Genomic DNA, 56,378 nt, shown 5'->3' with positions numbered 1-56,378 from the left:
CCCCGCCCATCCCCACTGCCCCACGACCAGCCAGCCCCACATGCCCAGCACCGCCAGAAAATTGACCATGAAAACGACGCCACGCAACCGCACATGGGACGTGAACACCTGCACCAGGCTGTGCGCCACGCGGCCTGCGATGAATGTCCAGGCCAGCGCGACCTGCACGGTATCCACGGCCTGCAGTTGCCACAGCAGCAGGCACACCACGTAGAAGAACAGCGGCCATTCGAACTGGTTGGACAAATTGGCGCTCACCCGCCGCTCCATGGCCGCCCACGGGTTGGAGCCATCGGGATTGCAGCCGATACCCCAGACTGTGGGGGCGCGCACTGCAGTGAGCAAGGCATACAGGAGAGCGGCCAGTGCGACGTGCAATGCCATGGGGTAGAGCAGTAAGTTGGGCATGGTGGGCTGGCGCCGGCAAGCAACGCGTGGATGTGGGTGGATAGGGATGGGCGCGTGGCCTGGCAACCTGGATTGTGCTTTGGCGCGCGCGGGTAAAAATCGGGTCCACCCCAGGTCGCGCACCAACCGGTGCACCGTGTCCCCAGATATATCCACTTTGCTATCAAAAAAATAGCTGTATCCGCTTGATTGGCAAGCGATATTGGCCAAAACAACTGCAAATCATGCCGAACGAAATCGTCAAGTCTTTCGTCCGTTCGCTGGCGCACCGCGAAGGTGTCGAAGCCGGAGCTTCTCTGGCGGAGCGGGGAGGCACCACCGCCATCACTTACGCCGAAGCGCATGAATGGCCTTGGCCTCGGCGGTTTAACTACGCCACAGAGTTCTTCTGCACTGACGGCGGGGACACCAGTGTTCGCGAGGTTCTGGCGATGGCTGCTTCACACCGCAACCATGTCGTAAACCTGTTCGCTGACCAACCTGAGCGCGAGTCTCCATTCGACCAGCCTTTCCTTGACATCGGCTACACGCAGGCCTGGGTCAGCCCGCTCCTGAGCCGCGCGCTGGTGCACGTGTGGAGCAGGCCCACGCCCGAAGGTGTCCGCATTCATGAAGTGCTCGATGCCAGGGACATGGCTCGCTATGCATCGGTGCTGGGCATCTCCAACCCCGGTACCGCGCGCGATAGCGGAATCCACAATTTTTTTGCACTTGTGGAGACCGAGGTCGTCGCCAAAGGGCAATTGATCACCCTTCCCGGTGAAGCTGCGTATATCTCGGACGTGTTTTGCGTGCCTGAGCACCGGCGCCGGGGACTGTGCCACGCCATGATGCGTGCGCTGGAGGACAAGGCGCGGGCGCTGGGCGCCCGTCAGGCCTGCCTTGCGCCCGGGCCCGAGGTCATGTCATACGGCCTCTATGCCAAGTATGGCTACAGGCAGGTTGCATCGCGGTCGGTACTGATGTCTGCGCAGCAGCGAGGTGAAGGTTCGTAGGTCACTGGCGAAGAGACGTTCTGCTGCAGCGCAGTCACGGCGCCTCGGCGTCATGGACATCGACCAGCCACGTGGGTCACAAAGAAAACGTGTACCCCGACTCTGCCTGTGCGCGCAGCCACGCGAACAACTGCTCTGCGCCTGCCACGATGGGATTGAAAAGGGCAGATTCTTCGTGCGACCAGAAGTACACGGCACCGACGTCCGGCCCCGCGGTGCGCAGCAAGAAGCAGTCGCTCGAGTTCTCGTCGCCCACGATGGGCAGCATGCTCAGCGGGTCGATCCCGTCGTTGGCGATGGCCTGGCGGATCTCGGCGGCCAACTCGGGCGAGCTGTCGTCGTGCAGGCCGAGCCAATCCATGATTTCTGCGTGCTTCTCCAGCACCTGCGGAATGCTGAACAGCTGGTAGGACTGGCGGTACTCGCCATCGACCACCGTCAGTTGGTGCGGCTGGTCGGGGGCGCTGATCCAGTGCACATATGCGGCGCAGGCTGCGTTGTCCAGCACTGCGGGGAAGTGCTCGCGCAGCGGATCGAGCTGTGCCGCTGTGGCGCTCTCTCCTTGGGCATATTCGAATCGCAGCGCACCGATGCGTTGGCGCTCGGCGTCGTTCGCCTGCGCGGCTTCGCGCTGGATGTAGTTCTGGTAGACGGGGTCGTCAAGCACGTCAGGCATGCGCAAGCCCCATTTGCGGTGGCACGCGTGAGCCTCGGCGGTGCGTCCCAGCTGGAGCAGAGCTGTCACACGAAACTGCTGTATCTGCGTTGTGCCGCTGCTGGTGCTGTCGGCCAAGGCAATGGCCTGCAGTGCCTGCTCGGGCTCGTTGGCAATGCACAGCGCGTACTCGGCCATCGTCTGCGCGGCAGCGGCAAGTTGCGCCGGTGCACCCGCATAGCTGTCGCCGAAGTAATAGCTGCTGCTGCCGGTGTGCATGTAAAACGGGCCGGTGTTTTGTTGCTCGGCACTGGTGATGATGGCGACGCAGTGGTTCAAAGCGGCGGCCCAGTCGTCATCGTCATCGTCATCGGCAGCTGCGTCCGGGTTCGCGCGTGCGCGGTTGGCGTGCGCACGCCGCGCTGCCGTATGCCAGAACCACGCACCCTCGCTGTGCTGGCATTGCTGCAGCAGCTCAAGCGAGCCATCGTTGTCGCCGCATTCGGTGTGCAGCGCCGCCAGATCCATCAGGCACTCGTCGCGGGTCTTGGGACGGTGGCCGGCAATGCTGGCAGGCCCATAGACCCTGTCCGGTGCCACCACTTCTTCAAAGCCGCTGCCCGCCAACGTTGCGCGCAAGGCGACGAATCGCTGCAGCACCGCCTGCGGCCCGCCCTCTGCGGGAAAGACGAGGTCTTCCACCATCTTGAAACGCTCGGCCGACGTGCGCGCCTCCTGCCGCTTCCAATACGCTTGTCCGTCATAGCCGTTGGGATGGAGCGTGAGCTGTATGAGCAACGGCGCGCTGTTCTTGCGCTGGGGGGCCGTTTCGATCCAGTGGCAGGTGTAGGCAGTCATGGCGTGCTGGGCGCTGGGGGAAAAGTAGTGTAGTGCTTAGTGAACGGCCAACCGACATGGCTCGAACTGGCTCTTTAGCAGTTAGCCGTGGTGAACGAATAGCTGTGTCAGGCCGATCGCAAGTAGTTGATGCCGCATTCCCAAAGGACGACCATCACCGCTGTTTGGATAGTTCTTCGGCACCAGGCGCATTGAGCTGTGTTGCAACTTGCGCTTTTGTCCGCGCAGCCCTCTTCTTCCACCATATCCACACACCGGTGGCAGACAGTATCGCCACGCCGACGCCCAGCGCGGCGACGATGACGCGATAGACGGGATCGAAAACCCGCCCCGTGTGAAGCGCGCGCAGCCATTCGGAGACGAGGTTGCCCATGGCAGCGTCGCGCTCCAGGTGGATCGCGATCATCTTGCCCGTGTCTGCGTCGATCCAGACATCCGATGCCGCGCCGTGCGAGCGGATGTCGCGTGCGGTGTGGGACCGATAGAGGTACGCACCCAGTGCGGGCCGGTACCAGAGGCTGTCTTGCGCGTGGATCTGAAAGCCGCGCCGTGCAGCCTCGCCTTGCAGCAAAGCCTGGCCGATGGTGTGCGCCTCGCGCCAGGACAATCGCGGGTGGTAGTCGGGTTGGGCCAGCGGGCGGAGCGCGGTGTCTTCAAACCGTAAGACCTGGGACATCAGCGGCTGGTACACCGCGGTCCTCAAGTTGAGCATCACGCTCGACCACGCAAAGACGAGCAGCAGCAGCCAGCACCAGAGACCGAAGGCGCGGTGAAGGTCGAAGATGCGTCGGAAGGTGGAGGCGCCGGGCTTCAGGGTCCAGGCGGGCTTCCACCGTGCGAAGAAAGGCGACCGACTGGGCAAGGTCAGCGCAACGCCTACGAAGCAGTCGAGCGTCCACAGGAGCGCGACCACGCCCATGAACAGCTTGCCCCAAGGATGGGGCAGTGCCAGCGCCTCGTGCAAGCGCCAGATGAAGGGCACGATGTTCTCGCGCCGCCAGACGCCGCCATCAAGGAGTTGGCCCCATTTGCGGCCGCCCAGGTACGCGCCGGTATAGGGGTCGAAGAACACCTCGTCCACCTCCAGCGCGGGCAGACTGGCCTCGGCAGCCTCCGGTCGGGGCCACAAGAAAAACCGTGCCGACGCGCCAGGGCGCGGGAAAGGCACTTGGTCGACCCGTGCTTGCGGAAAGTGGGCCTGCACCTGATCGCGCAGCGCCAGCGGGTCGATCATCGCGGCGCTGGGGATGGCAGCGACGATGAAAAGCCGGGGGTTGATCAATCCCTCCAGCTCATCCTTGAAGGCCAGCAGGCTACCGGTGATGCCGGCCACGCCCAGGAACAGGGCGGTGGCCAATCCGATCCACCGGTGCAGGCGCACGAGCGCAGGGCGCATCCTGGCTGCGTGCGTCAGAACCGGTAGCTGACCGTGGCAGTCACGGTGCGCGGGTCTCCATAGCGGCAGCCGTAGAAGTAGCACTCACCCGAGATGTACGTCTTGTCCGCCAGGTTCTTGATGTTCAAGGCATAGCTCATCGGGCCGTGCTCGTAGGCGACACGCAGGTCGAACAGCGTAAAGCCCGGGGTTGCCTTGCCGCCGTTGAAGGAGCCCGGGTTGTTGGAGGTGTGGCGCACGCCGCCACCGATGCTCCATCCTGGCAGGCTCCATTCGCCCAGTCCGTAGTCCGCCCACAGGGACAGTAGTTCGAACGGCGCACGGAATCGCGTACCCACCTCCGCTGGCCTGTTGCTCTGGGTGACGCGAGCATCGGTGTAGCTGTAGGCTGCGATCAGGTTCAAATTGCGTGTGAGCGCAGCCTTGGCCTCCAGCTCGAAGCCGCGGGAGCGCACTTCGCCGGTCTGCACGGAGAAGCTGCTGTCCACCGGGTCGGGCGTCGTGATGTTCTGGCGCCGCAAGTCATAGACGGCAGCGCTCAGCATGATATTGCCGTCCTTGGGCTGGTAGCGCACCCCGATTTCGTACTGCTCTCCCGTCGTGGGCTTGAAGCGGCTGCCGCCACGGTCCGACCCGCTCACAGGCTCGAACGACTGGCTGAAACTGGCATACGGCGCGATGCCGTTGTCCGCGAGGTACACCACACCGGCGCGGCCGGTGAAGGCATCGTCCTTGCGGCGGTCGCCGACAGGGTCCTGGCTCAGGTCCTTTTCCTGGCTGCGCACCCAGTCCTGGCGGCCGCCGATGACGGCCACCCAGCGCTCGGCGATCTTCATCTGGTCCTGCACATAGATGCCATAGCGCTCGTTCTTGCGCCGGGGATTTTCGTTGCGGATGAATGACTGTGCGGGCTTGCCGTAGACCGGCTGGAAGATGTCGATGGGCGCCAGTGATTCGAGGCGGCGGTCGCTGTTGTAAGTGTCGCGGCTGTAGTCGAAGCCGGTGAGGATGGCATGGCGGACGGCGCCGGTGGTGACCGTGTTTTCCAGGTGGGTGTCGGTGGTCGTCACGGTGGCACGGTCGTCGAAGGTCCAGCCCAGGCGGTTGCGTGTGCGGTGGTCGGCGGGCTCGAAGCCCAGGTCGTACTGGTTGAAGAGGTCGTTCTTCAGGTACCGGAAACCGTGGTGCAACTTCAAGCTGTCCGAGAAAGCGTGGTCGAACTGCCAGCCGATGCTGCTCGTGTCGTTGTTGAAATCATTGCGGCCCGCCTCGCCCAGGAAACGGTCCCGGGGAAGCTTGCCCAGGGGGTTGGGCAGCAGCGTACCTTCGGCTGGCAATGCACCGGCACTGCTGGTACGCATGCGTTGGTAGTTCGCCAGCAAAGTCAACGACGTGTCGTTGGAAGGGCGCCAGGTCAGCGCCGGCGCGATATAGGTCTTGTCGTCACGGGTGTAATCCACTGGTGTGTCGCTGTCGCGCACCAAGGCGGTCAGCCGGTAGGACCAGACTCCGTTGTCGTCCAGGGGCCCCCCGAAGTCGGCGGAGATCTGCTTGCGGTTGAAGCTACCGTACTCCAGATTCACTTCGCGCAGCGGGGTCAATGTGGGGCGTTTGCTCACCGAGTTCACGAGGCCGCCCGGCGCAACGGTGCCGTACAGGACGGATGAGGCGCCTTTGACGACCTCCAGGCGCTCCAGGCCATAGGGTTCCTGCTTACCGCCGAAGATGGTCGTCATGTAGCGCATGCCGTCACGGTAGAAGTTGCCGGACTCAGGTACCGCCTCGAAACCCCGCAGCAGCATGGAGTCTGCGCTGCGCGGGTCGGAGTTCACCACATGCGTGGCCACCCCTGCGGTGTAGCCCAGCGCATCCTGAAGCGTGTACGCCTTCTGCACCTGCATCTGCTCGGCAGTCACCACCGAGATGGATTGCGGCGTCTCGATAAGGGGCGTATCGGTCTTGGTCCCAGTCGCACTGCGTTGTGCGACATAACCGGCAACGGGCCCGGTCGGGGACTCCTGCTCGGCTTGCGCCGTGACCGTCACAGTGGACAATCCCTTTTGCGCCAAGGCCCCCGCGTCGGATCTGGATGAGACCGCAGGTGTTCTTCTCAAAAGATAGCTGCCGTTGGCACCGAGTGTGGCCTCCAGCCCGGTCCCCGCCAGCGCCTGGCTGAACGCTTGTTCCAAGGTAAGGCTGCCCTGCACAGGCGCACTGCGCAGACCCTGGACCAGTGCGGGGTTCATGGCGATGACCTTGCCGGCCTTGCGCGCAATGCCTGTGAGGGTGGCGTCCAGAGCGGCGGCCGGCAGGTTGTAGCTGGCTAGCGCGCCGGTGTCGGCTGCCGAGTTTGCGCACGTCGGCTGGGCCCTTGCCGGCATCACCGGCACGGCGCTTGCCGCGAGCAAGGCAGCCAGTGCCAACGGGTGCAGGGGCCTTTTGGGCGAGGCGAGGCTTTTCCAGGGATGCATGCAGTTTCTCCGGAGGGATGTAGATGGCTGAAAAGTGAGGTACTCACCAACCATGAACCCCGACCGAAGAAAAGTGACAGGGCGACGTGGAAAAGAATCAGGTCACGTCAATGGTCACCCACCAGCCCATGCGGCGCTGGATGGTGATGGGCAAGGCCTGCACAAGAGCATCGAGAGTGCGGTTGACATCTTCCAGGGGAAAGCTGCCCGTCACGCGCAACCGTGCTGCCTGCGGCGAGACGCGCAGCATGCCAGGGTGGTAGGGCCGCAGCGAATCCACCACCTCCTGCAACGGGCGGTCGTGCACCTCGATGAAGCCGTCTTCCCACGCAGCAGCAGCGCTGGGGCTCAGCTTTTCAGGTTGGACGCCGTGTGCAGTAAGCCGGGCACTCTCGCCTTCATGCAGTGTCAAGGACATGCCCGCCAGGGATGAGACATGCACGCTGGAGTGCAGCACAGCGACCAGGCTGCTTTCGGCATCCTGGCGCACGAGAAACCTGGTACCCAGTGCCTGCGCATGCCCTTGCTCTGTATGGACAACAAAAGGCCGTCCGAGGGGGTCCCGGGCAACCTCGACGATCAGCTCTCCGGTCCGCAAGTGCAAATGCCGGCTTGTGCCATCGAAAACATGGTCCACGACGCTGCGGGCGTTCAGCCACAAGCGGCTGCCGTCTTGCAGGGCGTAGACGCGGCGCTCTGCGGTGCCAGTCGAAAAGTCTGTACCCAATGCCGACAGGGGGCGGCGCCCATGAGACCACAGCAGGCCACCGCCCGCCCCTGCAATGACCAAACCCAGGGTGTTGCGCAGCGCCTGGCGCCTTGCAGGCTTGGCGAGCAAGCTCTTACGCATGGCCTGGCGTGGCACAAGCCCGGCAGGCAGGTTCCCGATCGTCCCGAGTGCGCGCTCCAGGTGCGCCGCAGCCGCTTCGTGGCGGGGATCTGCATGCCGCCAGTGGTCGAAAGCCATACGGTCCGCAGCGCTTGCATCGCCCGAGCGCAACTGCACGGCCCACGTGACGGCCTGCGCGGCGATCGGGTCCGAGGCGTCCGGGGTGCTCAGCCCAGAAACCAGACCCTGGCTCGGTGGCCGATGGAGGTCGGCTGCATCAGAGCGCGGCATAGCACCGCTTCAAAACGTCTGCCATGTACTGCCGCACCCTGCTGACGGACACGCCGACTTCGAGCGCGATTTCGGCGTAAGTCATGCCGTCAAGTTGGCTCAGCAAAAAGGCCCTCCTCGCCTTGACGGACACTCCGTCCAGCAACGCGTCAATGGCCATGAGGGTCTCCAGCGCGATGGCCCGGTCTTCGACGGAGGGCGTGAGTGCTGGTGGAACCAGGGCCAGTTCGGCCAGCCATGCGTGCTCCAGCCGCTGGCGTCGCTGGTGGTTCAGCAGCACGTTGCGTGCAACGGTTGTCAGGTAGGCACGGGGTTCATCCAGTTGAGCTGGTACGCGGGAGGTGATCAGCCGCACGAAGGTGTCGTGCGTCAAATCCGCAGCGCCATGAGAACAGCCCAGTTTCTTGCGCAACCAGCCCTGCAGCCAGCTGTGGTGATCCACATAGAGCGTCTGGATTTGATCTTGAATACCGATGGCGTTGGCGGACACGGTGACCTCGGAGACGCGAAGTGATGTTTGAGAATAAGAATTGTTCTTATTGTAGATCGCAATGCTTCGTGTGCCGAAGGGCGCTCTGTGCTGAGGCACAGACCTGAGGTACACCGGAGATACTCCAGGGTCATCGGCTACTCAAACCTTTTAACCGGCCTTCTCGCTTTGAGCATGAGGCCGACCACCCCGCCAAGAATTTCCAGAGTGCGCCTGTCTGCGCAGTCACCTCAGCCGCCGCTCTTGACTGATACCCGCATTCAAGGTCGAAAGAGCGGACGACAGCCGCTTGCTCTGCTGTCTCAAACCTTCAGCGACCGCTCCAGGTCAGTCAGCCGGTAGCGGGCCAGGGCCAGGTTGCCCTTGCTGCGGTCGAGCACCAGGTACAGGAACAGCCCTTCGTTGTTGGGGATCAGGCGGATCAGGTGGTATTGCTCGGCCAGCGTGATCAGGATGTCTTCGATGCCGCGGCGGATGCCCAAGGATTCCATGGTCTTGAGCTTGGCCTGCACGACCTGCGTGTTGCCCGCGGCGGCAAGGTCCAGGTTCATGCCGCTGCCGGCCTGCGCCAGGCACATGCCGCTGCGGTAGTCCACCAGCGCCACGGCCAGTGCGCCGTCGATCGTCATGGCTGCGTCCATGGAACTCTTCAGATTCGAACTCATACCGTCTGTGCCTTTTTTCTCTTCGTTGAAATACTCATTGACCGTCTTGACCTTGCCCACCTGCTCCATCAGCACGAACCACAGCGTCTGCGGGTCGCTGTTGGGCAACTGGTATTTGTGAACCCCTGCACGCGGGTGGGTGCGCAGGAACTTGGCGATCTCCATGTCTTCCATCACGGCGTTGGGCAGCAGGAAGAACCACACCGCCCGCGCGTCCAGCAGCGGCTGCAGCGCCAGCACCGACGGCAGCATGGTGAAGGCGCCGGGGCCCACCAGGATGGCCACGGCGTCGGGCTGAGCTGGCAGCTGGGACAGATCCGGCACGTTGGCAGGCCGGTACCAGCTGATCTCCGGAGACCCCGCCACACCGCCCAGTGGCATCTTTTCCCAGGCGCCGTGGCCGGTGGTGCCGGTCACACCGAGCTGGGCCAGCGCGTAGCCGCCAATGCGTGAAGTCAGGTCCAGGACGGCAATTTCGGGTACGGGCATCGACGGTCGGCTCGGTAATAAAGGGGGAAAGTGGCTGATCTGGACATCGGGGTTGGTGGACGGGGACCTATCCCCTCGCCCCATATGGCAGTGCCGGATGTCGGCGGACAGACCCCCACGAAGCTTCGTCAGCGGCGCGGGTGGGTGTCCGGATGGCCCGATCCCCCAACGCCCGGCGCGGGACGCCGTGGGGACGATCGGTTTTTGATCAGGTGCTGGGTCTCAAACCAGGGTTTTCACCGAGGATTTTATGACTTGTATCCAGTTATTGCAAACAGTTGAATTTTGTTAAAAATTGGAATTAACTGGCGAGATTTCCCGTCCATTCCTGGTCAACACGGCCCGGGCGCGGGCTGCCAACCCGCATGGCGCCCGGGCCCGTCCATCAAAACGCTACCTTCACCCCCACCGTCACGTTGCGCCCCATCAGCGGCGCCGCGTTCTTGATGAACGAGGTGTGCGCATACGCCAGGCGGTCGGTCAGGTTGTTCGCCTTCACATACACCTGCCACGGTGTGCCGCCGCTGAACTGGCCGCTGTAGCTCACGCCCACATTCAGCATGCCGTACCCGGGCGTGGCGGTTTCGAACTCCGCCACACGACCCTGGCGGGCCACCTGCACCCATTCGACCTGGCCTTCCCAGGCGTTCCAGTTGCCGTCCAGGCGCAGGCCGGCGCGGGTGGCGGGGATGCGGGGCAGCAGGCCGCCGCCGGCCAGGCGCGCGCGCACGGTGTCGCCGAACAGGGTGATGCCGAAGTGGCGGTTCAGGCGCTGGCGCACCTGGCCTTCGATGCCGGTGAAGGTGGCGTCGGCCTGGCTGTACTGCAGCAGTTGCAGGCCATCGACCTCGTCCAGCGTGCGGCCGTAGATGTAGTTGCTGATGCGGTTGCGGAACACGCTCACGCCGAAGGTGGTGTCGCCGCTGGTCTTCTTCAGGCTGACGTCGATGTTCTGCGAGATCTCGGAGCGCAGGTCGGGGTTGCCGCGCTCGTACGTGCTGGTGGCCATGTGCAGGCCCTGGGCGTACAGCTCTTCGGCCGACGGAGCCCGGCTGGCGCGGGTGAACGAGGTGCCCACCTGGTAGCCGGGCGTGAACTTCCACACCGCACCCAGCGACGCGGACGTGCCGTTGTGGCTGCGCTCGATGCCGCTGGTCTGCGCCTCGGCCGTCTGGCGGTCGTGCCGCAGGGCGGCTTCGAAGCGCCAGTCTCCCAGGCGGTATTCCTCCAGCGCGAAGAAGCCGAGCTTGCGGGTGATGGTGGGCTCCACATACGCCTCTTCGCCCTCGGCGCTGAACTTGCGCTGCGAGGTCTGCAGGCCGATCAGTCCCTTGAAGCCGGCGATAGGTTCGTGCTGCAGCTCGATGCGGGTGTCGTAGGCCTTGTTCTTGAAGGTGGTGCTGATGGCGCCGTCCTCGACCTCGTCGTGCACGTAGTCGGTAACGCCGGCGCGCAGGCGCAGCGCCGAGAAGCCGGCAAAGGGGTTGCGCAGCTCACCGCGGATGTCGAAGCGTTCGCTGCGCAGGTCCACCACCGGCACGTCACCGGCCTCCGCGCCGTGGTCATGGTCGTGGCCCTCCTCGCCTTCGTCGGCATGGGCACCGCAATGCAGGTGGTCGCCGTGGGTGTGGCAGCCCTCGAAGCTGTGGTTGTGGCCCGGCAGGCCGTACTTGGCAGTCTGGCGGGTGTAGGCCGCGCCCAGGTAGCCGCGGTCGCCCACCCACGACAGGCCCACGCTGCCGGTGTCGGTGCGGTTGAAGCTGCCCAGCACCTTGCGGGCTGGCTCGCCATTGGGCGCCCAGCCTTTGCCCACGCGGTAGTCGCTGGCGTCGCGCGAGACGCCTTCCACGTGCACGGCCAGGTTGCCAGTGCCGCCCGTGAGCGAAAAGGCCCCTGCCCCTTCGCGCGCGCCGGTGTTGGCGCGCAGCTCGGCGCTGCCTTCGTAGCCCTTCTCCGGCACGGCGGTGGGGATCTTGCCGTCCAGCACGTTGACCACGCCGCCCACCGCACCGTTGCCGTAGACCAGGGCCGACGGGCCGCGCAGCACCTCGATCTGCGTGGCCAGCAAGGGCTCGGACACCACGGCGTGGTCGGGGCTGATGGTGGAGGCGTCGTGCAGCTCGGCCCCATCCGACAGTACCTTGACGCGCGGGCCATCCATGCCGCGGATGATGGGGCGGCTGGCGCCTGCGCCGAAGTGGCTGCTGGTGATGCCTGGCTCGCTGTTGAGCGTCTGGCCCAGCGTGGCCTCGCGGCGGCGCACGAGCTCGTCGCCTTCCAAGACGGTCGCAGGCGTGGTCATCTCCGTGGCGCCCAGTTGCAGGCCGCTGGCAGACACGGTGACGGACGGCAGGCTGGGCGCGGTATCGGCGGACACCGGCGCCGATGGGGCCGCAGCAGATGAGGCCTGCGCATGCGCGATGCCGGAGCCCGACAGCGCCAGCATGGCCGCGAAGGCCACGGGACGAAGGGCTGGGCGGCTGCGGTGGGCGGCAGAACGGGGGGCGAGAAGGGTGTGTGTCATGGTGGTGCTTGCTGGCAACGGGCAGGTGCGCACCGCGATGGCAAAGCCAGGCGTGCGGCGCGCGGCTTTACGCCATGGGGCGTAGAGCCATGAACAAAAATGGCCTTCAGCGCTTGATGGTCAAGCGCTAGCAGCTATGAAATAAGGAGTGAACTAAAGGTGGAAGCACAGATGGCCGCGGCGAACGGCGGGCCCGCGGCCGCCCCAGCGGCTGCACGGCGATCCAATCCAATCCGATCAAGTGCGGTGCAGTGCTGTCAGGCGACAAGGCTCAGGCACTGGACGGGGCCAGCCTCCCAAGGCCCAGGGGCGTGGTGCTTCTCAGCCCCGAGGCGGGCCGCGCGCCTGGAACAGCGCGACATGCGCAGCGGCGGTGCGCAGCGCATGGGCGGCAGGCGGTGCTTGCGCAGGCACCGCGTCGGGCAGCGCCGCGGGGGCACTGTGCAGGGCATCGCCCAGCGCAAGCTGGTCGAGCAAAAGGCAATCCACGGGCGCGTGCTGCCCCAGGAACAGCGACCAGAGCCCGTGGCTGTGGGACGCAGCGGGCAGCGGCGCGGCATTTGCATTGCCAGGGTCTGTCGCTGCCGATGCCAAGGGCAACGAAGACGCCAAGGCCGCACTGTGCGCCAGCGCCTGCCCGGCATGCACCCGGTCCAGCGTGCCGCCGTGCGCCACCTGGTGCAGCCGCCCCAGCGTCGGCACCACCACCAGGGCCAGCAGCAGCCACGCCAGCGCCAGCCGCACCAGGGCCTGGGTCTGCAGGCGGCCCGCCCACCGGCCCACACCGCCCGGCATGTGCCAAGGCGCACCCTGCCCCGCGCTGCGATGGGCAGGCGATGGCAGGTGCCGGCGTGGGCGGGATGGAAAAGTCACGACAAGATGCAGTGCAAAAACGAAAGGGAATCAGCCAGTGAGGCGAGGCGCACGGCGCGGAACGCCCGCCACCCGCGATTATTTCACCGGCACGGCCTCCACCACGCGGTAATACAGGCCGTACTGGTCATTGTGGAGCACGGTGAACTTGCCCTCGACCACCACGGGCTCCATCGAATAGCGCACGGGGGTCTTGGCCTTCACCTCGACCATGCTCTCGGGCCCCCCCGGCAGGCAGAACGAGCAGGTCAGCGGCACCGAAGTGAGCAGAAAGTGCGTCTGCGTGGCCTTGGCATCCAGCGGCATCATGAAGCCCTGGATGCGCTGCGTGGTCTTGTCCATGCCCTTTTGCGCATCGCTGAACACGGGCAGGATGCCATCCTTGGTGGTCTTCTTGGTCAGATCGGTCAGCACCGACCAAGGGATCACATCCGTGCGCTGGGGCAGTGGCGCGATCGGGCTGTTCGGGCTGTGATACCCCGCCCCCGAGCCGGACGGCACACCCGCCACCGGCGTCCCACCCGCGCCGGCTGGCAACGGCGAACTGAGCACAGGCGCTGCGGAAGGCTTGGCTTGTGCCAGCGCGGTGCCAGAGACACCGACACCCAACGCCAGCGCCAAAGGCAGAGCGATAGAGCGCCCGGTCACAAACCGAGGCAACCAACGATGGTGCATAAAAATCCCCTTCCGTAAACGCCCCGTGCGCACAGGGCCAGCTGTTACATGACCGCAGCCACGCCGTCGAGCAACCACGTGACTCCATCCGACCTTATTTGCGGCTGCGCCCTGCAAAACCGGCGCGCCCCAATCCCAGCGCCCCCGTGGAACCGGCTCCGCCGGGCCACCGGGGGCGTCCCCCTCAGGGGGAAGGCGCGTAGCGCCTCAGGGGGAGCATCAGTGCACGTGGCGCATGCCGCAATACTTGCCAATCCCCAGACCCTTGCATGCGGTCTGGAGTTCCTTCTGGCAGGTGTCGTGGTCTTTGCCAGACTCCAGGCACTTGGCCGCGGCCTCGTGCGCGGCGGCCATGGCCCGGTGGCGCTCCACATCGGCCTTGGTTTCCTTGTCGGAATGCGCGCCCTGCGCATGGGCCACGGCACCGGCCAGCAGCATCAAGGGCACCAGGGCCACGGTGGTGAACAGCTTTTTCATGGAGAACCTTTCGAAAGATGAGGAGTGAAGATTGAAGTGAAATGAAGAACAGGAAGCTCAGGGCTGGCTCAGCAGGTCCGCCACCTCGGTGCGGTAGGCCTGCATGGCTGGCAACAGCGCCGCCAGCGCCGCCACGGCACCGGCCAGCAGCGGCACGCCCGCCTCGGCCGGCAGCCACACCAGGCCGCTCACCGGCAGCAGGCCTTGAGACTGCAGCACCCAGCCCAGCGTGTGCGCCAGGGCGTGGCCCATCAGCAAGCCCAGGGCCGACGCCATGGCGGCCAGCCACAGCGCCTCCCACAACACCAGCCCGGCCACGCGGCCCGGGGGGGCGCCCAACATGCGCAGCATGGCCAGGTCGGCCCGGCGCTCGCGCACCGCGTTCCACAGCGCGATGAACACGCTGAGCGCCGCCACGGCCAGCAGCACGCCGCCAAACGCGCGCAGCACATCGGCCCCCACACCCAGCAGGCGCAGCAGGCGCGTCACCTCGATAGCAGGCGCGGCGGCCTGCAAGGCGGTGTCGGCATTGATCTGGCGCGGCAGCGTGACGGCGGCCAGGGGCGTGCGGTAGCGCAGCAGTGCCACGGTCACTTCGCGCTCTTCCTTCAATATCTCCAGGTCCTCGGGCTCGGTGGCCGTGGCGGTCTCGTGCACCATCCAGACGGATTCGGTGCTGGTCAGCACAAGGCGGTCGAGCACGCAGGCGCAAGGCGCCAGCACGCCGCTCACGCGGTAGGGATGGTCGCCGTGGGCGTGCCCTCCCCCGCCCAGGCCGTGGCTGCCGATGAAGGTGGCGCCCACCAGCGGCGCACCGCCGTGGTCGGGCTTGACAATGCCGCGCGCCACGCTGGCACCCAGCACGGCGTCCATGGGCTGCTGCCACAGGGCGCCTTCCGCCAGCGTGGCGCTGTAGTGCGATACATAGTCAGGCGTGGTGCCCACGATGCGGTAGCCCTGGTAGCTGTCGCCCAGGCTCAGCGGGATGACCTGCGCCACGAGCGGGTTCTTCTGCAGGGCCTGCACCTCCTGCAGCGGGATGTTGCCGGTGGGCACGTCGATGTGGAACACGCCCGCCAGGATCAGTTGCAGCGGGCTGCCCTTGGCGCCCACCACCAGGTCGATGCCATCGAGGTCGCGCTCGAAAGCTGTGTCGAGCTGCGTGGCCACCAGCAGCACCAGTGTGATGGCGGCCAAGCCCAGCGTGAGCACCAGCAGGTTGAGCACGGCGGCCAGCGGACGGGACCACAGGTAGCGCCACGACAGGCGGGCCAGTTTCACTATGTTTTTCATAGCTGCTTGCGCCCGTCCAGAGCGCGGTAGGCCGCTGTTTCATTCAAATCCAGCTGCTGCGCGCCGGCCAGTGCCTGCACCACGCGCTGGTCGTGCGTGGCGATGACCAGGCTGGCGCCACACGCGGCGGCGCTGTGCTGCAGCAGGGACAGCGCGTCGGCGGCGGCTTCGTCGTCCAGGCTGGCGGTGGGCTCGTCGGCCAGCAGTAGCTCTGGCGCCAGCAGCACCGCCCGCGCCAGTGCCACGCGCTGCGCCTGCCCGCCCGAGATCTGGTGCGGCTTGCGCGCGGCCAGCTCTGCCACACCCAGTTGCGCCAGCGCGCGGGCTATTGCAGAGTCGTCGCGCGACAGCCCGGCCGCAAAGTAGACCAGGCCCAGGTTGTCCGCCACGGTGAGTGCGCTGGACAGGTGCAGCTTTTGCGGCAAGAACCCGATGCTGCGCGCGCGCCAGGCATCGAGCTCCGCGCCGCGCTGCGTGCCCAGCTGCAGGCCGCCCACGAACAGGTCACCGCCGCTCGCGCCGCGCAGGCCGGCAATGAGCGACAGCCAGGTGGACTTGCCCGTGCCCGAACGGCCGCGCAGCAGCAGCGTGCCGCCCTGGTTCAGGTCCACATCCGGAAAGCGCAGCGGCGCATCGCCCGTGGGGTAGGTGTAGGCAAGCCCTCGGGTCCGGATCATGCCGCCGCGCCCCCGGCAGGGTGCGCGCAGCCAGCGCAGCGGCCCCGCACGGCGATGTCCACCGCCAGGCTCTCGTGCCCTGCAGTGGCCAGCGCCTGCAGCACCTGCTTCAACGCGGTCTGCACCTTGGCAGAGCCCTGCGACAGGCGGAACTGGCGGTGGCAGTCGTCGCATTCAAAGCGCGGCGCGGCGCCCTCCTCGCCTTGGGGTGCGAGCGCATACCGCGTCACGCGGGCGGCATCCACCTGCTTGTGCAGCAGCCCGGCCGCGGCGAAGCGGTCGAGCATGCGGTAGACGGTGACTTTGTTGACGGGGGCGCCGGCACTGGCCAGGGCAGCCTCGACTTCGGGTTCGGAGAAGGCTGCGTCTGGGCGGGCTGCGTACAGCGCTGCCAGTGCGCGTGTGGCACGGGTCGCACGCATGCCTGCGGGCAGCGACCAGCCGGGGCGATGGTGAAGACTCGGGCGGGAGGGCTTGGGAGCGGTGGACATGGCTGCAGGCCGGCAGGTGGAATAACGCAATTGGGTTGCATTATGCCGCCGCAGCAACCCTTCGCTAACATGGGCCATTTGAAAGGGCCCCTTTGGGATACGAATACACGTTAAAGGTGCCGCAGGAGGCCATGGCTCGCGTGTCGGACGAGGCCGCGGCAGAAATCTCCAGGCTCCTTGAAAGCCTGGGGCCTGACGCCAGCCGCCATGTCGCCATCACCCTGATTCCTGAAGGCCTGCTGTTGTGCGACCACCTGTCTGACCGGGTGGTGGCCGCTGTGGCCTTTCACAAAGCCATTCAATGGTTGCTGCGCTTCTCGCTCAACGTGGTGGTCGAGGACGCCTGAAATGACAGCGACGGCTGCAGCGCGCATCGCTGACGCATGCCCCGCCACCGTAGGCCCGGCGTGCGCGGCGTGTCCAGTGCCGCGGCTGTGCGCGGCTATGCCTTCACATACCGCGCAAACGTCTTCCTGAACTTCTCCACCTTCGGCCCCACCACAAACGCGCAGTAACCCGCATTCGGGTTCCTCGCAAAGTAGTCCTGGTGGTAAGCCTCGGCCGTGCTGTAGTTCTGCAGCGGCTTGACCTCGGTGGTGATGGGCGCGCCGAACAGCTTGTCTTGCGACATCTGGCGGATCATGGCGTTGGCTGCCTCGCCATCCTCGGGCTTGTCGAAGTAGATGCCGCTGCGGTACTGCGTGCCCACGTCGTTGCCCTGGCGGTTGAGGGTGGTCGGGTCGTGGGTGTGAAAGAAGATTTCCAGCACTTCTTCCAGGCTGATCTCGTCAGCGTCGTACGTCAGCCGCACCACCTCGGCGTGGCCGGTGTCGCCCTGGCAGATCTGCTCGTAGGTGGGGTTGATGGTCTGGCCGTTGGTGTAACCGCTTTCCACGTCGGTGATGCCGCGCACGCGGTCGAACACGGCCTCGGTGCACCAGAAGCAGCCGCCGCCCAGGGTGATGGTTTGAAGGTTCTGTGCCATGTGGGTCTCCATGCGATGAATGGTTTCAGAGGCATGGTACGCGGCAGCCGGTAACGCAGTGCGGGCGGGGGCATTGGGCCGGCCCGCCTGTTCGTCATTCGTAGCGCCGGCCCTGCTCCATCAGTTCTGGCGTTCCGATCAGCGCGTTGAGCCCGTCGAAATCGAGCATCTGGTCCTTGAACGGCGCCGTGGTCTGGTGCGTGTGCAGGCTGGCGTAGTAGCCCTTCAGGGTGTGGGCCACCGCCCGTGCCGTTCCCCCTGGGAAGATGGCGATGCGAAAACCGCGCTCACCCAGCTCCTGCGCGCTTTGCACCGGGGTCTTGCCGCCCTCGACCATGTTGGCCAGCAAGGGGATGCGGTGGGCAAAGCGCTGGCAGGCGGCGTCCATCTGTTCGGGCGTGCGCAGGGCTTCGATGAAGAGCGCATCCACGCCGCACTCCAGGTAGCGCTCGGCCCGGTCGAATGCGGCCTCGATGCCCTCGACCGCCAGCGCGTCCGTGCGCGCCAGGATCAGGGTGCTGGCGTCGCGGCGGGCGTCGAGCGCGGCGCGCAGCTTGCCGCACATCTCGGCGGCGGGCACCACGGTCTTGCCGTCCAGGTGGCCGCAGCGTTTGGGAAAGCCCTGGTCCTCGATCTGCACCATGGCCGCGCCTGCGCGCTCGAAGCCGCGCACCGTGCGCTGCACGTTCAGCGCGTTGCCAAAGCCGGTGTCGGCATCCACGATGACGGGCTTGCGCACCCGCTCGGTGATGCGCGCCAGGGTGTCTTCCACCTCGGTGTAGGTGGTCAGGCCCACGTCGGAGCGGCCCAGCCGTGTGTAGGCGATGGAGGCGCCGGAGAGGTACAGCGCCTCGAAGCCGGCCTGCTCGGCCACCAGGGCGCTCAACGCGTCGTAGATGCCTGGGGCCAGAAGGATGTTCGGCTGCTGCAGCCGTTCGTGCAGGGTCATGGCGGTCATGGCGGTCATGGTTTGGAACCCGTAGGGGGACGAAGCAGATGGGCGGCGGTGTAGGCCGCCAGGTAGCCGCCGGCCACGGCGCTCAGCAGGCCGTTGCCCGAGAGGTAACCCCAGACGGCATCGCCCGAGACACCACGCGCCGCGCCGCCTGCGGCCAGCAGGTTGGGAAACGGGCGGCCCTGGGTGTCGAGCACGCGGCACTGCGCGTCGATGTCGAGCCCGCCCTGGGTATGGAACAACGCGCCGGTGACCTTGACGGCGCAAAACGGCGCCTGCAGCGCTCGCGTGCCCGGGCGGGGGTACGGGCCCTGCCCGGCCAGCGTGGCCGCCAGCGCGGTGTCGTCGCAGCCTATCAAGGCCGCCAGCGCCTGCACGCTGTCGCAGTGCTTCACCGCGCCCGCGGCTTCGGCGTCCACGAAGTCCGGAAAGCCGCGCGCCAGGGCCAGAATGGGCGCGTCGAACACGTTCCAGGCCACGCCGCCCGGCTGGGCCAGCACATGCACCGAGGCCTCGGAGTAACCCTGTGTCTCGTCATGAAAGCGACGGCCCTGCGCGTTGACCTGCATGCCGCCTTCCATCATCAGCGCCCACGAGATCAGCGCGCCCTGCGGTATGGCCCACGAGCCGTGGCCCTGGTAGCCACCCAGGTCCGCCAGGCGCGCGCCCAGTGCGCGGCCCCACGCGATGGCGCTGCCGTCGTTGCCGGTGTGGCCGGCGAACAGGGCGTCGCGCATTTCGGGCAACAGTTCGCGCACCATGGCGGCGTTACCGCCGAAGCCGTTGCAGGCCAGGATGACGGCGTCGCACGACAGGTGCTCCAGCGTGCCGTCCGGCCGCTCGTAGCCCACGCCCAGCAGCAGGCCGGTGTCGTCGGCCCACAGCTCGCGCACGGCGGCGTCGGTGACCAGGGGAATGTCGGCGGCCGCCACCGCATTGGCCAGCCGGCCCATCAGGCCCACGCCGGTCTTCTCGGGCACCGCGTGCATGCGGCGCACGCTGTGGCCCGGGTACAAGAATCCATCGAGCACCTGCCACTCCAGGCCATGGCGGTCCTGCAGCGCATCGAGCGCGGGGCCGATGGCGCGGGCGTAGGCCTGCACCAGTTGCGGCGCTGCACTGCCCTTGGCCTTGGCGGTGATGTCGGCGGCAAAACGTTCGGAGCTGTCGGCAATGCCCAGGTCCCGCTGCACGCGCGTGCCCGGTGCCGGGATGAAGCCTGAGGACAGCGCTGATGAGCCCGTGGGAGTGCCGTCGCGCTCCAGCACGGCGCAGTCCACACCCAGGTCGTGCAGCATCAGCGCCGCGGTCAGGCCGCAGGCGCCACCGCCCACGATGGCGACAGGCACATGGTTGTCCTGCGCGGCCGCCGGCATGCTGTCGGCGCGGCGGATGGTCGGCAGCGTGCTGCTCATGGCGTGCCTGCAGCCAATGCGGCGGTGAAGTCGTTGCAGGTCAGCACCTGCGCCACGGTAGCCATGTCCGCCAGCGCGGTGTCGTGCACCTCTTGGCGGAAGGCGGCACAACCGTCGGACAGCACCAGGGTGCGGTAGTCGCGCATGTGGGCGTCGCGCACCGTGCTGGCCACGCCGCCGTTGGTGACGATGCCGCACACCGCCACGGTGTCGATGCCCGCGCGGCGCAGCACCCAGTCGAGCTGGGTGTTGAAGAAAGCCGAATACGCCACCTTGCACACCGCCACGTCGACCCAGGGCGCAATGTCGGACACCATGGCCTGGCCCGCGCTGCCCGGCGCGAAGTCGCCGCGCCGCAGGAACGGGCGCAGGGTCTTGAGGTGGGGCGAGATCATGGGTTCGCCCTGCGCATCGGGCCACAGGGTGAACTGGCTGCCCACCACCATGCCGCCCGCGGCCTTCAGCGCCTGGGCCACGGCGGCCACGCGCGGCGGCAGGGCCTGGGCGGCAGCGCTCACCGCACCGCCCCGGGCATAGGCGCCTTCGGGCGCGAGGAAGTCGTCCTGCAGGTCGATGATGACCAGGGCCGTGCGGCGCAGGTTCAACGGTGCGTTGGCGCTATGGCTCATGCTGCACGCACCAGCAGGTTGCCCAGCGTGTCCACCGTGGCATGAAAGCCCGGCTCCAGCCACACCGTGGTGTCGGGCTGCTCCAGGATGGCGGGGCCGTCGATGCGGGCGCCCACCGGCAGGTCCAGCCGCGCGTGGCGCGCCGCGTCCCACCACTGGCCGGCATGGAACACGCGCTGCACACCCAGCGAGGGGTTCAGTGTGGTCGATTGCGGTGCCAGCACCGTGAGGTCGAATTTGGGGCGCACGCCGACGCGGGCGTAGCGCAGGTTCATCACCCGCACGGCAATGCCGTCGAGCACCCGGCCGAAGGCAGCGCGGTAGGCGGCCTCGAAAGCGGCCTGGATGCCTTCGCGGCTCAGTGCCTGCGCCGCCAGCGGCACCTGCACGGTGTGCGTCTGGCCGGCATAGAGCATGTCCAGCGCAATGATTTCCTGCACCTGCACGAACTGCACGCCCGCCGAGTCCAGGCGCTGCTGGCAGGCGGCCGACAGGGCCTGCACGCGCTCGCGCAGGTCGGCCACGTCCAGCTCGGCCAGGGGTTTGTTCAGGGTCTGCACCGCATCGTGGCGCATGTCGGCCATCACGCAGCCCAGCGCCGACGTGACGCCGGGGTAGCGCGGCACGATGCCGGTGCCCACGCCCACCTCGCGCATCATGGCGCACACGTGCAAAGCGCCGCCACCGCCGAACGGCATGTAGGCGAACTGGCGCGGGTCGTGCCCGCGCTCGATGGACACCACCCGCACGGCGCCGGCCATCTTGGCGTTGGCCACCGTCAGGATGGCTTCGGCTGCGGCCATCACGTCCAGGCCCAGGGGCTGGGCCACGTGGGTGTCGATGGCGTCGCGGGACTTGGCCGCATCCATGGCGGCCAGCAGCCCGCCGCCCAGCGGCCGGTCGGCCGCGATGCGGCCCAGCAGCACATTGGCATCGGTCACCGTGGGGCGGGTGTTGCCGCGCCCGTAACACGCGGGGCCGGGCACGCTGCCGGCCGACTCGGGGCCCACCTGCAGCATGCCGCTGGCGTCCACCGACGCAATGGAGCCGCCGCCCGCGCCGATGGTCTCGATCTGGATCATGGGCGAGCGCACGACCATGCCGAACTCGATGGCGGTCTGAGCGGCCAGGGCCGCCTCGCCACCCGCCACCAGCGACACGTCGAACGAGGTGCCGCCCATGTCGCCGGTGATCGCATCGGGGAACCCCGCCGCCCGAGCGATGGCCGCGCAGGCGATCACGCCCGCCGCCGGGCCCGAGAGCGCGGTGCGCACCGGCACGTCGCAGGCCGTCTGGCGCGACATCACGCCGCCATTGCTCTGCACGATGAGCAGCTCGCCGCCAAAGCCTTGGGTGCGCAGGTCGCCCTCCAGCCGCTCCAGGTAGCTGCCCACCACAGGCTGCAGGGCGGCATTCAGCGTGGCGGTGGAGCAGCGCTCGAACTCGCGGATCTCCGGCAGCACCTCGCTGGCCGCGGTCACGTGCGGGTTGGGCCAGAGGCTGCGCACGGCAACCACGGCCGCCTGCTCGTTGGCCGGGTTGGCATAGGTGTTGATGAAGAACACGCAGACCGCCTCGCAGCCTGCGTCCAGCAAGGCCTGGGCCTGGGCTTTCACCTGGTCCAGATCGACCGGGGTGTGCACCGATCCATCGGCCAGCACGCGCTCGTCCACCTCCAGGCGCAGGTCGCGCGGCACGATGGGCTCGAAGCTGCCGCGCAGGCCCCAGGTCTGCGGGCGGTCGCGGCGGCGCATCTCCAGCACATCGCGAAAGCCGCGCGTGGTGATGATGCCGGTGCGAGCCACTTTGCGCTCCAGCAGCGCATTGGTGCCCACGGTGGTGCCGTGCACGATGGTGGCGATGGCCGAGGCCGAATCCGCCACCCGCGCCACGCCGTTCATGAAGCCGCGTGCTTCTTCGCCTCGGGTCGAGGGCACCTTGACGATGCGGGCACTGCCGTCGGACTCGTCCAACACAAAGAGATCGGTGAAGGTGCCACCCACGTCCACACCCACCACAAACGAAGCCTTGCCGCTCATGCTGCGCCTTTCATTGCTGCTGCGCTGTTGTCCGCCACCACATAACCCATCGCCTCGTCGCTGTGGCGCGCTGCTGCGGCCCGCGCCGACGGGGCGCCGTAGCCGCCGCCGCCGGGTGTTTCCAGCCGCACACGCTCGCCTTTTTTCAGCTGGATGCCGATCATCTTTGAGCGCATGGGCGGCGTCTTCCACTCGCCCGCGTTCTCGTAGCTGAAGACGTTCATCGCGGCCTCTCCGCCTCCGGCGATGCCCTGCGGTGCGGCCTTGCCGCGCTCGCCGAAGATGAAGACTTCGGCGTCCTGCTCCAGCAGCTCAATCTCGTAGATGGCGCCCAGGCCACCGCGGTGCTGGCCGTCGCCGCCCGAGCCGGGGCGCAGCGCCCACTGTGTGAAGCGCACGGGGTAGGCAGCCTCCAGGATTTCGAGCGGCGGGATGGTCGCCGTGGAGATGGGTGCATTGCCGTGGCTCATGCCGTCGCCATCGGAATGCCCGCCGTGGCCGCCGCCGAAGAAGCTGAACATCACCCAGCGCTGGCCTTTGCGCGCGGCATCGGTGCGGTGTCCGGCGATGGACAGCGCATTGATGGTGCCGTAGGCCTGGGCCATGGCGCGCTCGGGCGCGGCCAGGGCCGTGGCGCTGAAGATCACGTCGATCATGCGCAAAATGGTCTCGGTGTAGCCACCCACCGGGCGTGGTCGTGCGGCGCTGATCACCAGGCCGTCCGGCAGCACGAAGTCCACCGCATCCAGCACGCCGGCATTGGCGGGCACGTCCGGGAACAGGTGCTTCAAGGCCACGTAGCAGGCCGCGATGGCCGTGGCGCGCGAGATGTTCACCGGCCCGGCGCACTGCGGCGAGGTGCGCGAAAAATCGAGCGTGAGCCGGTCGCCTGCGACCGTCATGTCCAGGGCAATGGTCAGCGCCTCGTCTTTCACGCCGTCGTTGTCCAGCATGTCGCTGAAGCTGTAGCGCCCATCGGGCAGCGCCGCGATGTGCGAGCGCATGAGCTTGACGGCACGCGTGCGCAACTCGCCCATGGCCTGCAGCACCACGGCGTCGCCATACTGGTCCAGCAGGTCGTTCAGGCGGCGCTCGCCCAGGTCCAGCGCAGAGAGCTGTCCGTTCAGGTCGCCCCACAGGCTGTCGGGCAGGCGGGTGTTGGCTTTCAGGATGGCCAGCACGTCCTCGTCCAACGCACCGCCGCGCACGATGCGCACGGGTGGAATCTGCACGGCCTCCTGCCAGCACTCGGTGGCGGCGGGGTTGTAGTTGCCGGGCACATTGCCACCCACGTCGTGCCAGTGCGCTGCAGACGCCAAAAAGCAGTACAGCTGGCCGTTGCGAAAGAACGGCCGCACCAGCTTGAAGTCGTTGGCGTGCGTGCCGCCCTCGTACGGGTCGTTGAACAGCCAGGTGTCGCCCTGCGCCATGCCGCCACGCTCTGCGGCGATGCGCATGGCCGCGCGCACCGCAAAGGCCATGGCGCCCACGAATACCGGCAGGCCCGACTTGCCCTGCACCAGGGTGTCGCCGCTGACCGCGTCGTACAGGCCATGGCAGGCGTCGTGCGCCTCGGCGATGATGGGGTTGAATGCGCTGCGGTACAGCGTGGCATCCATTTCGTCGGCCACCTGCTCCAGCCGCCCGCGCAGCACAGCCAGGGTGACCGGGTCCATCGATGATGTTGCTGTCGCTACCTTGTTGTCAGCCATTGACGGCCTCCTTGCCAAATCGGGCGCGCAGCTGGTTCAGCAAACCGCCGGCGCGCACCATGTCCATGAGAAATGGGGGAATCGGATCGCACGCCAGGCGCGTGCCATCCGCAGTGATCACGGCGGGGGCCTGCCAGTCCAGGGCGACCTGCTCGCCCTCGGCCACCTCGTCGGCCCTGGGGCATGTCAGCAGCAGCAACCCCAGGTTGAAGGCGTTGCGAAAGTACAGGCCGCTGAACGACGGTGCAATGACCGCCACGACACCCAGCCGCACCAGCACCGCAGCCGCCTGCTCGCGCGACGAACCGATGCCGAAGTTGGGTCCGGCCACGATCACATCGCCCTGGCGCACGCCGCCCACGAAGTCCAGGCGTACGGATTCGAGGCAGTGGCGGGCCAGCACGTCGATGCCGTGCTTCATCGCGTGGCCGGGGGCCAGCACATCGGTGTCGATGTCGGCGCCCAGCTTCCAGACCCTGTGTTGTGCGGCGCTCATGCCAGCACCTCGCGCGGGTCGGCAATGTGCCCCTGCAAGGCCGAAGCGGCCACGGTGTAGGGCGAGGCCAGGTACACCTGCGCCGTGGCCGAGCCCATGCGGCCCTTGAAGTTGCGCGCCGTGCTGGAGATGACGGTGGTGCCGTCGCCCACCGTATCGCCATAGCCGGCGCAGGCGCCGCAGGTGGTGGGGAACAGCTCGGCCCCCGCGTCCTCCAGCACCTGCAGCACGCCTTCGGCGCGGGCTGCGGCCTGGTCCTGCTGGCTGGCCGGGGCCACCATCAGGCGCACGCCGCGGGCCACGCGGTGGCCGCGCAGCACGCTGGCGGCGGCGCGCAGGTCGTCGAGTTTGGCGCCGGTGCACGCGCCGATGTAGGCCACGTCGATGCGCGTGCCGGCATGCTGGTCCACGGCGGCCGTGTTGGCCGGGCTGTGGGGCGCCGCCACCTGGGGCGCCAGGGTGTCGGCATTGAAATCGTGGCGGGTGAGCGGCGCGCCGGGGTCGGTCACCCAGGCGTCCAGGCCTTGCAGGTCGGCCTCGGGCACGCCGTGGACGGCTAGCCAGTCGTGCGTGGTCGCGTCGGGGGCGATCAGGCCGGCCTGCGCGCCCAGCTCGGCGCTCATGTTGGACAGGGTCATGCGCTCCTGCATCGACAGGGCCTGCACGGCGGCGCCCGCAAATTCGACAGCCTGGTACTGGCCGCCGTTCATGCCGAAGCGCCCGACCATGTGCAGCATCATGTCCTTGGCGGTGACGCCAGCGGCCAGCCGCCCGGTCCAGTGCATCTGCAGGGTGTGGGGCACGCGCAGCCAGATCTCGCCGGTGACCACCACGCCCAGCATCTCGGTGCTGCCGATGCCGAACATGTAGGCCCCGAACGCCCCGCCCGTGGGCGAGTGCGAGTCGCCCCCCACGCAGAACATGCCCGGGCGGATGTGGCCGTGCTGCGGCACCACCACGTGGCAGATGCCCTGGCCGTCGTAGACGTGGGGCAGCGCCTGCTCCTTGGCCCAGTCGCGGGCGATGCGGACAATGCGGCGCGATTCGTCATCGCGCTCGGGCAGGTAGTGGTCCATCACCAGCACCACGCGCGACTTGTCCCAGATGCTCGCGCCCAGCTCGTCGAGCATGGGCTTGAGCCGGCGGGGGCCGGACGAGTCGTGGAACATGGCCAGGTCGACCTGGCAGTTGACGATCTCCCCGGGCGTGACAGTGCTGCGGCCGCTGGCGCGGGCCACCAGCTTTTGCGCCAGGGTACTGGGGGCGGTGGTCATTCGGGCTTGGCTCCGGCAAAACGCACGACCTTGGCCCAGCGCGGGATCTCGGCCTGCACGAAGCGCGCGAATTCTTCAGGGCTGTTGCCCACGGGCACGGCGCCTTCGGTCTCCAGGCGCCTTTTGACCTCGGGTGTGGCAATCGCCTGGCGGGCCGCGTCGCTCAACTTCTTGGCGAGCTCGGGGTTCATGTTGCCGGGGCCGAACAGGCCGAACCAGGCGCTCGACTCGTAGCCGGGCAGCACCTCGGCGATGGCCGGCACGTCCGGAAAGGCCGGCAGCCGCTTGGCGCTGGTCACGCCCAGCGCCTTGAGCTTGCCTGCGCGGATCTGCGACTGGGCGTTGCCCACGGCGGCGAACATCAGCTCCACCTGCCCGGCCAGTACGTCCTGCAGCGCGGGCGCGGTGCCGCGGTACGGGATGTTGACGATGTACGCGCCCGACTGCATCTTGAAAGCGTCGCCCGCCAGGTGCAGCGACGAGCCCACGGCGCCGATGGCGAAGTTGAGCTGGCCCGGCCTGGCCTTGGCCAGTGCGATCAGCTCGCGCACATCCTTGGCCGGCACCGCGGGGTTGGCCACCAGGATGGACGGCGAGGTCGCCACGCAGGTCAGCGGCGTGAAGTCCTTGATGGGGTCGAACGGCAGCGACGGGTACAGGCTGGCATTGATCGCGTGGCTCGTGAAGCTCATCAGCAGCGTGTTGCCGTCCGGCACGGCCTTGGCCACCGCGTCGGCCGCGATGTTGCCACCCGCGCCGGGGCGGTTTTCCACCACCACGGTGCGGCCGAGCTGGCGGCCCATCTCGGAGGCCAGATTGCGCGCCAGCGTGTCGGTGGAGCCGCCGGCAGGCGCGCCCACCAGGATGCGGATGGGGGCGTTCTGCGCCAGGGCCTGCCCGAGCGGAAGCACGGCGGGCAACGCCAGCAGCAGTTTTCGGCGTGGAATGGTCATGTGGTTGTCTCCTTCTCAAAGGCCCAGATAGGCCCGGCGCAGTTCGTCGCTGCGCAGCAGTTCGTCGGGCGCGCCGGAAAAGCGGATGCTCCCGTTTTCCATCACGTAGGCACGGTCGGCGATCTCCAGCGACTGCCCCACGTTCTGTTCGACCAGCAGCACCGCCAGGCCCGTGGAGCGCAACTGGCGGATCAGGCCGAACATCTCTTCGACCAGCAGGGGCGACAGGCCCAGCGAGGGCTCGTCCAGGATCAACAGGCGCGGCTCGGCCATCAGGCCGCGGCCGATGGCCAGCATCTGCTGCTCGCCCCCGCTCATGGTGCCGGCCAGCTGTGCGGTGCGCTCCTTCAGGCGCGGGAAGGTGGCGAACACCTTGTCGATGTTCTCGGCGCGGCGCTCCCGGGCGCGCGAGAAGCTGCCGAGCGACAGGTTTTCCAGCACGCTCAGGTTCGGGAAGATCTTGCGCCCCTCGGGCACCTGGATCAGCCCGGCCTTGACGACCTCGGTGTAGTGCGCACCGCTCAGGTCGGCGCCGCCAAAGGCCACGCGCCCGGCCCAGGCCGGATAGATGCCGCAGACCACGTTGTTGAGCGTGGACTTGCCCGCGCCGTTGCTGCCCAGCAGGGCCACGGTTTCGCCCGGGTTCACCTGCAGGTCCACCCCGCGCAGCACTTCCACACGGCCATAACCGCCGCGCAGGCCGGCAATGTCGAGCAATGGTGCGGCTGCGGATGGCGTGGGCGATGGAGTGGACGGTGGCGAAGAAGAAACGGCGGTGCTCATGCGGCCTCCTTCGCAGCAGCCGCGCGCAGGCGGGCTGCGGTGCCGTGGCCGAGATACGCCTCGATCACGCGCTCATCGGACGTCACCACGCCCGGGCTGCCCTCGGCGATCAACTGGCCCTGCGCCAGCACCCACACGTGCTCGGCCAGGTTCATCACGGCCTGCATCACGTGCTCGATCATCAGCACCGTCACGCCGCCCTGGGCAATGCCACGCACCACGGGAATCATCTCGGCAATCTCCTGGGGGTTGAGGCCGGCCAGCACTTCGTCCAGCAGCAAAAGGCGCGGCCGGGTGGCCAGCGCCCGCGCCAGCTCCAACCGCTTGCGCCCGGCCACGGTCAGGTCGGATGCGGGTTTGTCCAGCTGCGCCGTCAAGCCCACGCGCGCCGCCACGTCGGTGGCCAGCGCCAGCGCTGCCGCGCGGCGCGGCTCGTGCAGATGGGCGCCCACGGCGATGTTCTCGCGCACGGTCTGGGCGGCAAAGGGCTGCACGATCTGGAAGGTGCGCGCCATGCCCAGGCGGGCATTGAGGTGCGGCGCCTGGCCGGTGATGTCGCGCCCGGAGATGTGCACCGTGCCCGCGTCAGGCTTCACGAAGCCGGTCATCAGCGCGAACAGCGTGGTCTTGCCGGCGCCATTGGGGCCGATCAGCGCGGTCAGCGAGCCTTCGGGTACCGTGAGGCTCACGTTCTGCACGGCCTTCAGGCCGCCGAAGGACTTGCCCAGCCCCGTCAGAGTCAGCAGGTCATTGGCCATGGCGGCCTCCCGAACGTTTCCACAGATGCACCACCGACTGTCCCAGGCCCGCGATGCCGCGCGGCAGGAACATCACGATGACCACCAGCACCGCCCCGTAGATCACCATGTTGATGCCGGGCAGCTGGCCGAACAGGTTGCGCGTGAGGTCGGCCAGCACGTGCAGCACCAAGGCGCCCAGCACTGGCCCCCAGATGGTGCCGATGCCGCCCACGATGGCCGCCACCAGGGCTTCCACCGAAGTCACCGAGCCGTAGGCGATGCCCGGGTCGATGTACTGGAACACCTGCACATAGAACGCCCCCGCCGCGCCCATGAAGCCGCCCGACAGCGCGATGGCGCCCATCTTCACGGTGAACGGATTGACGCCGATGGCGCGGGCCGCGTCTTCGTTGTCGCGCACGGCCTGCAGCCAGGCACCGAAGCGAGAGTTCTTGAGCCACCAGCTGGCCAGCAGCGCCAGCGTGACCAGCGCCAGGATCAGGAAGACATAGCCCTTGCGCGAGCCGAACTGGATGTTGGCCACCGATTCCTTGAGCGGCAGCATCAGGCCCACGCCCGCGCCGGTGAAGGGCACCGACAGCGCCAGGATGCGAAACACCTCGGCAAAAGCCAGGGTGACCAGCGCGAAGTACGAGCCCTTGAGCCCGTAGCGGAACGACAGCCCGCCCACGAACAGCCCCACCAGCGCGCTGCCGCCCACGGCCATGGGCAGCGCCACCCAGGCGTTGAAGCCGCCCTGCATCTGCGCAATCGCCTGGATGTAGGCGCCCGTGCCGAAGAACAGCGCATGGCCGAACGAGAACTGCCCGCCGAAGCCGCCCAGGATGTTCCAGGCCTGCGCCAGCAAGGCGGCATACAGGGCCATCATGATGAAGTTCAGCAGCACGCCGGAGTCGGACGCGAAGGTGATGGCCGACACGGCCAGCGCGAAGAGCGCAATGGATGCGAGCTGCTTCATTGACGGGCTCCAAACAGGCCCTGCGGGCGAAACAGCAGCACGGCGATAAAGATGGCGAAGATGCCGATCTGCCCCAGCGATTCGCCCAGGTACAGGCCGCCCAGCGACTCCACCACGCCGATCAGCAGCCCGCCGACCAGCGCGCCCGCAAAACTGCCCATGCCGCCGAGCACCACGATGGTGAAGGCCACCAGCACGAAGCCGCTGCCCACCTGCGGGTTAACGTAGTAGGCCGGCAGCAGAAAGCAGGCGGCCGCGCCCAGGCAGGCCAGGCCGATCCCGAAACTCATGGCGTAGACATGGTCCACATGGATGCCCATGAGCTTGGCGCCGTGCTTCTCGCGCGCCACCGCGCGGATGGCCCGGCCCAGGTCGGTGCGCCCCACGATCCACAGCAGCAGGCCCGATACGACCAGCGCGCCAGCAAAGGACACGAGCTTGGGCAGCGCGATCATCGCCGGGCCGATGGCCACGGTGGTGAGGGTGTAGCTGGTCTCGATGGTGCGTGTGTCGGACTTGAAGAACAGCAGCGCCAGGTTCTCCATGACGATGGAGATGCCCAGCGTGACGAGAAGAATGTTCTCGTCCTTGCCGTGGCTGGCGCGGTTGATGACCACACGCTGCAGCACATAGCCCAGGGCGAACATGCCGGGCACGAGGATGGGCAACGCCAGGTAGGGGTCGATGCCCCAGTGCTGCTTGAGCAGGTAGACGGCGTACAGCGCCAACATCAGCGACGCGCCGTGCGCGAAGTTGATGATGTGCAGCACACCGTAGATCAAGGTCAGGCCCAGGGCGATCAGCGCGTAGACCGCGCCGGTCGTCAGGCCGTTCAGGACCGAGGGGAAGAGGATGCTGAGATCGAACATGGGTGTGGTGTGTCCGGCTGTTCAGGCAAAGGCGCGGCCTGGCACCAGGTGCTCTGGCGCCGCGCTGGCCGTTGCAGGCATGGCCGGAGGTGGGTTTCTCAGGCCTTCAAGGGGAAGAGCGGGTCTGCTTCGCGGTAGTCGCGCGGGATGATGACCTTGATGTCCTTGTTCAGCACCTGGGTCATGAGTGGCTGGGCTCCCTGGTTCTGTCCGGCGACGAACTTGGTGGGGCCGTACGGCATGATGTGGTCGGCAAACGTGCTCTTTTCCAGCGCGTCGATCAGGGCGGCGCGGTCCATCGATTTGGCGCGCTCCAGGGCATCGGCCAGCAGCCACATGGACGTGTAGGTCATGAACAGCTCGTAGCTGAAGAACAGGCCCTTGGCCTCCACCCGCTTCTTGAGGTCCTGCGCGCGCTTGTCCTTGGGGTTGAACCAGTGGTTGCAGTCGATGATGCCGTTGGCTGCGTCCGGAAACTCCTTGACGAACTTGTAGCTCGAGGCGGCGCCGCCCAGCACCGAGTAGATGGCCTTGGGCGTGACCTTTTGCTGCTGCATGGTGCGCACCAGCAGCGCGTACTCGTTGTAGTAGTTGGCGGGGATCACGATGTCGGGGTTGACCGCCTTCATGCGCAGCACGATGTTGTTGAAGTCGCGCGTGGGGTTGGCGTGCTTGACGATTTCCTTGACCTCGTAGCCGTAGCCCGGCAGCTCGCGCGACAGCAATTGGGCCGTACCGGAGCCGAACAGCGATTCCTCGTGGATGATCATCACCGTCTTGGCTGGCTTGCCGGCGGCGGTGTTGAGCACGTGCAGGTTGGCCATGGCCGTCTCGGTGCACTTCTTGTAGCCGGGGCCGAAGCGGAAGGTGTTCTTGAGGCCCCGCTCCACGATCTGGTCGGCCACGCCCACGTCCACGATGTGCGGCAGGTTGTACTTGGCGGCGGCCTGCGTGGTGGCCAGGCAGATGGCCGACGCGAAGGCGCCGACCACGGCGGACACGCCCGCCTCGTTCATCTTCTCGACCTCGGCCGCGCCGGCCTGGGGCTGCGACTGGGCGTCGCCCAGCAGGGCCTCGAGCTTGGCGCCGCCCAGGGACTTGATGCCACCGACCTTGTTGATGTCCTCGATGGCCATCATCGCGCCCTCGCGGCACTGCTGGCCCGAGTACGCCAGCGCGCCCGTCACCGGGTGCAGCACACCCACCTTGATGGCCTTGGCCTGGGCCCCGCCCACCAGGGGGAAGGCCAGGGCCGATGCGGCGGCAGCCGACTGGGATAGGAAATGGCGGCGGTTACTCATGGGCGTTCTCCTTGGGGGGTGGGTCGGGGGGCGGTCGTTGTGATCAGTGGAACTGGGCGGACAGCTCTTTGCTGACCCAGACCTTGGCGTCGATGCTGCCGACGCGCGACAGCTGCATCTCGTATTCGTAGCGGTCCGGCCGGTACAGGCCGTGCAGCCATTGCACCGGCCGCTCCTGGTCGTCCAGGATCAGGCGGCGCACCGCCAGCAGGGCCGAGCCCACGGCCACATCCAGGTGGCGGGCGACGACGGCATCGGCCAGCTTGGCGGAAATCGTCTGGTGGGCACGGCCCACCTTCACGCCGGATTCCTCCAGCAGCACCAGGATGGGCTTGCGGGCCAGCTCGCGCCGGCCGAACTGGCGGGCGATGTCGGCAGGCACATAGGTGGTGATGTGCGACAGCGGGCCCTCACGCGTGCTGCGCACCCGCACCGCCTTCTGCACCGAATCGCCCACGGCGATCTGCAGCGCACCGGCCACGGCGCGAGAGGCCGTCACCGTCTCCACATCGAGCACCTTGACCGAGGTGCGCAAGCCCATGCTGACCAGGTTTTCGAGCAGGCCCGTCAGTTGCGCGCGGTTGCTGTGGGGGGAGCCGTCCACGCTGCCCTGCCCTGCGTCGGGCTGCAGCACGGGCCGGGTGCCGCGGCCGGGCTGGCGCGAGATCAGGCCTTCGCCCTGCAGCAGCTCCAGCGCGCGGCGCACGGTGACGCGGGCGACGGAGAACTGCTCCATCAGCGCCAGCTCGCCCGGCAGGCCGGCAGCGAAGTGGCCTTCCTGCAATTGCTCGCGCAGCACCAGGTAGATCTGGTGGTACTTGGGCAATGGCAGCTTGGGCGACATGGGGTTCATCGTCAAGCATCGGTAATGTCCTGTCAATAAGACATTTAGGGTCGTTTGGTCCTGTTTTAAGGACATTTGCGCCAGAGAGCCACAGCCCGCAAGGCGCTCCCTTTTTTGGAGCGCGCTTTTGCACAAAGACGGGGCCTGCAGCAGCACGGCGCACCACCACGGGGCGTCGATGAACGCCCCTGCCAGGGCGCCTTCGCGGCCCAAAATCCGCACGCTCGGGGTTTACCCGCGGGTGTCGCCTGCGTGCCGGTTTTGCGGTCTGCCGGGCACCAACGAATTGACGCCGGCACACACCCTTGCTACATTACTAACCAGTCAGTCATTAACTCCACACCCCTTTGACCTCAGCCTCCCCACCCCCTTCAGCCGGAACCAAACGCGAGCGCCGCAAGGAAGCCCGCCCCGGCGAATTGCTGGAGGCAGCGCTGGACCTTTTTGTCGAAAAAGGCTTTGCGGCCACGCGTGTGGACGAGGTCGCCGCGCGGGCCGGGGTGTCCAAGGGCACGCTGTTCCTGTACTTCCCCAGCAAGGAAGAACTCTTCAAGGCCGTGGTGCGCCAGAACATCGCGGGCCGCTTCGAAGAGTGGACGCAGGAGCTCGAAACCTTCGAGGGCAGCACCACCGAGCTGCTGCGCTACTGCTACCAGGTCTGGTGGGAGCGCATCGGCTCCACCAAGGCGTCGGGCATCACCAAGCTGATGTTCAGCGAGGCGCAGAACTTCCCGGAAATCATGCAGTTCTACCGGCAGGAGGTGATCCTGCCCGGCCAGGGGCTGGTGCGCCGCATCATCGAGCGCGGCATCGAGCGCGGCGAGTTCCGCCCCGTGTCGCTCGACTACATCGTGCACGTGGTGCTGGCCCCGATGATCTTCCTCATGATGTGGAAGCACTCGGTGTCGGTGTGCATTCCCGAAGGCATGGACCTGGACCCCGAGAAATTCATCGAGGCGCAGATCGACAACGTGCTCCATGGGCTGCTGGTGCGGGCCGATGGCCCGGCCACTGCCGCCCACTCCCCTTCCTCACGCGGCACCTGACCATGAAACGCTGGATTCCCTGGATGGCAGCAGCCGTCGTCGTCGTGTTGCTCGGGGGGGGCGCCTGGCGCGGCATGGCGGCCCGTCAGGCCCAGCAAAAAGCGCTGGCCGAAGCGTCGGCCCAGAAGGCGCAGGCACCGCTGCAGTTGGCGGCCGACGAGATCATCCTGGTGCGGCGCCAGAACCTGACGCTCGGGGTGCCGGTGTCCGGCTCGCTGCGTGCGGTCGAATCGGCCATGGTCAAGGCGCGCGTGGGCGGCGAGCTGCAAGGCCTGACGCTGCGCGAGGGCGACAGCGTCAAGGCCGGGCAGGAAGTGGCCCGCATCGACCCCACCGAGGCCCGGGCCCGCCTGCGACAGGCGCAGCAGCAGGCCGACGCGGCCAAGTCGCAGGTGGACATCAACCAGCGCCAGTACACCAACAACCGCGCGCTGGTGGACCAGGGCTTCATCTCGCCCACCGCGCTGGTCACATCGCAGGCCAGCCTCGAATCCGCGCAGTCGAGCTACCAGGCCGCCGTGTCGGCCGCCGACGTGGCGCGCAAGTCGCTGGACGACACCGTGCTCAAGAGTCCCATCACCGGCCTGGTGGCCCAACGCCTGGCCCAGCCGGGCGAGCGCGTGGCCGTGGACGCCCGCATCATCGAAGTGGTGGACCTGTCGCGGCTGGAACTGGAAGCACTGCTCACCCCGGCCGATTCGCTGGCCGTGCGCGTGGGCCAGAAGGCGCTGCTGAACGTCGACGGTACAGCGACCCCGGTGCCTGCCACCGTGGCGCGCATCAACCCCAGCGCGCAGGCCGGCAGCCGCACCGTGCCGGTCTACCTGCGGGTGGACCAGGCCCAGGGCGACACGCCGCTGCGCCAGGGCCTGTTCGTACAGGGCACCCTCGACACCGGCCGTGCCGAGGTGCTGACCGTGCCGCTGGACGCCGTGCGCACCGACAAGCCCGCGCCCTACCTGCAGACGGTCAAGGACGGCCGCATCGTCTACGCCGAGGTCAAGACCGGCGCGCGCTCGGTGGTCAACGGCCAGACCTGGGTCGCCGTCCAGGGCGTGGCAGAAGGCACGCCGGTGATCGACGGGCGCATCGGGCAACTGCGTGAAGGCACGGCGGTGACCACTGCCGCAGCGGCCCCGGCGGGCGCGTCCGCATCGGCGCCCCGCGCTGCTCCCTGACCGGCCCGCACCCCATGTGGTTCACCCAAGTCAGCCTCAAGAACCCTGTGTTCGCCACCATGGTGATGCTCGCCATCGTGGTGCTGGGTTTGTTCTCGTACCAGCGCCTGAAGGTCGACCAGTTCCCCAACATCGACTTCCCCGTGGTGGTGGTCACCGTGGACTACCCCGGCGCCTCGCCCGAGATCGTGGAAAGCGAGGTCACGAAGAAGATCGAGGAAGGCGTCAACTCGATCGCCGGCATCAACGCCCTGACCTCGCGCAGCTACGAGGGCACGGCCGTCGTCATCATCGAGTTCCAGCTGCACATCGACGGCCGCAAGGCCGCCGAGGACGTGCGCGAGAAGGTGGCCACCGTGCGCCCCTTGCTGCGCACCGAGGTCAAGGAGCCGCGCGTGCTGCGCTTCGACCCCGCCAGCCGCGCCGTGTGGTCGCTGGCCGTGCTGCCGGACGACAAAGCGGGCGGCACGCAGCGCAGCGCGGTGGAGCTGACCACCTGGTCCGAGCAGGTGCTGAAAAAGCGCCTGGAGAACGTGCGCGGCGTGGGTGCCGTGAACCTGGTGGGTGCCACCAAGCGCGAGATCAACATCTACCTGAACCCGCAGGCGCTCGAAGCCTTCGGCGTGACGCCCGACCAGGTGGCCCAGGCCGTGCGTAACGAGAACCAGGACCTGCCCGTGGGCTCCATCCGGTCGCTGGCGCAGGACCGCGTGGTGCAGATCGACGCGCGCATGGAGCGGCCCGAAGACTTCGGCAAGATCATCGTCGCCCGCAAGAACGGTGCCCCCGTGCGGCTGGACCAGGTCGCCCGGGTCAACGATGGCGCCCAGGAAGTGGAAAGCCTGGCCCTGTACAACGGCCAGCGCACGCTGCTGCTGTCGGTGCAGAAGTCGCAGGGTGAGAACACCATCGAGGTGGTGGACGGCCTCACCGCGGCGGTGGCAGAGCTCAAGAACCAGCTGCCACCCGGCGTGCGCCTGGAGACCATCGGCGACAGCGCCCGCCCCATCCGCGTGGCGGTGAACAACGTGCGCCAGACGCTGATCGAGGGCGCCATCCTCACGGTGCTGATCGTCTTTCTGTTCCTGAACTCCTGGCGCTCCACCGTGATCACCGGGCTCACGCTGCCGATCGCGCTGATCGGCACGTTCCTGTTCATGAACATGTTCGGCTTCACCATCAACATGATCACGCTGATGGCGCTCTCCCTGTGCGTGGGCCTGTTGATCGACGACGCCATCGTGGTGCGCGAGAACATCGTGCGGCACGTGCAGATGGGCAAGTCGGCCTACAACGCGGCCATGGACGGCACGCAGGAGATTGGCCTGGCGGTGCTGGCCACCACGCTGTCCATCGTGGCGGTGTTCATGCCCATCGGGTTCATGGGCGGCATCATCGGGAAGTTCTTCCACGAGTTCGGCATCACCATCGTCGCGGCGGTGATGATCTCGATGTTCGTGAGCTTCACGCTCGACCCGATGCTGTCGAGCATCTGGCACGACCCCAGCATCCACGGGCATGGCCACAAGACCGGGCCCGTCACCTTCTACGACAAGACCATCGGCCGCGTCACCGGCTGGTTCGACCGTGCCACCGAGGCGCTGGCCGAGGGTTACCAGCGCATCCTGCGCTGGTCGCTGGTGCACAAGGTGGCGACGATGGCCATAGCGCTGGCCGTCTTCGTGCTGAGCATCTTCATGGTGCCGCTGCTGGGCACCGAGTTCGTGCCCAAGGCCGATTTCTCCGAAACCTCGCTCAATTTCTACACGCCCGTCGGCTCGTCGCTGGAAGCCACCGAGGCCAAGGCACGGCAAGTGGAAGGCATCCTGCGCGAGATGCCCGAGGTGCGCTACACGCTGTCCACCATCAACACCGGCAGTGCGCAGGGCAAGATCTACGCCAACATCTACGTGCGCCTGGTGGACCGCAAGGACCGCAGCCGCAGCGTGGACCAGATGTCCGACGTGCTGCGCGAGCGCCTGAAGACCGTGCCTGGCATCACCATCACCCACGTGGGCCTGCTGGACGCCGTGGGCGGCCAAAAGCAGGTGGAGTTCTCGCTGCAGGGCTCGGACCTGCAAGAGCTGGAGCGCCTGACCAAGGTGGTGACCGAGAAGATCCGCGGCATCCCCGGCCTGGTGGACCTGGACACCAGCGCCAAGCCCAACAAGCCGGTCATCGCGCTCGACGTGCGGCGCGATGCGGCGTCGGACCTGGGCCTGTCGGTGTCGCAGATGGCCGCATCGCTGCGCACCCTGGTAGCCGGCACCACCGTGGGCAACTGGCGCGCGCCGGACGACCAGACCTACGACGTGAACGTGCGCCTGGCCCCCGAGGCCCGCACCGCCCCGCAAGACCTGGAGCGCCTGCCGTTCGCCCTGGCCAACGCCGACGGCACCACGCGCATCGTGCGCCTGAACCAGGTGGCCAGCGTGACCGAGTCCACCGGCGCCAACCAGATCAACCGGCGCGACCTGACCCGCGAGGTGGCGGTGAACGCCAACGTGTCGCAGCGCTCGGCCGGCGAGGTGTCGAACGACATCAAGAAGGCGCTGGAGGGCGTGAGCTTTCCGCCGGGCTACCGCTACCAGTTCGGCGGCTCCACCAAGAACATGGCCGAATCGTTCGGCTACGCCATCTCGGCACTGGCCATGGCGATCATCTTCATCTACATGATCCTGGCGAGCCAGTTCAAGAGCTTTTTGCAGCCGCTGGCGCTCATGACCTCGCTGCCGCTCACGCTGATCGGCGTGGTGCTGGCGCTCCTGATGTTCCGCTCCACGCTGTCGATGTTCTCCATCATCGGCGTGGTGATGCTGATGGGCCTGGTGACCAAGAACGCCATTCTGCTGGTGGACTTTGCGATCCGTGCCCGCGAGGAACACGTGAACGACGAGGGCCGCACCGTGCCCGGCCTGCCCCGCGCGGACGCCCTGCTGCTGGCCGCGCGCGTGCGGCTGCGCCCCATCCTCATGACCACGCTGGCCATGATCTTCGGCATGGTGCCGCTGGCGTTTGCGCTGTCCGAAGGCTCCGAGCAGCGTGCGCCCATGGGCCAGGCGGTGATCGGCGGCGTCATCACCTCGTCGCTGCTCACGCTGGTGGTGGTGCCGGTGGTTTATTGCTACATGGACGACCTGGCAGGCTGGGCCCGCCGCAAATTCGGCAGCGCCCGCGCAACGCCCCCTAAAATCGAGGGTTTGTCCTGATCGTTCCGATCGGCCCTGCACCCGCCCCACGGAGAAATCCCATGAACATGCCCCTGAACACCTCTGCCAACATCAGCGACCCCGTCGCCCAGGCCCGCTACAACATGATCGAGCAGCAGATCCGTCCGTGGAACGTGCTCGACTTCGACGTGCTGGAACTGCTGGCCGTGGTGCGCCGTGAACAGTTCGTGCCGCCGGCCTACAGCAGCATGGCGTTCATGGACATCGAAGTGCCCCTGCTGGGCAACGACGCCGAAGAGGCCGTGCGCCTGGGCCACAGCATGCTGCAGCCCCGTGTGGAAGCGCGCATCCTGCAGGACCTGCAGATCAAGCCGACCGACCGCGTGCTGGAGATTGGCACAGGTTCGGGCTACATGGCCGCCCTTCTGGCCCACCGCGCCGAGCGCGTGGTGTCGCTGGAAATCAACGCAGAGCTGGCCGAGATGGCCCGCGAGAACCTGCGCGATGCCGGTATCCAGAACGCCGACGTGCGCCAGGCCGACGGCGCCCGCGACCCCATCCCTGATGGCCCGTTCGATGTGATCGTGCTCAGCGGCTCCGTGGCCGAAGTGCCTGCCGCCCTGCTCTCGCAGCTGCGCGACGGCGGCCGCCTGGGCGCCATCGTGGGCAGCGAGCCCGTGATGCGCTTCACCCTGACGCGCCGCACCGGCGACCGTTTCGAGACCACGTCGCCCTGGGACACCATCGCGCCGCGCCTGGTCGGCTTCCCCGAGCCATCCGGCTTCACGTTCTGATTTTCAGCGTCTGATTTTTCCTTTCGGAGTTCTGCATGATCGACCACGTCCGCCCCGCCCAGCTGTCTGCCTGGTTCGCCTCGGCCCCCGAAGGCAGCCAGCCCGTGGTGCTGGACGTGCGCGAGCCCTGGGAGCTGCAAACCGCGAGCGTGCGCGCCGACGGTTTCGAGCTGGTCGCCATCCCCATGGGTGAGCTGACCGGACGCCTGGACGAACTCGACCCCGCGCGCCCCATTGCCTGCCTGTGCCACCACGGCGCCCGCAGCCTGCGCGTGGCGTCCTTTCTGGAGCACCACGGGTTCGAGCGCCTGGCCAACATCACGGGCGGCATCGACGTGTGGTCGCATGAGAACGACCCGGCCGTGCCCCGGTACTGAAGCCCGCTGCCGCCGCCCCGACGTTCCCAGCCTGTTCTTTCTGTCTCCCACCCTCCGATCCGCAGACTTCTCCGAAGGACTTTCATGACGACCCCGCTCCGGCCACATCCTTTGTCACCCCTGTCCCTGGCACTGGGGACCTTGCTGGCCACGGCCCTGTGTGCACCCGTGCACGCCCAGAGCCTGCTGGAAGTGGTGGAATCGGCCCGCACCTACGACACGGCCTGGCAGTCGGCCCGTGCGCAACTGGATGCAGCGGCGCGCCGTGCCGACCAAGCCCGTGCCGGCCTGCTGCCCACCGCCGGGTTGACAGCCGGCCTGAGCCGGGCCAATGTGGAACTGAGCCGACCTCCGGTCGAGAACACCGGCACGCAGCAGACCGTGGGCGTGCAGGCGTCGCAGCCCTTGTTCCGCCCCGCCAACCGCATCAACCTGGAGCAGAGCCAGCGCGGCATCGACGTGGCGCAGGCGCAGCTCGACGCCGCCACGCAGGACCTGCTGGTGCGCGTGAGCCAGGCGTACTTCGACGTGCTGGCTGCACAGGACACGCTGACCTTCGTGCAGGCGCAAAAAGCCGCCGTGTCCGAGCAGCTGGCATCGGCCAAGCGCAATTTCGAGGTGGGCACCACCACCGTCACCGATTCGCGCGAAGCCCAGGCCCGCTACGACCTGGTGATCGCGCAGGAGATCGCGGCCGAGAACGACCTGCGTGTGAAGCGCCTGGCGCTCGACCAGCTCGTCGGCATCACCGGTACGACCCCTAAGCCGCTCGCCCTGCCCGTGCCGCTGCCCACCGTGCAACCCGACAATGTGGCCCTGTGGGTGGACACCGCCCGCGACCAGCAGCCCGGCGTGCGCCAGGCAGTCATCGCGCTCGACATTGCGCGGCTGGAGACCAAGAAGGCCGAGACCGGCCACCTGCCCACGGTGGACCTGCAGGCGGGCTACAACGTCACGCGCAACCCCAACGGTACCGTCACATCCCCGGGCGTGAACAGCCGCACCAACAACGCCAGCGTGGGCGTGGCGTTGAATCTGCCCCTGTTTGCCGGCTTCTCGGTGCAAAACCGCATCCGTGAAACCCTGGCGCTGGAAGACAAGGCCGCCGCCGACCTCGAAACCACCCGCCGCAACGTGGCCCAGGCCACCCGCGCAGCGTTCTTCGGCGTGCAGTCCGGCCAGGGCCAGGTGCAAGCGCTCGAAGCGGCCGAAGCCTCCAGCCAGAGCGCGCTGGACGCCAACAAGCTCGGCTACCAGGTGGGTGTGCGCATCAACATCGACGTGCTGAACGCCCAAAGCCAGCTGTTCCAGACCAAGCGCGACCTGGCCCAGGCCCGCTACAACGTGCTGCTGGGCACACTGAAGCTGCGCCAGGCGGCCGGCACGCTGACGCAGCAGGATGTCGAGGCGATCAACGCGTTACTGGTCCGATAAGTCAAGCCGCCACGCGCTGCCCCGCCGAAGATCGTCTTCACGGGCAGGCACTGGCAGCAGCCGGCAGCGACAGCCACAGCGGTGGCGCGCACGGTCGTGTCAGCCGCCAGAGGCCATGGACCTGGCGGGCAACACGATGCCCAGCACGGCCTGCGCCGTGGCCAACGCCCCGCCCCGGTGGTCGTCGGCAAAGCGGCTGGCGCGGTAGCTGGCGCTCTTTTGCAGTTCGGGGTCGAGCGCCAGCGCAACTGCTTGTGCCACGCCGCCAGCCATGTCCGGCACCCGGCGGGCAGCACCTGCTGCGCAGGCCTGCTCCGCCGCTTGCGCAAAATTGAAGGTGTGCGGGCCCAGCACCACCGGGCAGCCGCAGGCGGCGGCTTCGATGAGGTTTTGCCCGCCCAGCGGCGCGTAGCTGCCGCCCAGCATCGCCACGTGGGCCAGGCCGTAGTACAGCGTCATTTCACCCAGCGAGTCTCCCAGCCACACGTCGGCGGCCGGGGGCGACCCTGCCCAGGTGCTGCGGCGGGACACGGTCAGGCCAGCGTGCAGCAACAACTGGTGCACCTCGTCAAAGCGCTGCGGGTGGCGCGGCACGATGAGCCACTGCACGCTGCGGGCGGTGGCATCACCATCGCCCGATGCTTCATTATTGATAGCGCCTTGCGCTTGCCCAGCCAGCGGTAGCGCCGTTTTTTGCTTGAAATTCTCCAGCCACATGGCTTCCTCGCCCTCGCGGCTGCTGGCCAGCATGACCACCGGGCGTGCAGCCTGGTCGCGCCAGGTGCGGCCTTGCGCCAGCAGGCGGGCGTCTGGCACCACGTCGAACTTCAGGTTGCCGAACACGCCGCGCACCTTGGCGCCGATGGCGCGCAGCCGACTGGCGTCGTCCTCGGTCTGGGCCCACACGGCCGACAGTCCGGCATAGGCGGGGCGCGCCAGCGGGGCCAGGCGCTGGGCATTGCGCAGCGACTTGGCGTTCAGCCGGGCATTGGCCAGTACCAGCGGCACGTTGCGCCGGCGGCAGCCCGCCACCAGGTTGGGCCAGACCTCGGTTTCCATGAGGATGCCGATGGCCGGGCGGAACTTGCGCAGAAAGCGCGCCACCGCGCCGGGCGTGTCCCAGGGCTGCCACACCTGCACGTCGCCGGGCAGCAGCAGCTTTTCGCCCTCGGCGCGGCCGGTGGCAGTGCCATGGGTGAGCAGCAGGCGCATGCCCGGCAGCTCCTGGCGCAGCGCGGCCAGCAGGATGGCGGCGGCGCGGGTTTCGCCCAGCGACACGGCGTGGATCCACACGAACCGGCCCAGCGGGTCGGAGCTGCTGTGGGGCATGAGGCTGTCGATGGGCGCCGGGTAGCGGCCAAACCGCTCGCCAATCGCGTGGCCGTAGCCGGGCTCGGCCTGGGCGCGGCGGCGCAGCTTGCGGCGCAGCAGGGGCTGTGCGCCCCAGGTGACCACCGAATAGAGGGCGCGGGCCGGGTTCATGCCGCGGCGAGGTGCAGGTCGACCGACACCACACCGCCGCTCCAGCCGCTGTCGCCGCGCGCCGCCCACACGATGCAGGGCACGTCGCCATCGGCCGCCACCACGCAGCGGCCACCCGCCTCCCAGAAGGCACTGCCGCCGGCGCTGACGTAGCCGCCAGACGGCCCGCTGTAGTTGGCCAGCAGCACGGCCATGCCGTGGTCGCGCGCATAGCCCTGCAGCAACTCGGATTCAGGGCCGTAGCCCTGGTGGCTGACCAGCGCTCCGGCGGCGTACAGCGTGGCACCGGCCGCGTGCGCGGCACGGGCATGCTCGGGGTGCGTGATGTCGGCGCACACCGCCATGCCCGTGGGCTCGCCCGCCAGCAGGTGCACCTGCGCGTCGTCGGTGCCCGGGCTGGCAAAGGACTCTTCGCTGGCATGCAGGTGGCGCTTGCGGTACAGCGCGGCGCTGCCGTCGCCATGGAGCACCCAGGCGCCGATGGCGGGCAGTGCGCCGTCCTGCACCGGCGCGGCGGGGCCGCCCACCACCAGGGCCATGCCATGGTCGCGCGCAGCCTGGCGCAGGGGCGCCAGCGCCGCGTGGTCGGCATGCAGCACGTTGGCGGCCAGCACGGACGGCTCGTAGCCGGTGAGCGAGAGCTCCGGGAACACCAGCACCTGCACCCCCTGGCTCGCCGCCACCCGCACATAGGCCAGGTGGGTCTGCACGTTGCGCGCCACATCTCCCGGGACGGAGGGCGACTGTGCGGCGGCAACGCGCAAGGGGGTCGAAAACTGTGGGTTCACGCAGGCAACTCGCTCAAAATCAACGGTGAAAGAAGGTGGCAACGACAGTCAAAGACAGGGCCAGGGCGCCCATCAATGGCTGGCAGCGCCCACATGGGCGTCGGGCTTGACCTTGTGCAGCAGCGCCAGCATGGCCGCCTCGATGCGCGCCAGCGCCTCGGGGGTGTGGCCTTCGAAGCGCAGCACCAGCACCGGCGTGGTGTTGCTGGCGCGGATCAGGCCGAAGCCGTCCGGCCAGTCGACCCGCAGGCCGTCGATCGTGCTCACGGTGGCGGGCGCCGAGAAGGTGCCGGCGGCCAGGCCCTGCAGCTCGGCCGTCAGGCGGTGCGGCTCGCCCTCGGCGCACGAGACATTGAGCTCGGGGGTGGAGAAGCTGGTGGGCAAGGCGTTGAGCACGGCGCTCGGGTCTTGCGACCGGCTCAGAATCTCCAGCAGGCGGCAGCCCGCGTAGGTGCCGTCGTCGAAGCCGTACCAGCGCTCCTTGAAGAAGATGTGGCCGCTCATCTCGCCGCCCAGCGGAGAATTCGTCTCCTTCATGCGGGCCTTGATGAGCGAGTGGCCGGTCTTGAACATCACCGGCACGCCGCCGGCCGCCGCAATGGCGGGCGCCAGGCGCTGGGTGCACTTCACGTCGAAGATGATCTCGCCGCCGGGTACGCGCGAGAGCACGTCCTGGGCGAACAGCATCATCTGGCGGTCGGGGAAGATGTTGGTGCCGTCCTTGGTCACGATGCCCAGTCGGTCGCCGTCGCCGTCGAAGGCCAGGCCCAGTTCGGCGTCGCTGGTCTTCAGGGCCTCGATCAGGTCGCGCAGGTTCTCGGGCTTGCTGGGGTCTGGGTGGTGGTTGGGGAAGTTGCCGTCCACCTCGGAGAACAGCTCGACCACCTCGCAGCCCAGCGCACGGAAGATGCCGGGGGCCGATGCACCGGCGATGCCGTTGCCGCAGTCCACCACCACCTTGAGCGGGCGGGCGAGTCGGATGTCGCCCACGATGCGCTCGGTGTACGCCGGCAGCACGTCCACATGCCGCACCGAGCCGCCGGCCTGCAGCTGCCAGCTTTCCTGCTCCATGGTGCGGCGCAGGCCCTGGATCTCTTCGCCATAGATGGCGCGGCCGTTGAGCACCATCTTGAAGCCGTTGTAGTCCTTGGGGTTGTGGCTGCCCGTGACCTGGATGCCGCTGTGGCACAGCGTGCTGGCCGCAAAATACAGCATGGGCGTGGTCACCAGGCCCACATCGATCACCTCGATGCCCGCTTCCACCAGCCCCTGAATCAGCGCCGCCGACATGGCCGGGCCCGACAGGCGCCCGTCGCGGCCCACGGCCACCGTGGCCTGGCCTTCGGCGCGGGCGGCGGTGCCAAAGGCCCGTCCCAGGCCCAGGGCCACGTCTTCATTCAGAGTGGACGGCACGATGCCGCGGATGTCATAGGCTTTGAAAATGGCGGGCGTGGGTTGCACGTAGGGGCCTTTCGCGAAGGGATGAGAGGGAGTCCGACACATTGTAGGCGGGGCATTCCGTGCCCCAGGGCAATCACCCCGCGGCCCGAAAACCGCCCAGGGAGGCACATGTCCGAAAACGGCCAGTGCGCACGCGCCCACTGCCTATGATCGGGCCCATGACCTCCCCTGCCCCGCCCTCTGCCGCCGCTGCCGATACCGCCCCGGATGACGGCCGCTACCTGGCAGTGATGGCGCGGGATGCGCGTTTCGACGGGCATTTCTTCACCGGCGTGACCTCCACCGGCATCTACTGCCGCCCGGTGTGCGCGGTGCGCACGCCGCGGCGCGAGAACTGCCGCTTTTTCGCCCTGGCCGCCCAGGCGGAACACGCGGGCTTTCGCCCGTGCCTGCGCTGCCGGCCCGAGCTGGCGCCCCAGGCCCTGGTGTGGTCGGTGCAGGATGCGAGCAGCATCCTGGTGCAGCAGGCGGTGCGGCTGCTGGATGCTCCGGACCTCTGGCCTGCCCAACCCGCAACCACCACCCAGGCCGACAGCGGCGCCACGGTGGCCCGCATGGCCGAGCGGCTGGGCGTGAGCGACCGGCACCTGCGCCGCATCTTTGAGGCCGCCCTGGGCGTGTCGCCCCTGCAGTACCTGCAGACACGCCGCCTGCTGACCGCCAAGCAGCTGCTCACCGACACCTGCATGCCCGTGACCCAGGTGGCGCTGGCCAGCGGCTTTGCCAGCGTGCGCCGCTTCAACGCGGCCTTTGTGGGGCACTACGGGCTCAACCCCACCCAGCTGCGGCGCAGCGGCGCACCGGCCAGCAAGGGAGGCACAACCGGGTCACGCGACACCGGCAGCACACTGCGCCTGGCCTGGCGCCCGCCGTTCGATGTGGGCGCGCTGCTGGCGTTCTTCGAGCGGCGGCAGTTCCACGGCGTCGAATGGGTGCTGCCGCACGAGGCCACGCTGCGGCGCACCGTGCGGCTGCCGGCCGCCTGCACCGGCATGGCGCAGGAGGCCACCGGCTGGTTCAGCGCACGCTTCGACGTGGCCCGCCACCAGGTGCTGCTGCAGACCAGCGACAGCCTGTACCCGGTGCTGCCGCTCGTCATCCGCCGCGTGCGCGCCATGCTGGACCTGGACGCAGACCCCGCCGCCATCAACGCCGTGCTTCACCCGTACTTCCCGGACGGAGACGGCCTGCGCGTGCCCGGCGCGTTCGACGGCTTCGAGCTGGCGGTGCGCGCGGTGCTGGGCCAGCAGATCACCGTGGCCGCGGCGCGCACGCTGGGGCAGCGCCTGGTGGAGCGGCTGGGCGAGCCCATCGACACCCCCTGGCCTGCGCTCAACCGGCTGTTCCCCACCGCAGCCACGCTCGCCATGGCCGATGGCGACACCCTGGGCCAACTGGGCATCGTGCGCCAGCGGCAGGCCGCCATCGTGGCGCTGGCCCGCGCGGTGGACGGCGGGAGCCTGGCGCTGCAGGCGGGCGCCGACGTGGCCGCTACCACCGCCGCGCTGTGCGCCCTGCCCGGCATCGGCGACTGGACCGCGCAGTACATCGCCATGCGCGTGCTGCGCTGGCCCGATGCCTTTCCGGCGGGCGACGTGGCCCTGCACAAGGCGCTGCAGGTGCAGGGCGAGAAGAACCCGGCCCGCGCGGCGACGGAGGCCTCACAGGCGTGGCGCCCCTGGCGCAGCTATGCGGTGCTGCGGGCCTGGTCGGCAGGCACCACCGCGCAGATGCCGCAACCCGTGGCTGGCGCCCCCATCGAAACGCTACCAAAACAATAGCTGCTGCCGCTCATCTGGCAAGCGGTAGCGGCCTATTTTCTTCAGAACTTATCGGATCAACCCCATGCTCTTTCATCCCCACACCGTGCAGGCACGTGCCAGCACAGCGCTCGGGCCGGTGCGCCTGGCCGCGTCGCCCGCGGGCCTGTGCGGCGTCTGGTTCGAGGGCCAGCGGCACGAGCCCGTCCACCTGCTGCACGGCGATCGCGCCTGGGCCGAGGCGGCCGGCCACACCCTGCTGCAAGAGGCCGCAGGCCAGCTGCAGCAGTACCTGCGGGGCGAGCGGCATGGTTTCGATGTGCCGCTGGACCTGTCGGGCGGCACGGCGTTTCAGCAGGACGTATGGCGCGCGCTGCTGGCCATCGGCCGCGGTGGCACCACCAGCTATGGGCGCCTCGGCCAGCAACTGGGCCGGCCGCTGGCGGTGCGCGCCGTGGGCGCGGCCGTGGGGCGCAATCCGGTCAGCGTGATCGTGCCGTGCCACCGCGTGCTCGGTGCAGACGGCAGCCTGACCGGTTACGCTGGAGGGCTGGACCGCAAAACGGCCCTGCTGGCGCTGGAACATGCGCCGCACCGGCACGACCACCCGCAGCCACCGCACCTGCGGCAGCAGCCTTGGCTGCCGGACGACCACGACATTCAAACCCTGAAAGAGCACGCATGAACAGCCCGGGAACCCAACCCGTCACCGCCTGGATCGGCGAATTCACTCTGCTGGCGGCGCTGTGGGGATCATCCTTCCTCTTCATGCGCCTGGGCGCCTCGGAGTTCGGCCCGCTGCCCACCGCCGGGCTGCGCGTGGCGCTGGCCACGGTGTTCCTGTGGCCCATCATGCTGCGCCAGGGCCACTGGCCCGCCTTCCGCCAGCACTGGCGGCCCATCATGTTCGCGGGCGTCATCAACTCGGCGATCCCGTTCGCGCTGTTCTCCTGGGCGGTGCTGCACATCGCCACCGGGCTGTCGTCCATCCTGAACGCCACGGTGCCGCTCTTCGGCGCGTTGATCGCCTGGGCCTGGCTGGGTGACCGCATCAACCGGCTGCGATGGGCGGGCCTGGCGCTCGGCTTCGTGGGCGTTGCGCTGCTGGCCTGGCGCGCGCCGGCGGGCACGGGCTTCAAGACCGACAGCGCTGAATGGGCCATTGCCGCCTGCCTGCTGGCGTCGTGCTTCTATGGGGTGTCGGCCAGCTTCGCGCGGCGCCACCTCACCGGCATTCCGCCGCTGGCCACGGCCACCGGCAGCCAGCTGGGCGCGGCGCTGGGCCTGGCGCTGCCCACGCTCTGGCTGTGGCCGGCGCAAATGCCGGGCCTGCGCGCCTGGGGCGCCATCGTGGCCATGGCGGTGCTGTGCACCGGCATTGCGTACATCCTGTACTTCCGCCTCATCGCGAGTGCAGGCCCCAGCCGCGCGCTGGCGGTGACCTTCATCGCACCGGTGTTTGCCGTGCTGTACGGCTCCGTCCTCCTGGGCGAGCGCATCACGCCGTGGATGGTGGGCTGCGCGCTGGTGATCGTTTGCGGCACGCTGCTGTCAACGGGGCTTATCAGGACGCTGCGCCCCGGGCGCGCCCAGCCGGAACAGCCATAAACTCGGGGAATGGTTTTTCCCCTGGGCTGCTGCGACCGGATGCTTGTGCTTGACGACAGCACAGGATGCGGTGCCGGCGCAGTTTGCGCCCGGCCCAAGGCGCTGACAGCCGTCACGGCCATCAGCCCCTGGCAGGTCTGCCACCGCTTCGCACACCGCCATGGGTAACAACACCCTGATGGCGGGCACGGTGCTGATGCTGCTCCTGCTGGTGCTGGAGTGGCTTCCGCCGCACGAAGCGCTGCGCCCGTCCCGGCGCACGCGCTGGCTGCTGGGCGCCGCAGGCGGCCTGGTGTCGGCGACAGCTTTCACCGCCCTGCACTGGAACGCGCCCGAGCTGGGCATCGTGGCCTACCCCACCGTCGTCGCGTTCATCGGCCTGTATTTCGGCGGACTGCCGGCGGCCGTCACCGCCCTGGCTGCGCTGCTGGCCGTGGTGTTCATGGCCCCGTCCGCCACGCCCCCCGCCGTGATGGTGCTGGGGGCCACCTGGCTGCTGGCCTGGCTGTGGCGGCGCGCATCGCGGCGTCTGCCTTTGCGGTCTGCAGCGTGGATCGCCCTCGCGGGCCTGACGGTGACCCTGCCGCTGACCGTGTCGGCCTGCCTGTGGCTGGCCAACCAGGTGCCCGGCACCCTGGGACCCTGGCCCACCACGCTGCCCTGGCACCACGGCGCAGGCTTTTTGATGCTGGGCGTGGGCCGCCTGCTGCTGGCCGGCAAGGCCCGCGCAGAGATGGCGCGCACCAGCACCCAGGAGGCGCTGGTGCAGCGCGAGCAGCAACTGCAACTGGCCATGGACGCACTGGGCGGTGGCCGGTGGGAATGGGATGTGGTCGAGCGCCAGTTCCGCTGCCACGGCAAGTTCTACGAGGCCTTCGGCGTGAGCTGCGAAGAGGCCGATGCGAAAGGCCTGTGGGAGCGCTGGTACGGGCGCCGCCACCCGCTGGACGCCGAGCGCAATGCCGCCCGGCTCGAGCGCGCCATGGACGGGCTGGACGAAACCTACGAAGCCGAGTTCCGCGTGCTGGACACCGATGGCCGCTGGCGCTGGCTGATGTCGCGCGGCACCGTGGCCCGGCGCGACGCCCAGGGCCGACCCACCGCCCTCATCGGCATGGACGTGGACATCACCGCCCACCGCGAGGTGGAAGATGCGCTGCGCTCGTCCGAGGCCAAGTACACGACCTTCTACCAGACGCTGCCCGACCCGGCGGGCATCTCGCGCATCTCGGACGGGCGCTACATCGACGTGAACCCGGCCTTTTGCGAGGTGCTGGGCCGCCCGCGCGAGGAGGTGATCGGCCGCACGTCCACCGAGCTCGACATCTGGGCGTCGGAGCAGGAACGCGCCCGGCTGGTCGAGACCTTCCGGCGCGATGGCCGGGTGGACCGCCTGCCGCTGGTGGCGCAGGGCCGGGGTGTGCGCATCCCGGGCCTCATGTCGGCACGCTCCGTGCTTGTGGATGGCGAGAACTGCTTTGTTTTCATCTTCCACGACATGACCGAAGCCCATCGCACCAGCGACGAGCTGCGGGCCCTCAACAGCCTGCTGCAGCAGGCCGGCCGCATGGCGCGCCTGGGCGCCTGGGAGGACGAACGCGGGCGCGGCCTGGTGTACTGGTCGGACGTGTGCTTCGACATCCACGGCCTGCCCCCGGGCTCGCCGCTGCCCCACGACTACATCGACCGCCTGGTGGCACCGGACTACCGCGAGCCATTGCGCGAGCGCATCCGCCAGAGCATCCGCGAACGCACCGAGTGGAGCATGGAGATGGAGGTGCTGCACGCCGATGGGCGCCAGGTGTGGGTGCGCGCACGGGGCGAGCCCGTGGTCGACAACGGCCGCGTCACCCGCGTGCGTGGCGTGATGCAGGACATCGACGAGGCCAAGCGCTCGGACCAGCGCCTGCGCCATTCCGAGGAACGGTTCTCGCGCATCTTTCACCTCATGCCCTTCCCCATGGGCCTGTCACACCGCAACGACGGGCGGTATGTGGACATCAACCCCGCGTGGGTGGAACTGCTGGGCATACCGCGCGAGCAGGCGATTGGCCGCACCGCCATCGAACTGGGCATCTTCACCGAGGAAGACCGCGCGCGCCTGCTGGAGGCCGAGGGCGGCACGGGGCACCTGGGCAGCTACGAAATCACGCTGAACGTGCGCGGCGGACCGCCCCGCACGGTGCTGCAGTCCATGCGCGCCACCCAGTTCGACGGGGAGCCCTGCTGGCTGTTCTCGGTGCACGACATCACCGACCGCAAGAGAAGCGAAGAGCAGGTGCGCGAACGCGAAGAACTGCTCTCGCTCACCATCTCGGCCGCGTCGCTGGGCCTGTGGGACTGGAACCTGCAGACCGGCGCCGTGAGCGGCGATACCCGCTGGCGCACCATGCGCGGGCTGTCACCGCTCGAATCCCCCGAAGCGGCGCCCGCGACCATCCAGTGGACGAGCGGCATCGCCCCCGACGACATCGACCGCATCACGGCCGAGATGGCGCGCCACATCTCCCATCCCGGCACTCCGTTCGACGCCACCTGGCGGGTGAACCAGGCCGGAGACGCCGTGCGCTGGGTGCGCAGCCTGGGCAAGATCGTCGGCGCCGACGCGCATGGCCGCGCCCAACGCATGCTGGGCGTGGCCATCGATGTGACCCCCCAGCGCGAGCAGGAGGTCCTGCTGCAGCGGCTGGCACTGTTCGACGCACTCACCGGCCTGCCCAACCGCGTGCTGCTGGCGCGCAAGCTTCAGGACTCCATGGCGCAGGCGCGCAAGCGCGGCACTCCGCTGGGGGTGGCCTACCTGGACCTGGACGGCTTCAAGCCCGTGAACGACCGCCTGGGCCATGGCGCTGGCGACCGCCTGCTGGTGGTGGTGGCCGGCCGGCTGACCCGCGCCCTGCGCCCGCTCGACACCGTGGCCCGCCTGGGCGGCGACGAGTTCGTGATCCTGCTGCCCGAGCTGGAATCCGTGCACGACTGCGAGCGCATGCTGCACCGGGTGATGGAGAGCATCTCGGCCCCCTACACGCTGGACACCGAGCGCGTGGTCGTAACGGCCAGCATCGGCTACACCGTGTTCCCGCAGGACGATGCCGACGCAGACACCCTGCTGCGCCATGCCGACCAGGCCATGTACGCCGCCAAGCAGGCCGGGCGCAACCGATTCCACCAGTTCGACGCGGCCCAGGAGCGCGCGCTGCAGCTGCTGCGCGAACAGGGGCGCCACCTGCAAGGCGCGCTGGCGGACGCCCAGTTCACGCTGTACCTGCAGCCCAAGGTCGACATGAAAAGCGGCACCGTGGTGGGTGCCGAAGCGCTCACCCGGTGGCAGCACCCCCAACGCGGCGTGGTCTCGCCCGGCGAGTTCCTGCCCATGCTGGAAGGCACCGAGCTTGAGATCGGCTTTGGGGAATGGGTCATCGAAGCGGCCTTCCAAGTGCTCGAACAGATGCAGGCCCGCAAGAACCCGCCAGGCCTGCCCATCAGCGTGAACATCGCCGCACAGCACCTGCAGCACCCGCGGTTTGCGGAATGGATGGCCGAATGCCTGGAGCGCCACCCCAGCGTGCCCGGCCGCCTGGTCGAGATCGAAATCACCGAAAGCGCCGCGCTGTACGACCTGGCCGCAGTGGCGCACACCCTGCACGCAGTGCGCGCCCTGGGGATGGCAGTGTCGCTCGACGACTTCGGCACCGGCTACTCGTCCCTCACCTACCTGCGCCGCCTGCCCATGGACACGCTCAAGATCGACCAGAGCTTCGTGCACGGCATGATGGGCGACCCCGGCGACCTGGCCATCGTGCAAGGCGTGATCGGCCTGGCCCGCTCCTTCGGCTACCGCGTGATCGCCGAAGGCGTGGAAACCGTCGAGCAGGGACAGATGCTGCTGCAGCTGGGCTGCACGCAGGCCCAGGGGTATTGCATTGCCCGGCCGATGCCGCTCGGGGACTTTCTCAGCTGGTCATCGGAGTGGCAGCCGCCGCCGGGGTGGCAGCGGCAGGCCCACGGCGCATTGCGGTAGAAAGCCCGCTAGCGCGCGCCTGGCAGGCGCAGCAAGCTATCAAATAAGAAGCAAATCGTCTTTTCGCAGTGTCGAGGCACGCCGCGCCGCGTGGCAACCGGGCGTCGCGCCTGCGGTGCCTCTGCCTCAGCTTCGGGCCGCTGTGTCCAGCCAGGCTTGCAGGCGCTGCACACCGGCGTCCAGACGTGCCGTGTCCTTGGACGCAAAACACCAGCGCAGCCAACCCTGGGCTTCGGGCGCGAAGGCATTGCCCGGCGCCAGACCCAGGCCAGCCTCGCTGACCAGCCGCTGCGCCACGGCCAGCGAATCATCAAACCCGTGCAGGCGGAAAAACGCGTACATCCCGCCCAGCGGGCTCGCCACCTCCACCTGGGGCACCGCCGCCAGCCGGGGCAGCAGCGTGTCGCGGCAGCGGCGCATGTGGGCCACCAGGGGCGGCGTGATCTCGCCCGCGTGCTCCAGTGCCGCCAAGCCCGCGCGCTGGGTGAACACGCTGGAGCAGGAGGTGTTGAACTCGATCAGCTTGCCCACGGCATCCACCAGCGCAGGTGGCAGCACCAGCCAGCCCAGGCGCCAGCCGGTCATGAGGAAGCTTTTGGAAAAGCTCTGCACCACGATGAGCCGGTCTTCGGCGTCAGAAATGTCCAGAAAGCTCGGCGCGCAGCCGTTGGGTGTCGCACCGTAGTACAGGCGCTCGTAGACCTCGTCGGCCAGGATCCAGGTGCCGGTGCGGCGGCAGTGCTCCAGGATGGCCTGCTGCTCCGCCCGCGTGAGGGTCCAGCCCGTGGGGTTGTTGGGCGCGTTGACGATGAGGAGGCGCGTGGCGGGGGTAATGGCGTCGAGCAGCGCCTGCAGATCCAGCGTCCACGCCCCGCCTTCGGCCCGCAGCGGCACGCAGTGCACACGCGCACCCAGCACGGCGGGCTGGGCCGTGAGGTTGGGCCACACGGGCGTGACGGCCACCACATCGTCGCCCGCATCGAGCAATGCCTGCATCGCGATCATCAGCGCGCTGACTCCGCCCGAGGTCACTGCGATACGGTCTGCGCTGATGGGGCCATGCAGGGCGCTGGCGTAGCTGGCGATGGCCTGGCGCAGATCGGGCAGGCCGAGGTTGTGGGAGTAGAAGGTTTCGCCGCGTTGCAGGGATTCGATGGCGGCCTGGCGGATGGGCTCGGGGGTGATTTCGTCGCTCTCGCCGAACCAGAAGGCCAGGACATCGGCGCGGCCCATGCCGGCGTTGGCGACTTCGCGGATTTTGGAGGCTTCTAGGTTTTCTACGGCTAGGCGCATGGGAGGGGTCCTTGGGCGGTCTGGGGGAAGGAGGATGGTTGAGCATAGCTGCAGGTGCGATGGCAATGGCACTCGGGCGCCTGCCGAGCCCAACCGTTCAGGTTGAGTTTGCCGAAACCTGGGCGCATCGGCCCATGGCCGTTCGGGTTGAGCTTGTCGAAACCTGGGCGCTGCTCGCAGGCTCGCTGATGGGCAGCATGCCTTTGTTGAGGGCGGAGGCCGGGAGTCGCCCGGCGTGCGAGTAACTTTCTTTCGCGTCGCCGAAAGAAAGTCACCAAAGAAAGGGCGACCCTACAGCCTGCGTCCCCACTCGCCCTGCGGGCGAGTGGGGCAACCTGCGGTGCTCGGTCGTGGGGTGCGCTGCGGAACTCGCTGCGCGCTGCCGCGCTACGCTCAAACATCCGCAGCGAGTCAGTTCACGATGCGTGTGTCCTTCGGCACACGCTCACCCCACGCCCTGCGCTCCTCGGCGCATCCTGAAGGGATGGGGGAGAGGACATCCACACGGGCCATCGCGTTGCTCGGCCCCGAACGCGCAGGCGCTTCGCGCCGCGACCGCGAGGCCGAGCGCAGCGATGGCCCGTGTGGATGTTTGGATGTTCGGCTGCCCCACCCCCTGCTGGCTGCGCCTGCGGCGGGGCGGTTGCGGGGTGAGCATGGGCGTCGGAGCGCCCATGCGTCGTGCTCTAGCTCGCCGTGGTTGTCTGAACGTAGCGCGCAGCGCGCAGTGAGTTCTGCGGCGCACGCCGCAACCGCCCCGACGCAGGTTTGCCCCGTAGCGCAGCGAAGGGGTCGCAGACTGGGGGTCGCCTTTCTTTTGGGTACTTTTCTTTGGCGAAGCAAAGAACAAGTACCTCGCCCGCCGGGGCGAACTCCCGGCCTCCGACCTCCACACAGGCACACCTCTCAAACCAGCGAGCTCGCGAGCAGCGCCCCGGTTTCGACAAGCTCAACCCGAACGGACAGAGGGCGACTTATAGGCACAGGCTTCACCAAGCTCAGCCCGAACGGCTGAAAAGAAACAGGCCAAAGCCAAGGCAATCAGCCCCTCACTCCCCCACCAACGCCCTCACCTGCTGCAACGCCGCCGGATCCTCCATCGTCGTCAAATCCCCCGGGTCCCTCCGCTCCGCCACCGCCTGCAACGCCCGCCGCAGCAACTTGCCACTGCGCGTCTTGGGCAGCACCGTCACAAAATACACGCGCGCCGGCCGCGCCACCGCGCCCAGTTGGCCGTCCACCTGCTTCATCACCTCGCCCTCCAGCCTCAGCCGCGCAGCGTCGTCGACCAACCCGGACGCATCCCGCGGCACTGCAAAAGCGATCGCCACCTGCCCCTTGAGCGCATCGGCAATGCCCACCACCGCCACCTCCGCGATGTTGGGGTGCGCAGAAATGCTCTCCTCGATCTCCCGCGTACCCAGGCGGTGCCCCGCCACGTTGATCACGTCATCCGTACGGCCCAGGATGAAGTGGTAGCCGTCGGCGTCCCGAATGCCCCAGTCGAAGGTGCTGTAGATCAGCCGGCCCGGGATGCTCTTCCAGTAGGTATTGACGAAACGCGCGTCGTCGCGCCACACAGTCTGCATGCAGCCGGGGGGCAAGGGGCCTTCGATGGCGACCACGCCTTTCTGGTTGGGCCCCGTCAGCTCCTGGCCCGTGGACTCGTCGATGAGCTTCACGTCGTAGCCATACATCGCCTTGCCCGGGCTGCCGAAACGGGTGGTCTGCGGCTCCACGCCGTTGGCCAGGGTCAGGATGGGCCAGCCGGTCTCGGTCTGCCAGTAGTTGTCGATGATGGGCACCTGCAGGGCATCGCTGATCCACTGCGCCGTGGGCTCATCCAGCGGCTCGCCGGCCAGCCACAGGGCCTTGAGGCTTTTGACGTTGTACCGGGCCAGGTAGGCCGGGTCCTGCTTCTTGAGCACCCGCACCGCCGTGGGGGCCGAGAACATGTGCGTGACCTGGTACTTCTCGACGATGCTCCACCACACGCCCGCGTCGGGCCGCGTGGGCAGGCCCTCGTACATGATGGTGGTCATGCCGGCGATGAGCGGGCCATAGACGATGTAGCTGTGCCCCACCACCCATCCGATGTCGCTGGTCGCGAAAAAGACTCCCACGCTCCGCCGCTCGCGCGGGTCGCTGCCCCCCAAGGGCGCCGCGTTGTCACCTTGGGGCGGCCCGGCGGTGAGAACCTCATCCCCCGCCTTGGCATCGAAGATGTGCTTCATGCTCGCGGCCAGTGCCACTGCGTACCCACCCGTGTCGCGCTGCACGCCCTTGGGCTTGCCGGTGGTGCCGCTGGTGTATAGGGTGTAGCTGGGGTGCGTGGCGTCCACCCATTCGCAGGGCACGGCCGTGCCCAGGTGCTGGGCGCGCAGGGCCGTCCAGTCATGGTCACGACCGGGCTGCAGGTGCATGGGGGCCAGGCCCCGGTTCACCATCAGCACGGCAGCGGGTTTGTGCTTCGACAGCGCGATGGCCTCGTCCAGCAGCGGTTTGTATGGCACCACCTTGCCGCCGCGCGACCCGGCATCGGCACTGACCACCGCCACGGGTTCGGCATCTTCGATGCGCGAGGCCAGCGACCCCGAGGCAAAGCCGCCGAACACCACCGAATGCAGTGCGCCGATGCGCGCGCACGCCAGCATGGCGAACGCGGCCTCCGCGATCATGGGCATGTAGATGAGCACGCGGTCGCCCTTCTTCACGCCCAGCGTCTGCAGCACCGCTGCCATGCGCTGCACCTCGGCGTGCAGCTCGGCAAATGTGTAGCTGCGCTCGGTGTCGGTGTCGGTTTCGGTGGAGATCGCCACCAGCGCAGGCTGGGTGGCCCGCTCGGCAAGGTGGCGGTCCACCGCGTTGTGGCACAGGTTGGTGGTGCCGCCCACGAACCACTTGGCAAATGGAGGGTTGCTGTAGTCGCACACCTGCTGCGGCGGGGTCTGCCAGTCGATCAGTTGCGCCTGTTCACTCCAAAAAGCGTCGCGATGGTCGATGGATTGGCGGTAGAAGTCGGTGTAGCGGCTCATGGTGGTGTGTCTCCTCGGCATCTCGGTGTGCCCGCCTGATGGCTGGTTTTGAATTCATAATTATTCATGACGGGCTTGCGGCAAACTGACGCTGCGATAGTCAAGGTGCCTCTGGGCCCGCCTCTGCGGAAAGCTTGCGATCGGCCCCTTGGGGGCGGGCTCAGGCGCGCTGCCGACAGAAGCCACTTGCGTTCCGAATGGCCTGTGGCCTGTCGCCCAGCTCTTGTGCTGCATAGGCGTCTGCGCAGGCCGCGCGCTGTACGCCATGGCGTGCAGTTCGGTGGGGCATGTGTGGCGCTTGCACCCTTGCACCGCGTGCATGTAGATAGTTGGAATGAAAACATGCCTCGCGGCCATCACCTCCCCTACAGTCACCGGGGCCGTGCCCGCACGGCCAGCC

General features: G+C 68.0%; 46 protein-coding genes (1 of these 46 cut by a window edge). 12 read left to right on the top strand and 34 right to left on the bottom strand.

What is annotated here, in order from left to right; genetic code table 11:
• Positions 1-384, bottom strand: partial view of an MAPEG family protein gene (locus tag ACSQ3D_RS09430; protein ID WP_436126681.1) — the 5' portion only. Its footprint begins 12 nt before the window's first position; 384 of the gene's 396 nt are visible here — the first part of the coding sequence; its start codon is at positions 382-384; its stop codon lies off the left edge, out of view.
• A gap of 248 nt (positions 385-632) precedes the next feature.
• On the opposite strand from ACSQ3D_RS09430, the gene ACSQ3D_RS09425 reads away from it, so the two are divergent.
• Positions 633-1,403 carry a GNAT family N-acetyltransferase gene (locus ACSQ3D_RS09425; RefSeq protein WP_436126680.1) on the top strand — a complete coding sequence of 257 codons (771 nt, stop codon included), beginning with the start codon at positions 633-635 and terminating at the stop codon, positions 1,401-1,403.
• 76 nt (positions 1,404-1,479) lie between these two features.
• On the opposite strand, the gene ACSQ3D_RS09420 is transcribed toward ACSQ3D_RS09425, so the two are convergent.
• The 13 genes from ACSQ3D_RS09420 to ACSQ3D_RS09360 all read right to left on the bottom strand — a co-directional run bounded on the left by ACSQ3D_RS09420 (position 1,480) and on the right by ACSQ3D_RS09360 (position 16,488).
• Positions 1,480-2,916 (bottom strand): hypothetical protein, encoded by a 1,437-nt coding sequence (locus ACSQ3D_RS09420; RefSeq protein WP_436126679.1) that lies wholly within the window; start codon positions 2,914-2,916, stop codon positions 1,480-1,482.
• A gap of 154 nt (positions 2,917-3,070) precedes the next feature.
• On the bottom strand, positions 3,071-4,312 hold the full coding sequence (locus ACSQ3D_RS09415; RefSeq protein ID WP_436126678.1) for a PepSY-associated TM helix domain-containing protein: 1,242 nt from the start codon (positions 4,310-4,312) through the stop codon (positions 3,071-3,073).
• A gap of 14 nt (positions 4,313-4,326) precedes the next feature.
• Positions 4,327-6,783 carry a TonB-dependent siderophore receptor gene (locus ACSQ3D_RS09410; protein ID WP_436126677.1) on the bottom strand — a complete coding sequence of 819 codons (2,457 nt, stop codon included), beginning with the start codon at positions 6,781-6,783 and terminating at the stop codon, positions 4,327-4,329.
• Between the two features lie 97 nt (positions 6,784-6,880).
• Positions 6,881-7,903 carry a FecR family protein gene (locus tag ACSQ3D_RS09405; RefSeq protein ID WP_436126676.1) on the bottom strand — a complete coding sequence of 341 codons (1,023 nt, stop codon included), beginning with the start codon at positions 7,901-7,903 and terminating at the stop codon, positions 6,881-6,883.
• Positions 7,890-8,393 (bottom strand): sigma-70 family RNA polymerase sigma factor, encoded by a 504-nt coding sequence (locus ACSQ3D_RS09400; protein ID WP_436126675.1) that lies wholly within the window; start codon positions 8,391-8,393, stop codon positions 7,890-7,892. Before ACSQ3D_RS09400 ends, ACSQ3D_RS09405 begins: the two co-directional genes overlap by 14 nt.
• 302 nt (positions 8,394-8,695) lie before the next feature.
• Positions 8,696-9,058, bottom strand: coding sequence for a hypothetical protein (locus tag ACSQ3D_RS09395; RefSeq protein ID WP_056412345.1), 363 nt, complete (start codon positions 9,056-9,058; stop codon positions 8,696-8,698).
• An 874-nt stretch (positions 9,059-9,932) separates the two neighbouring features.
• Positions 9,933-12,071 (bottom strand): TonB-dependent receptor domain-containing protein, encoded by a 2,139-nt coding sequence (locus tag ACSQ3D_RS09390; protein WP_436126674.1) that lies wholly within the window; start codon positions 12,069-12,071, stop codon positions 9,933-9,935.
• A gap of 321 nt (positions 12,072-12,392) precedes the next feature.
• On the bottom strand, positions 12,393-12,944 hold the full coding sequence (locus ACSQ3D_RS09385) for a hypothetical protein (RefSeq protein WP_436126673.1): 552 nt from the start codon (positions 12,942-12,944) through the stop codon (positions 12,393-12,395).
• 78 nt (positions 12,945-13,022) lie between these two features.
• Positions 13,023-13,619: a DUF3299 domain-containing protein gene (locus ACSQ3D_RS09380; protein WP_436126672.1), complete on the bottom strand. Its 597-nt coding sequence runs from the start codon at positions 13,617-13,619 to the stop codon at positions 13,023-13,025.
• Positions 13,620-13,838: 219 nt separating this feature from the next.
• Positions 13,839-14,096, bottom strand: a complete 258-nt coding sequence (locus tag ACSQ3D_RS09375; protein WP_436126671.1) for a hypothetical protein — start codon at positions 14,094-14,096, stop codon at positions 13,839-13,841.
• Between the two features lie 57 nt (positions 14,097-14,153).
• Positions 14,154-15,389: an ABC transporter permease gene (locus tag ACSQ3D_RS09370; RefSeq protein ID WP_436126670.1), complete on the bottom strand. Its 1,236-nt coding sequence runs from the start codon at positions 15,387-15,389 to the stop codon at positions 14,154-14,156.
• Entirely contained in the window at positions 15,386-16,066 is a 681-nt protein-coding gene (locus ACSQ3D_RS09365) for an ABC transporter ATP-binding protein (protein ID WP_436126669.1), read from the bottom strand. Before ACSQ3D_RS09365 ends, ACSQ3D_RS09370 begins: the two co-directional genes overlap by 4 nt.
• Positions 16,063-16,488: a Fur family transcriptional regulator gene (locus tag ACSQ3D_RS09360; protein WP_056412339.1), complete on the bottom strand. Its 426-nt coding sequence runs from the start codon at positions 16,486-16,488 to the stop codon at positions 16,063-16,065. Before ACSQ3D_RS09360 ends, ACSQ3D_RS09365 begins: the two co-directional genes overlap by 4 nt.
• Positions 16,489-16,649: 161 nt before the next feature.
• Between ACSQ3D_RS09360 and ACSQ3D_RS09355 the strand changes: the two genes are divergently transcribed.
• Positions 16,650-16,904 carry a hypothetical protein gene (locus tag ACSQ3D_RS09355; protein WP_436126668.1) on the top strand — a complete coding sequence of 85 codons (255 nt, stop codon included), beginning with the start codon at positions 16,650-16,652 and terminating at the stop codon, positions 16,902-16,904.
• 95 nt (positions 16,905-16,999) lie between these two features.
• Here ACSQ3D_RS09355 and msrA read toward each other — a convergent pair whose 3' ends face one another.
• The 15 genes from msrA to ACSQ3D_RS09280 all read right to left on the bottom strand — a co-directional run bounded on the left by msrA (position 17,000) and on the right by ACSQ3D_RS09280 (position 32,531).
• On the bottom strand, positions 17,000-17,542 hold the full coding sequence (gene msrA / locus ACSQ3D_RS09350) for a peptide-methionine (S)-S-oxide reductase MsrA (protein WP_156370938.1): 543 nt from the start codon (positions 17,540-17,542) through the stop codon (positions 17,000-17,002).
• A gap of 94 nt (positions 17,543-17,636) precedes the next feature.
• Positions 17,637-18,500, bottom strand: a complete 864-nt coding sequence (locus ACSQ3D_RS09345; protein WP_436126737.1) for an isocitrate lyase/PEP mutase family protein — start codon at positions 18,498-18,500, stop codon at positions 17,637-17,639.
• A gap of 5 nt (positions 18,501-18,505) precedes the next feature.
• Positions 18,506-19,912 carry an FAD-dependent oxidoreductase gene (locus ACSQ3D_RS09340; RefSeq protein WP_436126667.1) on the bottom strand — a complete coding sequence of 469 codons (1,407 nt, stop codon included), beginning with the start codon at positions 19,910-19,912 and terminating at the stop codon, positions 18,506-18,508.
• Positions 19,909-20,541, bottom strand: a complete 633-nt coding sequence (locus ACSQ3D_RS09335) for a cysteine hydrolase family protein (RefSeq protein WP_396507111.1) — start codon at positions 20,539-20,541, stop codon at positions 19,909-19,911. Before ACSQ3D_RS09335 ends, ACSQ3D_RS09340 begins: the two co-directional genes overlap by 4 nt.
• On the bottom strand, positions 20,538-22,580 hold the full coding sequence (locus ACSQ3D_RS09330; RefSeq protein ID WP_436126666.1) for a hydantoinase/oxoprolinase family protein: 2,043 nt from the start codon (positions 22,578-22,580) through the stop codon (positions 20,538-20,540). Before ACSQ3D_RS09330 ends, ACSQ3D_RS09335 begins: the two co-directional genes overlap by 4 nt.
• On the bottom strand, positions 22,577-24,292 hold the full coding sequence (locus tag ACSQ3D_RS09325; RefSeq protein ID WP_436126665.1) for a hydantoinase B/oxoprolinase family protein: 1,716 nt from the start codon (positions 24,290-24,292) through the stop codon (positions 22,577-22,579). Before ACSQ3D_RS09325 ends, ACSQ3D_RS09330 begins: the two co-directional genes overlap by 4 nt.
• Positions 24,285-24,788 (bottom strand): 3-isopropylmalate dehydratase, encoded by a 504-nt coding sequence (locus tag ACSQ3D_RS09320; RefSeq protein ID WP_436126664.1) that lies wholly within the window; start codon positions 24,786-24,788, stop codon positions 24,285-24,287. Before ACSQ3D_RS09320 ends, ACSQ3D_RS09325 begins: the two co-directional genes overlap by 8 nt.
• Positions 24,785-26,062, bottom strand: coding sequence for a 3-isopropylmalate dehydratase large subunit (locus ACSQ3D_RS09315; protein WP_436126663.1), 1,278 nt, complete (start codon positions 26,060-26,062; stop codon positions 24,785-24,787). The genes ACSQ3D_RS09320 and ACSQ3D_RS09315 overlap by 4 nt, the downstream gene beginning before the upstream one ends.
• Positions 26,059-27,015, bottom strand: a complete 957-nt coding sequence (locus ACSQ3D_RS09310; protein WP_436126662.1) for a tripartite tricarboxylate transporter substrate binding protein — start codon at positions 27,013-27,015, stop codon at positions 26,059-26,061. Before ACSQ3D_RS09310 ends, ACSQ3D_RS09315 begins: the two co-directional genes overlap by 4 nt.
• Positions 27,016-27,030: 15 nt before the next feature.
• On the bottom strand, positions 27,031-27,798 hold the full coding sequence (locus ACSQ3D_RS09305) for an ABC transporter ATP-binding protein (protein WP_235503905.1): 768 nt from the start codon (positions 27,796-27,798) through the stop codon (positions 27,031-27,033).
• Positions 27,795-28,556, bottom strand: a complete 762-nt coding sequence (locus ACSQ3D_RS09300; RefSeq protein ID WP_436126661.1) for an ABC transporter ATP-binding protein — start codon at positions 28,554-28,556, stop codon at positions 27,795-27,797. Before ACSQ3D_RS09300 ends, ACSQ3D_RS09305 begins: the two co-directional genes overlap by 4 nt.
• Positions 28,546-29,517, bottom strand: a complete 972-nt coding sequence (locus ACSQ3D_RS09295) for a branched-chain amino acid ABC transporter permease (RefSeq protein ID WP_436126660.1) — start codon at positions 29,515-29,517, stop codon at positions 28,546-28,548. Before ACSQ3D_RS09295 ends, ACSQ3D_RS09300 begins: the two co-directional genes overlap by 11 nt.
• On the bottom strand, positions 29,514-30,386 hold the full coding sequence (locus ACSQ3D_RS09290; RefSeq protein ID WP_436126659.1) for a branched-chain amino acid ABC transporter permease: 873 nt from the start codon (positions 30,384-30,386) through the stop codon (positions 29,514-29,516). The genes ACSQ3D_RS09295 and ACSQ3D_RS09290 overlap by 4 nt, the downstream gene beginning before the upstream one ends.
• Positions 30,387-30,484: 98 nt before the next feature.
• The gene (locus ACSQ3D_RS09285; RefSeq protein ID WP_436126658.1) at positions 30,485-31,687 is read right to left on the bottom strand and encodes an ABC transporter substrate-binding protein; all 1,203 of its coding nucleotides are present in this window, start codon (positions 31,685-31,687) and stop codon (positions 30,485-30,487) included.
• A gap of 43 nt (positions 31,688-31,730) precedes the next feature.
• Positions 31,731-32,531, bottom strand: a complete 801-nt coding sequence (locus ACSQ3D_RS09280; protein WP_436126736.1) for a GntR family transcriptional regulator — start codon at positions 32,529-32,531, stop codon at positions 31,731-31,733.
• A 347-nt stretch (positions 32,532-32,878) separates the two neighbouring features.
• Between ACSQ3D_RS09280 and ACSQ3D_RS09275 the strand changes: the two genes are divergently transcribed.
• The 6 genes from ACSQ3D_RS09275 to ACSQ3D_RS09250 all read left to right on the top strand — a co-directional run bounded on the left by ACSQ3D_RS09275 (position 32,879) and on the right by ACSQ3D_RS09250 (position 40,530).
• Positions 32,879-33,577, top strand: a complete 699-nt coding sequence (locus tag ACSQ3D_RS09275; protein ID WP_056411999.1) for a TetR/AcrR family transcriptional regulator — start codon at positions 32,879-32,881, stop codon at positions 33,575-33,577.
• Between the two features lie 2 nt (positions 33,578-33,579).
• A complete protein-coding gene (locus ACSQ3D_RS09270) occupies positions 33,580-34,755 on the top strand; it encodes an efflux RND transporter periplasmic adaptor subunit (RefSeq protein WP_436126657.1) in 1,176 nt (391 codons plus the stop codon).
• 14 nt (positions 34,756-34,769) lie between these two features.
• Complete coding sequence (locus ACSQ3D_RS09265; protein ID WP_436126656.1) at positions 34,770-37,964, top strand: efflux RND transporter permease subunit; 3,195 nt, start codon at positions 34,770-34,772, stop codon at positions 37,962-37,964.
• Positions 37,965-38,005: 41 nt separating this feature from the next.
• Complete coding sequence (locus ACSQ3D_RS09260) at positions 38,006-38,719, top strand: protein-L-isoaspartate O-methyltransferase family protein (RefSeq protein WP_056166378.1); 714 nt, start codon at positions 38,006-38,008, stop codon at positions 38,717-38,719.
• A 35-nt stretch (positions 38,720-38,754) separates the two neighbouring features.
• The gene (locus ACSQ3D_RS09255) at positions 38,755-39,096 is read left to right on the top strand and encodes a rhodanese-like domain-containing protein (protein ID WP_396507087.1); all 342 of its coding nucleotides are present in this window, start codon (positions 38,755-38,757) and stop codon (positions 39,094-39,096) included.
• 84 nt (positions 39,097-39,180) lie between these two features.
• On the top strand, positions 39,181-40,530 hold the full coding sequence (locus ACSQ3D_RS09250) for a TolC family outer membrane protein (RefSeq protein WP_396507085.1): 1,350 nt from the start codon (positions 39,181-39,183) through the stop codon (positions 40,528-40,530).
• Between the two features lie 99 nt (positions 40,531-40,629).
• Here ACSQ3D_RS09250 and ACSQ3D_RS09245 read toward each other — a convergent pair whose 3' ends face one another.
• The 3 genes from ACSQ3D_RS09245 to ACSQ3D_RS09235 all read right to left on the bottom strand — a co-directional run bounded on the left by ACSQ3D_RS09245 (position 40,630) and on the right by ACSQ3D_RS09235 (position 44,261).
• Positions 40,630-42,012, bottom strand: coding sequence for a 3-deoxy-D-manno-octulosonic acid transferase (locus ACSQ3D_RS09245; RefSeq protein ID WP_396507083.1), 1,383 nt, complete (start codon positions 42,010-42,012; stop codon positions 40,630-40,632).
• The gene (locus ACSQ3D_RS09240) at positions 42,009-42,800 is read right to left on the bottom strand and encodes a carbon-nitrogen hydrolase family protein (RefSeq protein ID WP_082486135.1); all 792 of its coding nucleotides are present in this window, start codon (positions 42,798-42,800) and stop codon (positions 42,009-42,011) included. The genes ACSQ3D_RS09245 and ACSQ3D_RS09240 overlap by 4 nt, the downstream gene beginning before the upstream one ends.
• Before the next feature lie 72 nt (positions 42,801-42,872).
• Positions 42,873-44,261 carry a phosphomannomutase/phosphoglucomutase gene (locus tag ACSQ3D_RS09235; RefSeq protein WP_396507081.1) on the bottom strand — a complete coding sequence of 463 codons (1,389 nt, stop codon included), beginning with the start codon at positions 44,259-44,261 and terminating at the stop codon, positions 42,873-42,875.
• Between the two features lie 158 nt (positions 44,262-44,419).
• Between ACSQ3D_RS09235 and ACSQ3D_RS09230 the strand changes: the two genes are divergently transcribed.
• The 4 genes from ACSQ3D_RS09230 (at position 44,420) to ACSQ3D_RS09215 (ending at position 51,650) form a co-directional block, all read left to right on the top strand.
• Positions 44,420-46,042 (top strand): DNA-3-methyladenine glycosylase 2 family protein, encoded by a 1,623-nt coding sequence (locus ACSQ3D_RS09230; RefSeq protein WP_436126655.1) that lies wholly within the window; start codon positions 44,420-44,422, stop codon positions 46,040-46,042.
• 64 nt (positions 46,043-46,106) lie between these two features.
• A complete protein-coding gene (locus ACSQ3D_RS09225; RefSeq protein WP_436126654.1) occupies positions 46,107-46,706 on the top strand; it encodes a methylated-DNA--[protein]-cysteine S-methyltransferase in 600 nt (199 codons plus the stop codon).
• Positions 46,703-47,629 (top strand): DMT family transporter, encoded by a 927-nt coding sequence (locus ACSQ3D_RS09220; RefSeq protein WP_436126653.1) that lies wholly within the window; start codon positions 46,703-46,705, stop codon positions 47,627-47,629. The genes ACSQ3D_RS09225 and ACSQ3D_RS09220 overlap by 4 nt, the downstream gene beginning before the upstream one ends.
• 160 nt (positions 47,630-47,789) lie before the next feature.
• Positions 47,790-51,650 carry a sensor domain-containing protein gene (locus ACSQ3D_RS09215; RefSeq protein WP_436126652.1) on the top strand — a complete coding sequence of 1,287 codons (3,861 nt, stop codon included), beginning with the start codon at positions 47,790-47,792 and terminating at the stop codon, positions 51,648-51,650.
• Between the two features lie 126 nt (positions 51,651-51,776).
• Here ACSQ3D_RS09215 and ACSQ3D_RS09210 read toward each other — a convergent pair whose 3' ends face one another.
• Both ACSQ3D_RS09210 and ACSQ3D_RS09205 read right to left on the bottom strand, forming a co-directional pair.
• Complete coding sequence (locus tag ACSQ3D_RS09210; RefSeq protein ID WP_436126651.1) at positions 51,777-52,943, bottom strand: pyridoxal phosphate-dependent aminotransferase; 1,167 nt, start codon at positions 52,941-52,943, stop codon at positions 51,777-51,779.
• Positions 52,944-53,992: 1,049 nt separating this feature from the next.
• Positions 53,993-55,978 (bottom strand): propionate--CoA ligase, encoded by a 1,986-nt coding sequence (locus tag ACSQ3D_RS09205; RefSeq protein ID WP_436126650.1) that lies wholly within the window; start codon positions 55,976-55,978, stop codon positions 53,993-53,995.
• Between the last annotated feature and the right edge of the window lie 400 nt (positions 55,979-56,378).

Source organism: Acidovorax sp. LjRoot117 (assembly GCF_964252695.1).
Classification (GTDB): domain Bacteria; phylum Pseudomonadota; class Gammaproteobacteria; order Burkholderiales; family Burkholderiaceae_C; genus Acidovorax.
The sequence above is the reverse complement of the archived record's forward strand: the minus strand, read 5'-3'. Positions and strand labels throughout refer to the sequence as shown.

Excerpts from the sequence above, each read along its gene's own strand:
- ACSQ3D_RS09410 (WP_436126677.1), bottom strand. The coding sequence starts at position 6,783 with ATGCATCCCTGGAAAAGCCTCGCCTCGCCCAAAAGGCCCCTGCACCCG.
- ACSQ3D_RS09340 (WP_436126667.1), bottom strand. The coding sequence starts at position 19,912 with ATGAGCAGCACGCTGCCGACCATCCGCCGCGCCGACAGCATGCCGGCG.
- msrA (WP_156370938.1), bottom strand. The coding sequence starts at position 17,542 with ATGGCACAGAACCTTCAAACCATCACCCTGGGCGGCGGCTGCTTCTGG.
- ACSQ3D_RS09320 (WP_436126664.1), bottom strand. The coding sequence starts at position 24,788 with ATGAGCGCCGCACAACACAGGGTCTGGAAGCTGGGCGCCGACATCGAC.
- ACSQ3D_RS09245 (WP_396507083.1), bottom strand. The coding sequence starts at position 42,012 with ATGAACCCGGCCCGCGCCCTCTATTCGGTGGTCACCTGGGGCGCACAG.
- ACSQ3D_RS09215 (WP_436126652.1), top strand. The coding sequence starts at position 47,790 with ATGGGTAACAACACCCTGATGGCGGGCACGGTGCTGATGCTGCTCCTG.
- ACSQ3D_RS09405 (WP_436126676.1), bottom strand. The coding sequence starts at position 7,903 with ATGCCGCGCTCTGATGCAGCCGACCTCCATCGGCCACCGAGCCAGGGT.
- ACSQ3D_RS09255 (WP_396507087.1), top strand. The coding sequence starts at position 38,755 with ATGATCGACCACGTCCGCCCCGCCCAGCTGTCTGCCTGGTTCGCCTCG.
- ACSQ3D_RS09390 (WP_436126674.1), bottom strand. The coding sequence starts at position 12,071 with ATGACACACACCCTTCTCGCCCCCCGTTCTGCCGCCCACCGCAGCCGC.
- ACSQ3D_RS09225 (WP_436126654.1), top strand. The coding sequence starts at position 46,107 with ATGCTCTTTCATCCCCACACCGTGCAGGCACGTGCCAGCACAGCGCTC.
- ACSQ3D_RS09375 (WP_436126671.1), bottom strand. The coding sequence starts at position 14,096 with ATGAAAAAGCTGTTCACCACCGTGGCCCTGGTGCCCTTGATGCTGCTG.
- ACSQ3D_RS09300 (WP_436126661.1), bottom strand. The coding sequence starts at position 28,556 with ATGGCCAATGACCTGCTGACTCTGACGGGGCTGGGCAAGTCCTTCGGC.
- ACSQ3D_RS09290 (WP_436126659.1), bottom strand. The coding sequence starts at position 30,386 with ATGTTCGATCTCAGCATCCTCTTCCCCTCGGTCCTGAACGGCCTGACG.
- ACSQ3D_RS09420 (WP_436126679.1), bottom strand. The coding sequence starts at position 2,916 with ATGACTGCCTACACCTGCCACTGGATCGAAACGGCCCCCCAGCGCAAG.
- ACSQ3D_RS09210 (WP_436126651.1), bottom strand. The coding sequence starts at position 52,943 with ATGCGCCTAGCCGTAGAAAACCTAGAAGCCTCCAAAATCCGCGAAGTC.
- ACSQ3D_RS09365 (WP_436126669.1), bottom strand. The coding sequence starts at position 16,066 with ATGATCCGGACCCGAGGGCTTGCCTACACCTACCCCACGGGCGATGCG.
- ACSQ3D_RS09250 (WP_396507085.1), top strand. The coding sequence starts at position 39,181 with ATGACGACCCCGCTCCGGCCACATCCTTTGTCACCCCTGTCCCTGGCA.
- ACSQ3D_RS09395 (WP_056412345.1), bottom strand. The coding sequence starts at position 9,058 with ATGAGTTCGAATCTGAAGAGTTCCATGGACGCAGCCATGACGATCGAC.
- ACSQ3D_RS09230 (WP_436126655.1), top strand. The coding sequence starts at position 44,420 with ATGACCTCCCCTGCCCCGCCCTCTGCCGCCGCTGCCGATACCGCCCCG.
- ACSQ3D_RS09305 (WP_235503905.1), bottom strand. The coding sequence starts at position 27,798 with ATGAGCACCGCCGTTTCTTCTTCGCCACCGTCCACTCCATCGCCCACG.
- ACSQ3D_RS09345 (WP_436126737.1), bottom strand. The coding sequence starts at position 18,500 with ATGACCGCCATGACCCTGCACGAACGGCTGCAGCAGCCGAACATCCTT.
- ACSQ3D_RS09220 (WP_436126653.1), top strand. The coding sequence starts at position 46,703 with ATGAACAGCCCGGGAACCCAACCCGTCACCGCCTGGATCGGCGAATTC.
- ACSQ3D_RS09280 (WP_436126736.1), bottom strand. The coding sequence starts at position 32,531 with ATGTCGCCCAAGCTGCCATTGCCCAAGTACCACCAGATCTACCTGGTG.
- ACSQ3D_RS09325 (WP_436126665.1), bottom strand. The coding sequence starts at position 24,292 with ATGGCTGACAACAAGGTAGCGACAGCAACATCATCGATGGACCCGGTC.
- ACSQ3D_RS09260 (WP_056166378.1), top strand. The coding sequence starts at position 38,006 with ATGAACATGCCCCTGAACACCTCTGCCAACATCAGCGACCCCGTCGCC.
- ACSQ3D_RS09330 (WP_436126666.1), bottom strand. The coding sequence starts at position 22,580 with ATGAGCGGCAAGGCTTCGTTTGTGGTGGGTGTGGACGTGGGTGGCACC.
- ACSQ3D_RS09335 (WP_396507111.1), bottom strand. The coding sequence starts at position 20,541 with ATGAGCCATAGCGCCAACGCACCGTTGAACCTGCGCCGCACGGCCCTG.
- ACSQ3D_RS09310 (WP_436126662.1), bottom strand. The coding sequence starts at position 27,015 with ATGACCATTCCACGCCGAAAACTGCTGCTGGCGTTGCCCGCCGTGCTT.
- ACSQ3D_RS09360 (WP_056412339.1), bottom strand. The coding sequence starts at position 16,488 with ATGCGTGCGACCCGTGCCACACGCGCACTGGCAGCGCTGTACGCAGCC.
- ACSQ3D_RS09415 (WP_436126678.1), bottom strand. The coding sequence starts at position 4,312 with ATGCGCCCTGCGCTCGTGCGCCTGCACCGGTGGATCGGATTGGCCACC.
- ACSQ3D_RS09265 (WP_436126656.1), top strand. The coding sequence starts at position 34,770 with ATGTGGTTCACCCAAGTCAGCCTCAAGAACCCTGTGTTCGCCACCATG.
- ACSQ3D_RS09205 (WP_436126650.1), bottom strand. The coding sequence starts at position 55,978 with ATGAGCCGCTACACCGACTTCTACCGCCAATCCATCGACCATCGCGAC.
- ACSQ3D_RS09380 (WP_436126672.1), bottom strand. The coding sequence starts at position 13,619 with ATGCACCATCGTTGGTTGCCTCGGTTTGTGACCGGGCGCTCTATCGCT.
- ACSQ3D_RS09425 (WP_436126680.1), top strand. The coding sequence starts at position 633 with ATGCCGAACGAAATCGTCAAGTCTTTCGTCCGTTCGCTGGCGCACCGC.
- ACSQ3D_RS09285 (WP_436126658.1), bottom strand. The coding sequence starts at position 31,687 with ATGAGTAACCGCCGCCATTTCCTATCCCAGTCGGCTGCCGCCGCATCG.
- ACSQ3D_RS09295 (WP_436126660.1), bottom strand. The coding sequence starts at position 29,517 with ATGAAGCAGCTCGCATCCATTGCGCTCTTCGCGCTGGCCGTGTCGGCC.
- ACSQ3D_RS09370 (WP_436126670.1), bottom strand. The coding sequence starts at position 15,389 with ATGAAAAACATAGTGAAACTGGCCCGCCTGTCGTGGCGCTACCTGTGG.
- ACSQ3D_RS09315 (WP_436126663.1), bottom strand. The coding sequence starts at position 26,062 with ATGACCACCGCCCCCAGTACCCTGGCGCAAAAGCTGGTGGCCCGCGCC.
- ACSQ3D_RS09270 (WP_436126657.1), top strand. The coding sequence starts at position 33,580 with ATGAAACGCTGGATTCCCTGGATGGCAGCAGCCGTCGTCGTCGTGTTG.